We start from the raw sequence: 57,671 nt of genomic DNA on the forward strand, positions 1-57,671 counted from the left end.
CTACAACCTGCTGATTACAAGTCAGCTGCTCTACCGTTGAGCCATGCCAGCATATTATTCATTTTTCATTAAAAAGTTAAATGGTGGAAACAACAGGGATCGAACCTGTGACCCTCTGCTTGTAAGGCAGATGCTCTCCCAGCTGAGCTATGCTTCCATTTTAATGGTGGAGGAGGACGGATTCGAACCATCGAAGCGAAACGCAACAGATTTACAGTCTGCCCCCTTTGGCCACTCGGGAACTCCTCCACATTATGGAGCTGGCAATAGGAATCGAACCTACAACCTGCTGATTACAAGTCAGCTGCTCTACCGTTGAGCCATGCCAGCATATTTAACTTTTGTTCAGTCATTTGTTCAGTCACTTGATTAAGCATCAACTGACAAGGATTAGTATATATGCATTCCAATATTATTTCAACCGTCTCTTGCAGCTTTTATAGCCTATTATAAGAGATTGTATTTAAAATTCTACATTTTTCTAGCTTTAACTATCTAATTCACCTAAGTGTTATATTGATTTATTATATTTCCTTCTCAATTGAATCTACATCTATATACGGTCTTAATATCTCCCTTACTTCCTTATAATCATCAATAGATAATCTACTTTTTAGTATTCTAAATATGTTCCTGGCAGAATTATATTCATCGCTACCTTCTAAATATTTCTTTATATTTCCGTAGTCAATCATAGATAATTTCTTAGTTATATTAAGCATTTTCATTTTTTCTTGGAATGATAGTTTATCCATTATAGTATTTTTATCAACTTTAAATACTGTTTTACTTTTCTCATTACCTACACTATCTGATTTTATATTATTTTCTTCCTTAATACTAGTACTATCTGCCTGTTGTGTAGATTTATTTTTATTTTCCTCATAATTACTTTCAATTTTGTTCTTTTCACTCTTTTCCTCTACATCATTCTTTTTGTTCAGCTTCTCTGTATTTTCTTCTGCTATTTTTTTATTTGCAGACTTAATCTTTTCTTGTTCTACTCTAACTTTTTCCTTTTTAATTTTATCTTGTTTTTGTTTTTCAGTTTCAATAACTTGTTTTATCTCATTTTCTTTATTTTGCTCTATATTTTTAGCTACTTTAATCATACAAAAAACTGTAATACCTGTACATAGAATTACTATTATGCTCATTAATTTTTTATTCACGTTCATCACCTCTATATAAAAACTATTGCCATATATTGTACCTTTTATACTTTTATTTAATATTTTTATAAGTCTATTCATATAAATTATTAAGGGGGGTGAATTTTTGAATAAAATTAAAGTACATTATAAAACTTCACTTGCGTATTATGAAATATCCTATTTTCTCAAAAACCATATAACCGAAAATACTATTATAATTTGTATTGGTACAGATAAGTGTATTGGAGATTGTTTGGGGCCATTAGTTGGAAGTATGTTAAAAGATAAGTTTTTCCCTCTTCCAGTCTTTGGAACTATAACAGAACCTATTCACGCCCTAAATTTAGATGAAAAACTTGCAGAAATAACGTCTAGATATCCTAATTCTTATGTTATAGGTATAGACGCCTGTCTTGGAGACCCAAAATCTATAGGTGAAATTCATACTAGGGATTATCCTATACATCCAGGTAAAGGAGTTGGAAAGACTCTACCCGATGTAGGTGATGTATCTATAATAGGTGTTGTTGATTCTTCTGATAATTCTGAGCTTTTCTCTAACAGAGCTATTAGACTTAATTTAATCATGGAGATGTCTAAGGTTATAGTAGATGGTATAATTCATTCTTATTATTTAAACAAAACATATGAACGGAAATAGTGACTTAAATATATTTATTCATTATTTTAAAATATGTATAAAGCAAAAACTAAAAGGATAGATTTCTCTACCCTTTTAGTTTTTATTTCTCAATTAATTGAACTTCCATATCTAGCATGCTCATATCTAGTTTTTCAAAGGCATTCAAAACCTTTCCAGTACCATTAGCTACACAAGAAACTGAATCCTCAGCTATATGTACAGCTATTCCAGTTTCAGATTCTATATACTTATCTAATCCATGAAGCAATGCTCCTCCACCAGTCATTAATATACCATTTTCTATAATGTCTGCTGCAAGTTCTGGAGGAGTTCTTTCAAGAACTGAGTGTACTGAATCAGCAATAATTCTTATTGGCTCTTGAAGCGCCATCCTTATCTCCTCTGTTGTTACATCAACTAAATCCGGTAATCCAGTGATTAGATTTCTCCCCTTTACAGGCATACTTAAATCTCTTAGCCCTTTAAAGGCAGACCCTATGGCTATCTTTAATTCTTCAGCGGTTCTATCACCTATCATTAATTTATACTTTGATCTAATATATCTAATTATAGCCTCATCAAATCTATCTCCTGCAACTTTTATCGATGATCTTACAACTACTCCTCCTAATGATATAACAGCAATATCAGCAGTTCCTCCACCAATATCAACTACCATAGATCCATTAGGTTGTGATATATCTAGTCCAGCGCCAATAGCTGCTGCCAATGGCTCCTCTATTAAATATACGGTTTTTGCTCCTGAATTTCTAGCCGCATCCATAACTGCTCTCTTTTCTACCTCAGTAGCTTGAGATGGAACACATACAAGGACCTTTGGTGCTGATATTCTCCTCTTGCCTACACCTTTTCTTATTAAATATTTAAGCATCTTCTCAGTAATATCGTAGTCTGAAATAACCCCATCTCTTAATGGACGCACAGCAACAATATTCCCTGGAGTTCTACCAATCATCTGTCTCGCTTCCTCACCAACAGCTAAAACTTTATTAGTATTTTTATCTATGGCAACAACAGACGGTTCCTTTAAAACCACACCCTTATCTTTTATATAAACTAACACAGTAGCAGTCCCTAAATCTATGCCCATGTCTGTTCCCATTCTCCAAAACCACATTCCAATCACTCCTATTTTTATAAAAATACACTTAAAACGATTATTTTTTACAAATTGCTCATTTTAATTATATATGGAATGCGCTTAACCTTCAATAACTTTATATTTTAATTTTGTAGCTTTTCCACCTCTTATATGTCTTTCTGCTTTATTTAAATCTAGTATATTCTTGGCTTCTTGTGCAATGGATGGATTTATCTTAGGTAATCTTTCTGTCATATCCTTATGGATTGTACTTTTACTAACACCAAAAACTTTGGCAGTCTTTCTTATTGTAGCCTTTGAATCTATGATATACTGTGCTACATCTAATACTCTTTCCTCAATGTAGTCCTTCAAAACGCTACCTCCTTAACTAGCTATATTTATTAATATGCTTTTATTATTCTTTAAATTACTGATTTATTTCTCCTCGGTGATTTTACTTTTTTTAAAATCACCGAGATTATTCACTTTTGTTTGTTTTATTTTTTTATCATTAATGATTGTATATAATTTTTAGGATTTTGTTCTTCATCCTTTGAGTTATAAATTTGGAACAATAAAAATTCTCCAAATAGTTCCTTGTCATAAATCTTTGCAGTATCTCCAACTTTACCAATTGGTTGCTTTTGTTTAACAGTATCTCCTACTTTCACCTTTAATTCAGGTGCTAAATTTCCATATACTGTTGATGATTGATCAGCATGTTTTATTTTTACATAATATCCTAAATCAAGATCATTCGAATCTCCAGCTTCTACAACTTTACCATCTGCAGCAGCATTAACATTTGTTCCAACCTTAGCTTCCAAGTTAACTCCATGAAGATTTCTCTTAGTTGTGCTATCTTTTTGTGTTATTACTGGAACAGTACTGTAAGCCTTTGAAATGGCTGCATTGTCTATTGGAGCTACAAATGTAACCTTAGCTATGTTTGATACTGACTTTGCCTTATCTGTAGTTTTAGCAGCATTGTCCTTAGTTTGATCCTTCTTAACAAGTGATGCATCTGGCACTTGTGTTTTTGGCATTTTATCAACTTCATTGATTTCTACAGACGCATCTGCAACTGGCGCCTTAGGTATAGGTTTGGTTATTTTCTTTGCAGTAAAAGCTGCTACTGTAGCAACAATACATAAGCAGATAAATAAAACTACATAAAAGCCATCTTTCTTAATAAACTTTTTAAACTTATTGTTCTTTTCCATATGAACACCTCCATTCAGTAGTCTGTCCTTAAATGGATAAATAATACATATAGATTTGAAATTTTTTTATCTTTTTTCTATTAATATTCGACATTTTACGCAAAAAGAAAGACACCAGTAAATCTATTCTCAGATAAACTGCTGTCTTTCTTAATTTAATCATTTTTCTAAATCCATAATAACTTACACAAACCTTAATAACCTAAACTTTACCTACTAAGTAAAAAAACTTTACAAGTTAACTTATCTATTGTCTTCCATTAAAGTTAACTTTATTTACATTCTGAATTTTACAACCACTAAAATAGTGTTCTAGTATTCCTTCATACTTCTCTCCATTTTTGGCTCTAACATTAGCCCCCCACTGACTCATACCAACATCATGTCCATATCCTAAAGCTGTCACTATTATATTCTTACCATTATAAGATATAGTAAAATTTGCTGAGTTTAAATCTAATAATTTTCTTACCTCTGTTCCCTTTAATATTTCTCCCCCTAATTTTATCTCCTTTACAGTTCCCCCTAAATTTCTACTTAATATATTTATCTGATTTTTATAATTTCCACTATTTAAATTCGCATTTTTATAATTCGAATTTATTATATTTAAAAATTCTTTTACCGAAAATGTTTTATCTATTTTATATTTTGGGGCTATTTCTTCTCCCTCGCTTTCTACTGATTTTAAATAAGGTATATCTTCTGAAAAAACAGCTATAGAATCCTCTGTTCGTCCTGAACTTACCGCAAAATACTGTGGATGCATTGCTAAATTTCCATCGTAACTAAGAACCATCCCCTCCGTTGCTTTTACAGCCTTACTTATTTTTTCATAATATTCATTCGCCTTTAATCCCCATGAGCTCATTCTTTCATTCTTAGGAGTAAAAACCTGACAGTGAGTTGTACTACATATTTCAGCACCATTTGCATTTTGACAATTATAAATTTTCCTAGTGAGAACAAAACTTCTAACTAAAATGCTTTGAGCCTTCAGTGCTTCTTCATCAAAATTTGCTGGCATTTCTGATGCCACACCAAGAGTCACATATTCTTCCAAACCCAAATTCATAATTTGACCTTTATAATTTACCTTTACATTATTTAAATTTAATTTAGATTTATCTATATATCCTTTTTCATTAGACGTCTTTATTTCATTACCATTCTCCAATTTTTTATCAGAAAGCTTCATTATCCCCACTGGTATTAAAAATATTAAGCATACGCCTAAAATATAAATAACTATATTTATAATGCCTTTATTAATTTTAAAATTCATAGTTTCCCCCTTTTAATTCTATACAGTTTATTTATATGGTTAATTTGACAACTATATTCTAAAAATTATGTAATGCATATAAAAGGCATTGAATTAAAATAAATTAATTCAATGCCTTTTTTAGAAGTCATTATACCCTCTCTATATCTGCACCTAATGCTCTCAATTTTTCTTCAATACACACATAACCTCTATCTATATGATAAATATCCCTTATCTCTGTATATTTATCTGCTACAAGCCCAGCAAGTATTAATGTTGCTCCTGCTCTTAGATCAGTAGCTTTAACATCACAACCTGTAAGCTTATTAACGCCTTCTATAAAAGCGGTTCTACCATCTACTTTTATCTTTGCTCCCATTCTGCAAAGCTCAGAAACATGCATGAATCTATTCTCAAATACTGTTTCTGTAATCATACTGTTACCAGTAGCTAAAGTTAAAAGAGCCATCATTTGTGATTGCATGTCTGTTGGAAAGCCTGGATAAGGTAAAGTCTTTATATCCACAGCTTTAACATTACATCTTCCATCTACTATTATACTATTTTCATCCTCTAAGTATTCAACTATAATTCCACATTCTTTTAGTTTCTCAATTATTGGTCTTAAATGTTCTTCATTAGCTCCTCTAATTTTTATTTTAGATCTTGATATAGCTGCAGCTATCATAAATGTTCCTGCTTCTATTCTATCATATATAGGTGTGTAGTTTGTTCCTTTTAATTCATCTACTCCATCTACTGTAATTTTTCCTGAACCAGCGCCATCAATTTTAGCCCCCATTGAATTTAGAAAATTCGCTAAGTCTGCTATCTCTGGTTCTTCTGCTGCATTTTCTATGATAGTTGTACCCTTAGCAAGTACTGAAGCCATTAAGATATTTTCAGTAGCTCCAACTGATGGAAAATCCAAATAAATTCTATCTCCTATAAGCCTTTTTGCTTTTGCTTCTACATACCCATGACCTATTTCAATATCTGCTCCTAATGCTTTAAAGCCTTTAAGATGAAGGTCTATAGGTCTGCTTCCAATGTTACATCCTCCTGGAAGGGAAAGCTTGAAACAGCCATGTCTTGATAACATAGGTCCCATAATTAAAAATGATGCTCTCATTTTTCTAATTAACTCGTCATTTGCATCCACAGGTTTAACTTCTTTGCTGTCTATGGTGATACTTAAGTCATTTTTATTTATTGATACATTAGACCCTAATTCATTTAAAACATCACAAATAACAGATACATCCTCTAATAGAGGTGCATTATTTATTGTTATTAATTCATTCCCTAAAATACTTGCCGCAATTATTGGTAGCACTGCATTTTTTGCAGAACTTATTTTAACATCACCTTTTAGTTCATTCCCACCTTTAACTATGATTTTCTCCATATTACCCTCCATAATATAATGTTAATATGTTGTAAAAATTATAGGCGTTCCTAATATTAGGTATTTACCACCACTATATTCGCTAATGGAATAATTCAACTTCAAGTTTTTATTATTTGAGGCAACTCCAGTTATTCCTGAATTTATGGGAATGCTGTTAAATTTTATAGCACCATTTTCAATTAGTTTTTCTTTTAGCATAGTATTAACATCACTTATTTGTTTTTCCGTCTTTAGTTTTCCCTTAACATAACTAAAATATTGTGGTTTTAAAGAAGTATCATCTACTAATTTGCCCAATTCTTTCTTCATATTGTAAATATTAATGTGTTTTGTGTTTTGAATCATTTCAATTTCTATATTAGTACCTTGTCCTTCATCAGAAGCTAATATTTTTATCCTCTTATCGTCTTTTTCTATATTGTCATTATAATAAACTACATCATTTTCTTTTTTAAGTTTAGCTTCTAAAAAATTTTCATTATAATTTTTTAATATTTTTTTTAACTCTTCATTTATTGGTTTATTGCTTGTATACTTAATTTTGACTCCATTTTCTTGAACTTCAGACAAATTAGTAAATACTTTTTTATAAAGATCTGTTTCTTCTTCCCCTTCTCTAGTACATATACCTGAAGAAAAGAGAATTAGAATCAATGAAATAAAAATCATACTTTTATTCATATTATCCCCTCCCTCTTTTCTTCATTATTGTCCAAAAAAATTTTTTTATTCAGGAGGAATTTTATAGTTTTTATTTAATATACTATTAATATATCCATTTTTAGTAAAAATGTGATTAAAACAAAAAAGTAGAAGGTCCAACTGTATTGGACCTCCTACTTTTATTTTTGAACATATTTAAGTCTTGTCATAGCTCTCGCTAAGGCTAGTTCTGCTCTTTTAACATCCGTATCCTTATTATGAGACAATCTTTCCTTAGATCTCTCCATGGCCTTTTGTGCTCTTTCAACATCAATTTCTTCAGAATGTTCTGCTGAATCTACACAGAAAGTTAACTGTTGATCTTTAAAATTCAAAACACCTTGTGAAGTGAAAAGAGTTAATATATCCCCCTTTTCATCTTCAAGAGTTGTTATAGCTGGTACTGTGCTTGTAATAAAATCTGCGTGATTTGAAAGTATTTCAAATTCTCCATAAGAGTTAACAGTTTTTAATTTTTTTGCATTACCAGAATATACTTCCTTTTCAGGTGTAATTATGGTTAGCTTGAATATACTCATTTCAAATCTCCCCTTTTAATTACTGCTCCATTTTTTTAGCTTTTTCAATTGCTTCTTCAATACTACCTACAAATATGAATGCTGATTCTGGAAGGCTATCATGTTTTCCTTCTAGAATTTCTTTGAAGCCTCTTATTGTTTCTTTTACTGGTACATATTTACCTTGCATACCTGTAAATTGTTCAGCAACTGTAAATGGTTGAGAAAGGAATCTTTGAACTCTTCTAGCTCTTCCAACTATAAGTTTATCTTCTTCAGAAAGCTCATCAACACCTAGAATTGCGATTATATCTTGTAATTCTTTGTATCTTTCAAGTATGTGCTTAACTTTTGAAGCAACTTCATAATGCTCTTCACCAACTATTCTTGGATCTAATATTCTTGAAGTAGAATCTAGTGGATCTACCGCTGGATATATACCAAGTTCAGCTATACCTCTTGATAAAACTGTTGTTGCATCAAGATGAGAGAATGTTGTAGCTGGAGCTGGGTCAGTTAAGTCATCCGCAGGAACATAAACTGCTTGAACTGATGTTATAGAACCATTAGTAGTAGAAGTAATTCTTTCTTGTAATGCTCCCATTTCAGTTGCAAGTGTTGGTTGGTAACCAACTGCTGAAGGTATTCTACCTAATAGGGCCGAAACCTCTGAACCTGCTTGTGTAAATCTGAATATATTATCTATAAATAATAAAACGTCTTGACCTTTGTCTCTGAAGTATTCTGCCATTGTAAGACCAGTTAATGCAACTCTCATTCTAGCACCAGGTGGTTCGTTCATTTGTCCGAAAACTAATGCAGTTTTGTTTATAACCCCTGAATCCTTCATTTCATGGTAAAGATCATTACCTTCTCTTGATCTTTCTCCAACACCTGTAAATACTGATAATCCACCGTGTTGTTTTGCTATATTGTTTATAAGCTCTTGGATAAGAACTGTTTTACCAACACCAGCTCCTCCAAATAGACCTATTTTTCCTCCTCTTTGATAAGGAGCTATAAGGTCTATAACTTTAATTCCTGTTTCAAACATTTCAGGTTCGACTGATTGTTCTTCGAATGTTGGTGCTGGTCTGTGAATTGGATAAGTTTCTTCACTATTTGCATCACCTTCATTATCTATAGTCTTACCTAAAACATTGAATAATCTTCCTAAAACTGCTTCTCCTACTGGAACTGATATAGGCAATCCTGTATCTACTGCATCAAGACCTCTTCTTAGTCCTTCTGTTGCTTCCATAGCTATAGTTCTAACTATATCATCCCCTACATGTTGCTCAACTTCACATACAAGAGTACGATCGCCCATATTTATGTGAATAGCGTTATATATATTAGGAAGTTCGTCTGTATTAAATTTTATGTCAACTACTGGTCCAATTACTTGAACAACTTTACCTATAGTACCTGGCATCAAAATACCTCCTTACTATTTTTGCGCTTCTGCTCCACCTACAATTTCTGATATTTCTTGGGTAATAGCGCTTTGTCTTATTCTATTATACTTAGTTGTTAATCTATCTAAGATGTCATCTGCATTCTTTGTCGCACCGTCCATGGCTTGCATCCTAGCACTTTGCTCACTTGATTTAGAATTAATCATAGCATTTAGAACCTTACCTTTTAGGTATACTTCCATACCTTGGTCAAATACAGTTTCTATATCTGGTTCTATAGTATAATTTAAATTTTGTTTTCCCTCTTTAATTTCAAAAGGAAGTAGTTTATCTACTCTTACTTCTTGTTTTACAGTGGTTATGAATTCAGTGTAAACTACATTTACTTCTGAAACTTCACCAGCTTTAAACTTTCTTATAGCATGCTCTGTAATAGTTCTAGCATCTCTTATAGTTGGCACATCAGCTATATCTACATATTCAGCAACAGTATCAAAACCACGCTTTTTAACATAAGGTATACCTTTTTGTCCTACTACCATAACTAGATTATTTAATTTATCATCAGAAAAATTATTATTTAAGTAAGCAACAACGTTACTATTAAAGCCTCCACATAGACCTGAATCTGACGTTAAGACTATGAATAGCTTTTGTTCACTATTGTTTCCCTTTATATAAACACTTTCCTTAAAATCACCTAAAGCAGTCATAAGTTCATCTGTAACATATGATAAACTATTATAATACCTGTTATTAACATCAAGTTCTCTTCTTACTTTTCTCAGTTTAGAAGTGGCAACAAGCCCCATGGCTTTTGTTATTTTCTTAGTATTTTGTATACTTTTCATTCTTCTTTTAATTTCAATAAGTCCAGATCCCATATACTCCACCTCCTAATCCTAAAGGATTGCATAGCTTGTAAAAGCTATGCTTAAATTAAGAAAATTTTCTTAAATTCTACTAGGGCCTCTTCAAGAGATGCTTTAATTTCATCAGTTAAAGTTTTACCTTCTTGAAGATTCTTTCTTAGGTCTCTATGGTGAGTATCTACGTATTCTAAGAACTCAACTTGGAATTTCTTAAGATCATTTACCTTTACATCTGATAAGAAATCATTTACTGCTGCATAAAGAATGATTACTTGACTTTCAACATTCATAGGTGAATATTGATCTTGCTTTAATATTTCAATTAGTCTCTTACCTTTTTCAAGTCTTCTTTGAGTATCTTTATCAAGGTCAGAACCAAATTGAGCAAAAGCTGCAAGTTCTCTGTATTGAGCAAGTTCTAGTCTTAATGTACCAGATACTTGTTTCATTGCTTTAATTTGAGCATTACCACCAACTCTTGATACAGATATACCAGCATTAACAGCAGGTCTTTGACCAGCGTTAAATAATTCTGATTCTAGGAATATCTGACCATCTGTTATAGATATAACATTTGTTGGTATATAAGCTGTAACGTCTCCTGCTAGAGTTTCTACTATTGGAAGTGCAGTTAATGAACCTCCGCCATTCTCAGCTGAAAGCTTTGCAGCTCTTTCAAGAAGTCTTGAATGGATGTAGAATACATCTCCAGGATAAGCTTCTCTGCCTGGTGGTCTCCTAAGTAATAGTGACATTGTTCTATAAGCAACCGCATGCTTCGATAAATCATCATATATGATAAGAACATCTTTACCTTTGTGCATGAAGTATTCACCCATTGAACAACCAGCATATGGTGCCATGTATTGAAGTGGTGCTGTGTCTGCAGCTGTTGCTGCTACAATTGTTGTATAATCCATAGCTCCCATTTCAGTTAATGTATTATATATATGTGCAACTGTAGATTGTTTTTGTCCTATAGCTACATAGATGCAAATAACATCTTTACCTTTTTGATTAATAATTGTATCTATACCTATAGCAGTTTTACCTGTTTGTCTGTCTCCAATTATTAATTCTCTTTGTCCCCTACCAATAGGAATCATTGAGTCAATTGCTTTTATACCTGTTTGTAAAGGTTGATTAACTGAACTTCTGTCTATTATGCTAGGTGCTGGGACTTCTATTGGTCTATATCCATCATTGTTTATAGGACCCTTTCCGTCTATTGGCATACCTAATGCATTTACAACTCTACCTATAACAGCATCTCCTACTGGAACTTCAACAATCTTGCCTGTTCTTTTTACTACGTCTCCTTCTTTTATACCTTTTTCAGAGCCTAGTAAAACACAACCAACATTGTCTTGTTCAAGGTTTAGAGCCATGCCATATATATTGTTAGGGAATTCTAAAAGTTCCCCTCCCATACATTCATCTAAGCCATAAACTCTAGCAACACCATCACCCACTTGGATAATAGTACCAGAATCTACAGTTTTTATTTGTTTTTCGTATTTTTCTATTTCACTTTTGATTATAGAAGTAATTTCTTCTGGTTTTATATTCATGGTCTCACCTCTATTCTTTTCTAAGCATTAAGGCTTTCATTTCATCAAGTTTAGATATGATAGTTCCATCTATAACATCATTTCCAACCCTAACGTATAGTCCACCAATGATACTCTTGTCAATTTCATAGTTTAAAATGACCTTTTTATTATACTTCTTTTCTAACTTTGAAGTTAATCTTTGTGACTCATCTTCCGTTAATGGAATAACACTTTTAATATGAGCTAATAAAGTATTGTTCTTTTCTAAATGGATTTTCTCCATTTGAACTAAAATTTCTCTCAAATTAAGAATTCTATCTTTTTCAACTAATATTAGTAAGAAGGATAGTAATCCTGCATCTATCTTTCCTTCAAATATAGTTTTTAAAGTATCCTTCTTTTTACCTGTACTTATTTGAGGGTGCTTTATAACTTCATAAAAATCTTCATTTCCAGAAATTAAATCACATATAGTTTTAAGATCTTGGATATACTCATCTACTTTATTTTTACTTTCTGCTACTTCATAAAGTGCAAGAGCATATCTTTTGTCTAAATATTCATACATACTTAGACACCTACCTTATCAATGAAGTCATTTATTAGTCTCCTATGATTTTCTTCATCAATAGATTGTTCAAGAGCTTTACCTGAAAGTAACACGGCTAAATCAACAGCTTGAGTCTTTAATTCATACTCTGCTTTTTGCTTTTCCCTAGCAATTTCAAGTTTTGCTCTTTCCATAATAGTTTCTGCTTCTTTGTGAGCATCATCTACTATTTCATTATATACAGCATCAGCTTTTTTCTTCTTAGCTTCGGTAATTTTTTTACCTTCTTCTTTAGCTGATTTTAGAATTGTTTCATTTTCTATTCTAAGTCTTCTTGCTTTTTCAGCGTCTTCATCAGCCTTTGCAATAGTACCTTCTATTAAGTCTTCTCTTTCTTGTAAAACATTTTGTATTTTATCCCAAAAAAAGTGCTTCAATACAAGTATTATTATTGCAAAGTTAATAAGAGTAGCAATTAATGTACTTAACTGAAATTCCATATACTATTCATAGCCTCCCTTCGGAGTCAATTAACTCAACTCGTAGTTAGTATTTAACAATTAGAACTATTTAACAAATAAAATTATTATTGCTACTATTAAACCATAAATAGCTGTTGCTTCTGAAAGACCAGCACCTATGATTAACGCAGATTGAATCTTACCTGCTGCTTCCGGTTGTCTAGCAATAGCTTCTGTTGCTTTTCCTGTTGCTATACCTATTCCTACTCCTGCTCCAATACCTGCTAATACAGCTATACCAGCTGCTAAAACTCCTAAATCCATAATAAAATTCCTCCTATTTCTTTTAATGTTCTGATATTAATTTAATATTTATAATAGTAAGCATAGTAAATACAATCATCTGGATTCCTCCATCAAACATATCAAAATAACCATGTACTATTATTGGCGCACCAACCTTGAATATAACTCCAAAATGTCCTAAAGCTTCATAAACTAATTCTACAAGAATGGTTGCTGCTAACATGTTACCAAAAAGTCTCAGTGCAAGTGATACTGGAAGAACAACTCTTTCCATTATATTAAGTGGTAACATAGGTATGAATGGTTCAGCATAACCTTTTAGGTAATGTCCAAAGCCATTTCTTTTAATTGCAGTTCCATTAACAACCAAAAATGATGATATTGCTAATGCTACTGTAACACTTAAATTTTTTGTTGGTGGCGCAACACCAACAAGCCCAGTAAAGTTCATAGTTAAAAGGAAAATCATTAAAGAACCAACATAAGGAATAAAATTCCTAAAGGATTCTCCCATATTACCTTCAACTAAATCTGCAACTGTAGTATAAAAAAGTTCTAATGCAGATTGCTTTTTGTCTGGAATCTTCTTCAAGTTTCTAGTTAATAAATAGGATATTATTCCTAAAATCAAAATTATAACCCATTGAACTATGATATCTCTACCAATGTCTATAGGTATACTTCCAATCTTAAAAGAAAATATAGGCTCAAATTTTTCCACCTAATCACTTCCTTTCTCTTTGCTAAACCAATAAATCACGAGTGATATGTAATGAAAAACTAAAGCTGTTATAAATAACATAAGATTTAATGGTTCTTTAGCATAATAAATAGCTATTATACTTACAAGCGCTAGTCTTGCTATATAGCCTATGAACACTACAATACTTGATTTATTTTGTGAAAACATCCTACTAGTAATAAATCCACTAGTAGTAAAATTTATTGAGGAAATCAACACTCCAACTAAAAATGCTAAACCTGCACTAAAATTCAGCAAAATCATAATTAGTAATGCTAATAAACTACCTACAATCAAATTCACTTTAAAAACTCCATAGACTAACCTCGAAACACATTTCTCCACTTTTTCACCTACTTACTACAGCTATGTTGTTATTATATCCTCATATATTTTTTTTATAAAATTCCATATTTCTGAAAATACTATATAAAACATTGAAAATTTTCATTTATCTTGAATATTATGCTAAATGCTTCCGTTATCTACGCTTCTTATTGCTTTTCTTTCAAAATAATTCTTGAGAACATAAAACTTTCATTTTTCTGAATATTACATTTTATAAGAAAATTCATTAAAATTCATTGATATCATTTACATTAACCTTTTTTTTACATTAAATTACTTATATATATTAATTCTATATAATATTTCGTATGAAAATTAATTTTATAATAATCACCCCTTAACTACTGTATTTATCTATATCTACTTAATTGAATTAAGTAGATTTTAAATATTCAAAAAAATTTTCAGATATTTAATTATATTTCACTTTGCTTTTTAGACAATAGTATTTTTCTCTTATAAATTTATAAATATTCTATAATATTTTAATTTTTTTCATAAAAATATGACATATAAATTATTTATAAGCCATCAAATAATAAACGTTATTATTTGATTTCGATTTTTACTTTTTTTTACTCTATATATAAAAAAGAGGCTTAGAGCCTCTTTTTTCCATTATCTTTCTACTATTAAAGCAGTTCCCATGCCTCCACCTATACATAAAGTTGCTAATCCTTTTTTAGCATCTCTCTTTTCCATTTCATGAAGTAATGAAACTAATATTCTTGCACCTGAAGCTCCAACTGGGTGTCCTAATGCTATAGCTCCACCATTTACATTTACTTTTTCCATATCAAATTCTAAATCTTTAGCAACAGCTAAACTTTGAGAAGCAAAAGCTTCATTTGCTTCTATTAAATCTAAATCTTTAATAGTTAAGCCAGTTCCTTCTAAAGCTTTTTTAGTTGCATGGAATGGTCCATATCCCATTATTGTTGGATCTAAACCTTTTGAACCATAAGAAACTATTTTAGCAAGTGGTGTAATACCTAGTTCTTTAGCTTTTTCAGCACTCATAATAACTAAAGCTGCTGCTCCATCATTTATTCCTGAAGCATTACCAGCTGTAACTGTTCCATCTTTCTTAAATGCTGGTCTTAATTTAGCAAGACTCTCAGTTGTTGTTCCGAATCTTGGGAATTCATCAGTATCAAATACTTTTGGTTCTCCCTTTCTTTGAGGTATAACTACTGGAACTATTTCATCTTTAAATTTACCTTCTTTTATTGCTCTTTCTGCTTTTTGTTGAGATGCAGCTGAGAAAGCATCTTGAGCCTCTCTAGTAATACCCCATTGTTCTGCTATATTTTCAGCTGTTATTCCCATATGAATGTTATTAAATGCATCCCATAAAGCATCATTAATCATTGAATCAACCATTTTTCCATCGCCCATTCTTTGACCAAATCTTGCAGTCTTTAATAAATATGGACCTTGTGACATATTTTCCATACCACCAGCTACTATAACATCAGCATCTCCAGCTTTTATTATAGATGCAGCCAAAGATACTGCTCTTAAACCTGAACCACAAACTTTGTTTAGAGTCATAGCTGATACTTCTAATGGTAATCCAGCTTTTACAGCCGCTTGTCTTGCAACATTTTGTCCAAGCCCTGCTTGAATAACATTACCCATTAAAACTTCATCAACTAATTCTGGTTTTACTCCTGCTTTATTAACAGCTTCTTTAATAACTAAAGCTCCTAAATCTGTTGCTGCAACATCCTTTAATGCTCCACCAAATGTACCAATAGCAGTTCTAACTGCACTTGCAATAACTACTTCTCTCATCTTGTAGCCCTCCTCAATATATATAATTAATTTTAAAAATTAATAATCTTTAGACATTTTTATTATACCCAACATTTACTTATTAATCAAGAATTTTTGTTAAAAAAACTACAAAGTTAATAATTTATTTTTTTCTATTTTTCGATATTAAATTTCTTTTTTCTTTTATATGTAAATTTAAATGTTACCAATGGTTAATAGAGGTAATTCTTATGTTAAATTATGTACAAACATTTTCTTCAAAAAATGACTATACTTTAAAGTATTGATAGGGATTTATTTTCAATGCTAAATAAATTTATTTTTCTTATATAAAAAAAGAGTAACTTTCAATATATTAAAAGCTACTCTTTATATTTATTTTATTTTAAACTCTTCAAATTCTTTGTCTGAAATCCCAAAATATTTTTCTATAGCATCAACTATTCTTATAGATGCCTTTCCATCTCCATATGGATTTATAGATTTGCTCATCTTTATATATTCCTCATTATTCTTTATTAACTTATTAGCTTCAGTCACTATCTTATTAACATCTGTTCCAACAAGTTTAACAGTTCCAGCAGCAACAGCTTCTGGCCTTTCTGTAACATCCCTAAGTACAAGTACAGGCTTTCCTAAATGAGGTGCTTCTTCCTGTAATCCACCTGAATCAGTCATAACCATAAAGCATTTATTCATTAAGTTATGTGTTTCTTTTGTATCTTGTGGTGGAAGTAAATGAATCCTAGATCTATTTCCTAATTTCTTATCCACAACATCTTTAACCACTGGGTTTAAATGAACTAAATAAACTAATTCTACATCATCGTTTTCTTCTACTATTTTATTTAAAGCATCGCAAATATTATCTATTCCTTCGCCCCAATTTTCCCTTCTATGAGCAGTTATCATGATAACCTTTTTATGTTCAAAATCTATCTCATTTAATTCAGTTGTTTCAAATATATAATTAGATTTCACGGTATGTTCCATGGCATCAATTACTGTATTACCAGTAACTTTTATATCATTTTCATTTACACCTTCTCTTAAAAGATTATTCTTTGAACCTATTGTAGGCGCAAAATGTAAATCAGCTAAAGCTCCTGTAAGCTTTCTATTCATTTCCTCTGGAAAAGGGAAATATTTATCAAAAGTTCTAAGCCCAGCTTCCACATGACCAACTCTTATTTGTTGATAAAAAGCAGCAAGTCCTCCTGCAAATGTAGTTGTAGTATCTCCATGTACAAGTATCATATCTGGTTTTTCAGTTGTAAATACCTCTTCAAGACCTTCAAGAACCTTATTAGTTATTCCAGTTAAAGTTTGTCTTGTCTTCATTATATTTAAATCAAAATCAGGCTTTATTTCAAATAAATCTAAAACTTGGTCTAACATTTCCCTATGTTGAGCAGTTACACAAACCTTTGATTCAATACCTTCTCTTTTTTCTAACTCTTTTACTAACGGTGCCATCTTTATAGCTTCTGGCCTTGTTCCAAATATGGTTAATACCTTTATCTTTTCCACTATTTTTCCCTCCAAAGTCAATATTATTTAATTTATCTTTACAATGAACTTTATACTCCGTAAGTTCTAGTGCAAACCTATTTAAAATTACATATTTTTTAAAACACTACTTTTTATTATATCTATTTAAATTATCTTTTGCAAAGTTTTCTTCTTTTAGTCCCCAAAATTCCACAATAAAGGTATGTTTATATAAAAATTCAACATTAACATAATATTCATTTCAAGTATTCGTTAAAATTTTAACCTTATCCCACTTATTTTTTTATACCTTTATTGTTATTAATTGCACACTATATTTATATTGCAATTTTAAATCTACATTTATATTAGTACATTACTAAACATAAAATAAAGATATCGTGAATTTAACTTGTAAAGAACATATTAAAACATATATCCAAACAAAGCCCATTTAAATTTTCAACCTTTGTGTATTTTATACAAATTTCAATACTGAACTAAAATTTTTTCTACTCAAAAGCAAGAAAGATGCTAAAATTAGCATCTTTCAAATACAATATGTTAATCTTAAAAACTTAGTTAAAACTGCTTCCTATTTTGTTCCAAACAGTCTGTCACCAGCATCACCAAGTCCTGGTACAATGTAGCCTTTTTCATTTAGTTTTTCGTCTATTGATGCAACATATATATCAACATCAGGATGAGCATCACTTACCATTTTAATTCCTTCTGGAGAAGATATTAAGCAAACAAGTCTTAAATTCTTAGCTCCTCTTTTCTTTAATATAGTAAGTGCATCAGCAGCAGAACCTCCAGTAGCTAACATTGGATCTACAACTATTACATCTCTCTCAGCTATATCTTGAGGCATTTTACAAAAATATTCTACTGGTTGTAGAGTTTCTTCATCTCTATATAATCCAACATGACCAACCTTAGCAGCTGGTATAAGTTTAAGCATACCATCAACCATTCCAAGTCCTGCTCTTAATATAGGTACTATTGCCATTTTCTTTCCTGATAACATTTTACATGTAGTTTTGCATATAGGAGTTTCTATCTCTACATCCTCCATTTGAAGATCTCTAGTCACTTCATAAGCCATAAGCATTGAAACTTCTTCTACAAGTTCTCTAAAATCCTTTGAACCCGTATTCTTATCTCTTATAAAAGCTAGTTTGTGTAATATAAGTGGATGTCCTATTTGTGTTACTTTACTCATTATAAAATCCTCCTAGAATTAAATTAATTTATATAATATTTTTTACTTGCTATATTTTTTTTCTATCTCAGAAATTTTGTTTATTCTTTGAATGTGTCTTCCACCTTCAAACTCTGTATTAAGGAAAGTATCAACTATATCCAAAGCAAGACCAATTCCTACAGTTCTTTCTCCCATAGTAAGTATATTAGCATCATTATGTTCTCTTGTAGCATGAGCACTAAAAGTATCTGAGCATAATGCCGCTCTTACTCCAGGCACTTTATTTGCAGCTATAGATATTCCTATTCCTGTACCACAAATAAGTATTCCTTTTTCTTGTTCTTTACTTGCTACTGCTTCTGCAACCTTAATAGCTATATCAGGATAATCACAAGATTCTTCTGAATACGTTCCGTAGTCTACATATTCTATCCCTTTTTCCTGTAAATACTTAATAACTTCATTCTTAAGTCTTAAACCGCCATGATCACATCCAATTGCAATTTTCATGTTGCACCTACCTCCTATTGTTTAAAAATTTATAAAAAAAAGAAGACACTAATAGCATTTAAAAATGCTAATATCTTCTTTTAATTCTAATAGATTATTTAATAATAATGATAAATATGTCTTTGAATCTATAAAAGACACAAACACATTAGAAATATATGAATAAACTAAAGTATTTATAAAGCTAAATGAAGAGTTTATAACTAAATCTCTTTTATTATTTCTTACACAAATAAATAATCTATCCATACTATTCCCTCCCAAAAAAATTACTATACATATATTATATCATAAGCCGCAGCTTTTTTTAACCTATTCATAATAGCGATACCTAAGCCCACTTCTTCAAAGCCCTCACTTATTATTATATCAACTCCTAAATCATCTAAAGCTCTTAAACTTTCAAAAAGATTAGGTGTTATAGTATTTAAAGCTTCTCTTTTACCTAGCACTATCACTTCACCTTTATTATAGCACTCTCTTGTTTCATAACTTGCCATAATACCTACTTTAAGTCCTGCGTCTATGTAATTATGCACTATTTCATTTATTTTTTCAACCATTTTTTTTGTTTCACCTGAAACTATTCTAACTTTTGCCTTCGGAGCATAGTGTCTATACTTCATTCCAGGGGCCTTTGGCTTGAAATCTCCCTCTACTTTATTCATAACGGCTTTATCTATATATATATCATTATTATACTTTTTTAACATTTCTAATGTTATTCCACCTGGTCTTAATATACATGGTGGATTGCAAGTAACATCTAAAATAGTTGACTCCACACCTACATTACTTTTTTCTCCTCCAATTATACAATCAACTCTACCAGTTAAATCCTGTACACATCTAAATACATCTGTTGGACTAGGCCTTCCTGATATATTGGCTGATGGAGCTGCTATTGGTGTTTTAGCTTCTTCTATAAGTTTTAGCGCTATAGGATCATTAGGCATTCTTATGCCTATTGTATCTAAATTAGCTAAAGTAACATTTGGAACTAAATCTTTTTTATTTAATATTAAGGTTAAAGGCCCTGGCCAAAGGTCTCTTATTAAATCTTTTGCAATCTGAGGTATATCTTTTGCCAAATAATCTATTTCCTTATTTGCTACATGTACAATCAATGGATTATCTTGAGGCCTTCCCTTTGCTATAAATATTTTTTTTACAGCTTCTTCATTTAATGCATCTGCTCCTAATCCATATACAGTTTCAGTCGGAAAAGCTACAGTTCCACCATTTTTTATAACATTTGCCCCTTCTTTGATGTAATCTAAGTTTTTTTCTATATCTTCTACTATAAAAACTTTAGTTTCCACACTATCCCTTCTTTCAAAGCTAGATTTCTTTTTGACATCTAGCTATTTTTATATTCTCTATTGCTTTACTTGTATAAGTAGCCTTTACACAATTTCTATATATATCATTCAAAAGATTGTATTTATTTAAAGCACCTTTTTTTATAATCATATATGTATATTTTGAATCTGGATATCTTATTTTTATTTTTTTATATTCTTCTGCTGCTAATGGATGTTTTTTAAAAAAGCTTTTTGTTATAGGCCTTAACTTATCACCCCTTAATTTTAAAGAAGTAACTATAACTATTTCCATATCCTCTAACTTTTTTTCTGTATGCACTAAAACAACCTTATCACATAAAAGCAAAATCTCTTCTCCAAACCATCCAAGTTTCATTTTTAATTTATTATTGCTACAACTATATTTAAGTTTAACATTGTTAGATATCAAAAATAAACTTACTACAATAAGAACTTCTACAAATACTAAATATATAATAATAAACATAGATGTATTGCCAGTTAACAAAGCTGCTACAGGTAAAATAAAAAACAAGGCCCACATTATTGTGTAAAACATTTTATAATTTTTATTTTGCTTAACTATAGCTTTTTTTATATTCATTCTTTTCCCACTTTCTATAAGAGCTCTTGTATAAAATTCTAGTTATAAAGCCCTACATTTTCATGTAAGGCTTTATAGTTATTATTAAAATTCTGTGTTTCCCATAGCTTTCATTTTTTCAGCTTGGTCTTCTGTAATTAAAGCATTAATCATTTCTGTAATATCACCATTCATAAATGTTTCAAGCTTATATAAAGTAAGACCTATTCTATGATCTGTAACTCTTCCTTGTGGATAATTGTAAGTTCTTATTCTTTCACTTCTATCACCACTACCAACTTGGCTTTTTCTATCTTCAGCAATTCCAGCTGCTCTTTCTGCTTCTGCTTGCTCATATAATCTTGATCTTAATATTTTCATAGCTTTTTCTTTGTTTTTAAGCTGTGATTTTTCATCTTGACATGAAACTACAAGCCCTGAAGGAATATGAGTTATTCTTACAGCTGAATCGGTAGTATTAACACATTGACCACCATTACCTGACGCTCTAAATACATCTATTCTTATATCTTTATCATTTATTTCTATTTCAACATCATCAACTTCCGGTAATACTGCAACTGTAGCTGTTGAGGTATGAATTCTACCTGAACTTTCTGTATCTGGAACTCTTTGAACTCTGTGAACTCCACTTTCATACTTAAGCTTTGAATAAGCTCCATCACCCTTAATCATAAATACAACTTCTTTGAAGCCTCCGATATCAGTTTCATTTAAGCTCATAAGCTCAACTTTCCATCTTTGAGTTTCAGCATATCTTGTGTACATTCTAAATAAGTTATAAGCAAATAGAGCTGCTTCATCTCCACCTGCTCCTCCTCTTATTTCTACAAATACGTTTTTATCATCGTTAGGATCTTTAGGTAATAATAATATTTGAAGTTCCTTTTCAAGCTCTATTTCTCTTGCAGATAAATCCTTAAGATCTTCTTGAATCATATCCTTCATATCCCTATCAGTTTCAACCTGAAGCATTTCCTTATTAGCTTCTATTTCATCTCTTACTCCGGTATATTCTCTATATTTATTTACCATAATTTCAAGATCAGCATGCTCTTTACATAACTTTCTCCATTCATTTTGGTTTGCCATAATTGATGGATCACTTATTTTTACAGAAATCTCATCATATTTGTTTTCAATGAATTGTAATCTATCTAATATCATCTTATCACTCCGTACTATTAAATTTCATATTTTAGTATTATATCATAATCTTTAATCAAATTACAACTTAGTGTTTAAGCTACAAACCATCATTAGGCAAATTACCAATTACAACTCTATCTAAGCCTGCAAGGTCTTTAACTATTCTTAGGTTTTGATATCCCCTATCCTCCATAAGTCTTTTGACATCCTCTCCTTGATCATGGCCTATTTCAAAAGCCAACATTCCACCTGGTTTTAAAACTTCAACTGATTCATCTACTATTCTTCTATAAAAAACAAGACCATCCTCCCCACCACTTAGCGCAACATAAGGTTCATAATCTTTAACATCATCCATAAGAGTAGGTATAACTTCATCTCTTATATAAGGTGGATTAGATACTATAATATCGTATTTTTTATTTTCTTCTATAGCTTCTTTAAGTAAATCACTAAATATAAATTCCACTCTATCAGAAAGTTTTAATTTTGTAATATTTATATTAGAAACTTCTTCTGGTATTTTTTCAATATCTAAAAGATTAACTTTAATTTTTTTTCTAAAACTAGCTAAGGCTATTCCTATAGCTCCACTACCCGAACACAAATCACATATCTCCATCTCTTTATCTTCAGGTATTTTAGATAATACTTCCTCAACTAGAACTTCAGTATCTGGTCTAGGTATCAGAACCCCATTTTTAATAGTTAGATTAATCCCCATAAATTCAGTTTCTTCTAATATATACTTCATAGGCATTTTACTTTTTCTTAATTTAATAAGTTCTTTGAACTTATTTTCTTCTTCTTTATCTACTTCAAAATCCCTATTAGTTATTATCCACAATTTTTCCTTTTTTAAAACATTTCCTAATAATAATTGGGTATCTAAATTAAAACTTTCTATTAAAGCTTTTTTCAATTCATCATTTCCATACTTTAAAAGCTCATCTACAGTCTTCTTCGGCATTTCCAACCCCTCCGCTTTAAGAAGTGCTACTATAGCAACCTCTATTTGTGAGTCATCAGGCTCCCTTGTTGTTAATTCTTGTAATTTAAGCCCTGGTTTTGCTATTAATTCTGCAAGCTTTCCTTCTGATGCTCCAACCCATTTTATTATCTCATAAGTTATTCCTGCGACTACTGGAAGTAAAATAATTCTAAGTCCTATTCTTTGAACTACAGAATCCCACTTGGTAAAAGAAAACACAAGTATACTAACCATAGCTACTAAAAACAAAAAATTAGTTCCACATCTAGGATGAAATCTTTTATACTTTTTAACATTATCAACCTTTAACTTCTCACCATGCTCATAGCAAAAAATAGTTTTATGCTCTGCTCCATGATATTGAAATACTCTATTTATATCTTCAAGTTTTCCTATAGCATACATATATCCCAAAAGCATAATAACACTTAAAGCACCTTCTACTATATTTAGTATAATATGAGATATTCCTTTACCTTTTAATAATGAAGTGACTGCTGTTGGAATAGCTACAAAAATACCAATTGCAAAAATTAGCGATATAACAAAGGTAATGCCCATTATAATATCATTACTTTTATCTCCAAATTTTCCCCTAAGCCAATCCTCAAATTTTGATGGTTCTGTATCCTCAAATATTGAGGCCGAATAATTTAAAGATTCCACACCTACTATTAAAGACTCAATTAATGTTACAAAACCCCTTATTATTGGTAGAGATAATATTTTATGCTTTTTTGTATATGGTACTGTATTTTTAAAATCTACTTCTATTTCACCATCTTCATTTCTAACTGCTGTGGCTATTCCCATTGAACCACGCATCATAACCCCTTCTAAAACTGCCTGACCACCAACTTGGCATTTTTTCATTCTTCTATCCCCTTTATTTATTTCTTATCACCATATTTATATTCATAATAACATTTTCCACATAAAGATTCATATTCAACATTATCTATATGGTCAATAGCTATTTGTTCACCTTCAAAAACATATTTACCATTTATTTTTCTTCCATTCAATATACCTTTTCTTCCACAAGTACATATTGTTTTCATCTCTTCAATGCTATGTGCTATTAAAAGAAGTCTTGAACTGCCCTCAAAACCATTCATTTGAAAATCTGTCCTTAACCCATAGCATATAACAGGAATATCCTTAACTATTGCTACTTTAAACAATTGGTCTATATGTTCCGATTTTAGAAACTGTACCTCATCTACTAATATACAGCTAACATCTTTTAACCCATCAACTATATCAAATATGTTGTCCTCTTTTTTTATAAGAAAATCTACTTTTCTTTCAACTCCAAGTCTTGAAACTAACTTATCTCCACCTTTTTTATCGGTAGCAGGCTTTATAACAACAACATTCATGCCTCTTTCTTCATAATTATATGCAACTTGCATTAAATGTGTTGACTTTCCAGAATTCATAGCTCCATATCTAAAATATAATTTACTCATGTTAGTTTCTCCTTTAATTAAAATCGCAATATTAATTATAACATTAAAGCTTATGTCTAAAAAGGCTTTTTAAAAATTTCCAGAGCTTCCTCATAAATTAAAATCTATTGACGATTTATAGCTATCATGTTATACTTTTAAAGTCTGTTAGACACTTTTAAAAACTGAAAGAGGTGAAATAAATGAGAGAAGGCATACATCCAGAATATAACCATGAAGCGTTAGTTAAGTGTGCATGTGGAAATACTTTTACAACAGGTTCTGTTAAAAACGAACTTAAAGTAGAAATATGCTCTAAATGCCACCCATTCTTCACTGGAAAACAAAAAATCGTTGACGTTGGCGGTAGAGTTGACAAATTCAACAAGAGATTTAACCTTAATAAGTAATCAATTATGGGAAAGACATTGTCTTTCCCATTTTTGTTCCTTAAGCTCGTATTTTGAAAAAACTAATATTTAACAAATATAAACTTATTTTTATGCATCTAATTAATTGAGATTTTGTCGTGTATCATATTCAAAACCATATTATTCCATAATTATATGCATATTAATATAAAACTCTTTACATAAATGTAAAAGATGATAAACTAAGTATGTATAATTAAAAAAGTAAAGTGAGTGAAATACATGAAAAAGGTATTGATATTAACTACATCAACAGGACAAGGACATAATCAAGCTGCTAATTCTTTATGTTACACTTTTTCACAAAATGGATATGAAGTTGAAAAATTAGACTTTTTATATAATAATAGTAAGTTTTTAAATAATACTATAGTAGGTGGATACGAGGTTGCTGCAACTAAATTACCCCATATTTATGGTTTATTTTACGCACTTACAAATGTAAAATATATGAATGCACTTTTATCAGTCCCATTTTATATAACTGATAAAAAAATGTTAGCTTTCATTAATAATATTAAGCCAGATATAATAGTTGGAACTCATCCTCTAACAGTAAATATTATATCAAATTTAAAGAAAAAAGGTCTTATAAAAATACCTTTTGTATCAATAGTAACAGATTTTAAAGCCCACTACACATACATTTCAAAACAAGTTGATTCATATGTAACTGCAAGTAGTTTTACAAAAAATCATCTTATTTCTAGAGGTATTGACGCAAATAAAATCTTTGATTTTGGTATACCTATAAAACAAGATTTCTTTATTAAAGATGAAGAAATCAGTGCAACAAAAGATAATGATTATTTTAATATACTTCTTATGAGTGGTAGTATGGGACTTGATAATATCTCCTTAGTTTTAAAAGAACTTATCAAAAATCCTAACAAACTTAGAATAACAGTTGTATGCGGTAACAATAACCATTTAAAACAAAACTTACTTAATAAATATGGACATCCAATCAAGGATAAAAAAATCCACATTTTAGGTTTTACTAATGATGTCTCTGCTTTAATGGATTATTCTGATGTTATAATTTCTAAGCCAGGTGGACTTACTTCAACAGAAGCAATAGTAAAAAATTTACCACTTATAATTCCATTTGCTATCCCCGGCCAAGAAACTGAAAATACAGAGTTTCTTACTGAAAAAGGCTGTGCAATTTATGTAAAACACATAAGAAATATAAATCTTGAACTTAACGAATTAATATATAACCCTCATTTATTAATTAAAATGAGAAACAATCTGAAAAATATAGCTAAAAACTATTCAATTAATGGCATAGTAAATATATCTAACGAACTTTTGAATAAGAAATAAAAAATACAGAGGAATTAGCTTTATCCTCTGTATTTTTATTATTTATTCTTATTTTTTTGTTCATAAAAAGGTTGTCTTATACTATTTAAACTACTTATAATTTATAAAATTATACTTATCTTAATAATTATCTTTGTTTATTTTCAGTATCTGCTTTTGAAAAAACATCTATAAACTCTCTATTACTCTTTGTTTTCGATAAAAGATTTATTAAATTTTCTGTTATACTTTCAATATTACCTTCTTTATACATAGTTTTTCTAAGAGCATATGAAACATCTTTTTCATCTGAATTTAGTAATAAATCTTCTTTTCTTGTTCCTGATTTATAAATGTCTATAGCTGGGAATATTCTTCTTTCTTGAAGCTTTCTATCTAAGTGAACTTCCATATTTCCTGTTCCTTTGAACTCTTCAAATATCATATCATCCATTCTGCTCCCAGTCTCAACTAATGCTGTAGCAAGTATTGTTAAGCTTCCACCTTCTTCAATATTTCTAGCAGCTCCAAAGAACTTTTTAGGCATAAGTAATGCCCCAGGATCCAAACCACCTGATAGTGTTCTACCAGTTGGTGTTATTATAAGATTATATGCTCTTGATAATCTTGTTAAAGAATCTAATAATATAACAACATCCTTCCCATGTTCAACCATCCTTTTAGCTCTTTCTAAAACCATCTGAGCAACCTTAGCATGATTCATTGGCTCTTCATCAAATGTTGAATATATAACTTCCCCATTTATACTTCTTTTCATGTCAGTAACTTCTTCTGGTCTTTCATCTATTAAAAGTACTATGAGTTTAACATCTGGATAATTTTTAGATATATTTTGGGCTATCTTTTTAAGTAGTGTTGTTTTACCTGCTTTAGGAGGTGCTACTATAATCCCTCTTTGACCTTTTCCTATAGGACAGATAATATCCATAAGCCTTGAACTTAAATCTCTTTCATTATTTGTTTCTAGTCTAAGTCTTTCATTTGGATATATAGGCACTAAACTTTCAAAGTTTTTTCTACCTATGGCAGCATTAGGATGCTCTCCATTTACACTTTCTACATATAATAAAGCCTTAAACTTTTCTCCTTCTTTAGGAGTTCTAACTTTACCAGTAACTTCATCACCAGTCTTGAGATTAAATCTTCTTATTTGTGATGGAGATACATAAATATCATCGGGACTAGTTAAATAATTATTACATCTTAAAAAGCCAAAATTATTTGTATCTAATATTTCAAGTACGCCTACCGCACTCTCTGAAGTATTTACAAGTTCTCTAAATCTTTCTTTCTTTTCCCCATTTTGCTCATCATCTCTATTTTCTAAATTACTATTTCTATCATTACTAGTTTTAAAGTCATAGGTTGAATTGCTTGTTTTGAAATCATAAGTGGAATTATTAGATTTAAAATTATAATTTGAATTATTAGTTTTAAAATCATAACCTGAACCATTACTTTTTTCTTCTTCTACAACTTCTTCAGATTTTTCTATTTCTTTATTCAAACTCTTTGTTTTTGAATTGTCTATATTTGAAACTTCTTCATCTTGCATTTTAGGAGAAATTTTTTCCCTTAAAACTACACCATCTTTTTCTACAGTATTTGGTGAATAACGAATTATTTCATCAATAAGCTCACTTTTCTTAAATTTTGTAATATTTTTAACACCTAGTTCCTTAGCTATTTCTTTTAGCTGAACTAGTGTCATATTTTCGTATATTAAAACTGCCAAAACAGCACCTCCAAATTGATAATATAATAAATAGGGATTTAAAACATGGTGAGATATAAAGAATTTTTATTAGAATTTAAAGATATATTTATATTATTAACATAACTTTTCTTAAATAAACAATCGCTTTACATAAAAATAATTTTTTATATTGCATCATACTTTTTCCACTTTGTATTATGCTTCATAAACAAGAATTTTTCAACTATTTTCTATGTATATATATTCTAATTAATATTCTACATAAAAACAATTTTAATTTTTTGAATAATCTTTATTTGAACTTATATATTTATTCTATATAAATGTAAAAAATCCTTTATTTTCAGAAAAGAAAAATAAGAGTGAAGAATTAAACTTTAAAAGTTACATCATATAAAACTCTTAAAGTTATATTCTCCACCCCCAATTATTTGTAAAGAAATTGTTATAAAGTCTTCTTTAATTTAAATAATTATTTTAAAGTTGCTTTTATAAAATCTACAAATAATTTATGTGGTCTACTTGGTCTTGATTTTAATTCTGGATGAAATTGAACTGCTACAAACCAAGGATGATCCTTAACTTCAACGCATTCAACTAATCTTCCGTCTGGTGAAGTTCCTGAAAGAACCATTCCAGCATCAATTATTTCCTTTCTGAATTCATTTGAAAATTCATATCTATGTCTATGTCTTTCATATATTAATTCATCTCCATAAGCTGTATGACAGAAAGTATCCTTTTCCAATTTACATGGATATAATCCAAGTCTCATAGTTCCACCTAAATCCTCAACATCTTTTTGTTCAGGCATTAAATCTATAACTGGATATTTTGTTTCAGGATCTATTTCTGATGAATTTGCTCCTTCATAACCTAATACATTTCTAGCAAATTCTATAACTGCACATTGCATTCCTAAACAGATTCCAAGGAAAGGAACTTTATTTTCTCTAGCCCATCTAATAGCTTCTATCTTTCCTTCAACTCCTCTATCTCCAAAACCACCTGGAACTAAAACTCCATCTACATCACCTAATAATTCATCTGCATTTGCTGCATCTAATTCTGCTGCATTTACCCATTTTATTTCAACATCTGAATCATTAGCTAATCCACCATGGCTCAATGCTTCAACTACTGATATATATGCATCATGTAATTCTACATACTTCCCTACTAAAGCAATTCTAGTTTTCTTTGAAAGATTTTTAAGTCTGTTAACCATATCTATCCATTCAGTATTATCAATATCTCTACAACCTAAGTTTAACTTTTCACAAACTAAGTTATCTAAGCCTTCTTCATGTAATAATAATGGAACTTCATATAAATGCTCTGCATCAAGATTTTGTATTACTGAATCTCCTTCTAAATTACAGAACAATCCTATTTTATTTCTTAAATCTTTTGAAATTTCTTTTTCTGATCTACATACTATAATGTCTGGCTGAATACCTATACTTCTTAATTCCTTAACTGAATGTTGTGTTGGTTTTGTCTTAAGCTCTCCAGCCTTTCCTAAGAAAGGAACTAAAGTTACATGTATAAAACATACATTTTCTCTTCCAGCATCATATTTTATTTGTCTTATAGCTTCTAAGAATGGTAATGATTCTATATCTCCAACTGTTCCACCTATTTCAGTAATTACAACATCTACATCACTTTCTTTAGCTACTCTAAATACTCTATCTTTTATAGCATTTGTTATATGAGGAATAACTTGAACAGTGCCACCTAAATATTCACCTTTTCTTTCCTTAGATATTACCGACCAATATATCTTACCTGTAGTTACGTTAGAGTTTTTAGTTAAATTTTCATCTATAAATCTTTCATAATGACCTAAATCTAAATCTGTTTCTGCACCATCATCTGTTACAAAAACTTCTCCATGTTGATACGGACTCATAGTACCTGGATCTACATTTAGATATGGATCAAATTTTTGTATTCTAACCTTTAATCCTCTATTCTTTAAAAGTCTTCCTAATGATGCTGCTGTTATTCCTTTTCCTAACGATGAAACAACTCCACCAGTTACAAATATATATTTGGTATTCTTCATGTATTTATTCCTCCTAAAGTTTTTATTTAAAAAATGTTGACATTTTCATTTTTAATTATTATAATAGTAATTACCCCTCTTAAAATGGGATTTTTGTTGTCTAAACAACATAGATAGTATTCTATCATATCTTTTTATATTAATCTAGTCTTTTTTTTTGTATTTTTTTATTTTTATTTATTGTATCCATTTTCATAATTTCATAACCTTAATATTATTGAAAAATTCTCTTATTTTTTTAAAATCTCTAAAATAATTCACAATTACATTCTATATAATTATTTAAGTTTCGATTCTATAAATACTCATTTTATATTTAATAATGCATAGTTAAAAGTTAAGGAAAGTTTTCCCCATACATAAAAAAAAGCTTTACTTAATCAAAAATTAAGTAAAACTTTTTCTATTAAGCCTGTATTTTTATTTTTAAATCTGTATCCATTTGATTTTGATCTCCAACTATAAGATCATAATTTATGGAAATTTCTCCACCATTCTCATTTATATCTATATTTAATTCTTTAGTTATTATTTGAAGTTCAAGCATACCATAAGGTGTATTATACAACGCTACACTACTATTATCTTTTTTGAATTCCATTTTAGTGGATGTAGTACCTTCTCTTTCAAGAATCACAACATCTTCTTTTATAAAAAGCTTAGTGTTGGTTCCATCCATACCTGAAACCTCAGTTTCTTCATAAAAAGCCTCAAAGTTATTATCACCTACAAGAAAAACACCCGGAGTAATTACTTCTATAATATTGTCTTTACTTTTCATTTGACAACTTGATATTGATATTATAGCCTTTTTTTCCATACTATTCTCCTTAACAAACTACTATTTTAAATTAATCATTATTTTCTCTAACTCTTTATCCTTTGCTGGGACCACTATTAATTTTTTAGTAAAAGCAGTATTATTTTTTCCATATTTAACTTCTACTTCATCCATCTCACGGCCTTTACTATATCTAGCAGCTATTCTTGCAGCTAAAATAAGATCATCCTCTTCATAATCTCCCCTAACAATTACAAGAGCCCCTGTATAATTAGTTGGTATAAATAAGATATCCTCTTCATTTAAATATTTCTTCATAAGCTCTGATTCTTCACCAGTTCTTGCAACTATTATTTTACATTTTTCAGAGTTTCTAAAATGTCTTCCAAGTTTAAGCATATCAAGTTCTGATGCATCTATAATTTCCTGATGATCCACTAAATCTCTAAGTCTTAATGAGTAGTTAGGCTCAGTTAATTTACATCCTCCTGCTGGTGATGGATAGTCTTTGATCCCCCACTCATCTGCAAGTTTCATTTGAACTTGTCTTCCTCTTCCAGTTATATTTAGAAGTTTTTCACGATCTATCAATCCACTAATTTCCATATCTGTAGGTTTAAGATTTTTAGCACACAATGGTCTTAAAATCTTATCACTAAATCCAGATTCCTTTTTTACTATGTCTAATGCACTTCTATTTTGAGACATAGGTCTTTGATTTAAAACCTCACCTGTTATAATAAAATCTGCATTGAATTTTTTTAAAAGTTCACCTGAATATTTCATCATCATAGCATGACAGTCTATACATGGATTCATATTTTTACCATGTCCATGCTTAGGTTTCTTTACCATTTCAAAATGTTCTTTTGAAAAGTCTACTACCTCTAAAGGTATATCTATTTGCGCACACATTCTCTTAGCATTTTCTGGGCCAAAAAAATACGATTTAAAACATATTCCTATTACTTCCACACCTTGATTTTTTACAAGTTTAGCAGCTAATATACTATCTAAACCTCCTGATATCATAGCTAATGCTCTAGTCATATATCATCACTCCTTCTCAAGTTACATTTATTAGTTTAATTTTTTTATGTAAAATAGTCAATGTTTATTAATAAATAGTTAAAATCAAAAATGTAAAATTTGAAATGCTAGTAATTTAAATTAAAGTATAACAATATACTTTAAATGTAATTATTAAATATGGAGGACTTATTTTGGATAATAATTTAGGACTAAAAGCTTTCTTATGTTACTTTTTTAGTTTAATAGGTGGGGCAGTTATATTTTTTATTGAAAAAGAAAATCTCACTTTAAAATTTCATGGTGCACAAGCTATGGCCTTTGGTATACTCTACGCTATATGCTCTACCATTTTAGGTTTTATCGATTTTCCACTTATATCAATTTTTAGGTTAGCTTTATTCATACTATATATATTAGTTGTTATTAAAGGTGTTTCTACTGCGTGTAAAAATGAGATGTATAGAATGCCTGTTTTAGCAGAAATAGCAGATAAAATAATGGAAACTTTAAAATAATTAAAGATAAAAGAGTTCTTACAAAGAGTAATAAACTCTTTGTACAGCACTCCTTTTTATTTTTTATCAATTAATTCCTTTATTTTATCAACTATTTTAAATCTAAAATTAATTTTTTTATCTTTCTTCGTTTTTTCTTTTGTGTTATCTATCTTTTCATATTCAGCATTATTTAAAACCTTCTTCATCTGATTTTCAGTTTCTTTATAAGCTACTTGTCCCTTTGTTATATCCACAAAACATAGTGGTGGAAACATCACACACCACCAATTTTTCCCAGAAGCACTACCAATTAAAACTCTATATGCCTCATATTCTCCTTGAGGCAGTGTTATATTACCATAAGTTTTTTCCGGAAAATTCTCTCTATCTAATGTAGATTTAACTTTATAATTATAACCATTACTTTTTATAATACTACTTGCAATTGCTAAAATTTCATCATTATTTTTTTTCAATATTTTTCTTGATTCTTCTATACTTTTAGAATCTTTTAATTTTGGTTCAATATATTTTAATATTCCATCTCTGACCTTTAACTTAAGATTTTGATCTTCATCCTTATCACTATTTGCTATGACATGAAATCTTATAAGCTTATTACTTATATCCTCTTCAGTATTTTCTTTATAGGTTTGTCCATCATTACTATCCACAGGTAACGATAAAACAATCATTGTAGATGTTACTAATATTATTATACTTAATGCACAAATTATTATTTTTTTCATTCAAAACACCCCCTGATAACTTAATTATTGACAAGAGGTGTATTATTTATTCATATAATTTTATTTAAGTAAAATTATATTTCAATAATCAATTAGATTTATATAGTTCTAGTTATAAATACATCTTTATATTTTTTTTTCATAACATCATAACATCTTTGAGCTTTAGGCATATCTTCAAAGAATGCAAATACAGTAGGACCACTCCCACTCATCATTGACCCCATTGCACCACATTCTATCATTTCATCTTTTATATTCCTTAACACATTATGTTTCCTAAGCGTAACATTTTCTAATATATTTTTCATATTTTCTGCTACAAAAACTAAATCCTCTCTCTCCATAGCCGAAATAAGATCATCTACCCTTACATGTTTAAAAATCTTATTTATATCCAAAGTTCCATAAACTTCTTTAGTAGATACTCCAAAAGGTGGTTTTACTATTACCAAAATTTTATCCTTAAATGGTTTTAAGTTTGTTATAACTTCTCCAATTCCTTCACAAAGCGCAGTACCACCTTCTATGCAATATGGTACATCTGCACCTATTTTAACTCCCAGTTCTCTCAACTCTTCTATACTTGCATTTACATTAAACTCTTTATTCATTAAATATAAAACAGCTGCTGCATTAGTACTGCCCCCTGCCATCCCAGCAGACACGGGAATATTTTTTTTAATATATATGTCTACACCTTCCTGTATATTAAAGTGTTCTTTAAAAAGCTTAGCTGCTTTAAATGCTAAATTTCGATCATCTGTTGGTATGTACTTTCTGTTACAATTAAGCTTAATAGTCTTTAAATGATTTTTCTTCACTTCAATTTCATCATATAAGTCAATTGTCTGCATTACCATCTTTAATAAATGATATCCATCTTCTCTCTTGCCTATAACATCTAATGCAATATTTATTTTAGCATATGCCTTTTTTCTCACTAGCTTAATCTCCCTTATATAAAATTCTTTATTTCTTATAATTATATTATCATATTGTGATTTAAAAAAAAGACTTTCCTTATTAAAAAGGATTACCTTATGTATATGACATAAAATAATCCCTACTTTTAACTTTCTATTGCTTTTTTCATAGACTCAATATAACTTTTCTTTTTCTTTATATAAGTTATTATACGATTATAATCTTCAAAAAATATTATAATTAAATCACCTTTATTAGCATTTTTCAAAGCAAAATCCAAAGCTTCAACTTCATCTAAAACTACATTTATATGTTTTGAATTTGCTTTTTTTAATACACCTTTTCTTAATAATTCTGCAACTTCATTATCTTTTCTGCCTCTTTTATCCATGTCTTCCTTTATTACTATACTGTTAAATCTATCACCACAAAACTCACCAATTTTTATAATAGAAGAGTCTGTTCTATCACCAGGAACACCTATAACTCCAATCAATTTGTTAAATCCCATGTCTTTAACAGATTCTATTACAGCCCTATATCCATTTATATTATGGCCATAATCAAGAACAACATTTACACCATCTAAATCATATTGATTGAATCTTCCTGGGTTAAATTCTTCATTCAAAGAAAATTCCTTTAATGCTTTTACTATTATGCAATAATCAACCTTTACTCCAACCAAAGCAGCTATAGCTGCTAAAGCATTTTCTATATTATATTTAAGCTTTCCTTCAAGCCCTATAGCAACATCTTTTTCATCACACAAAATATACTTTTTAAAATTATTATAAACTATTATTTTGCCTTCCTCTAAATACACCACTGGATTTCCATCTTCTACATTAGACCTTAGAAGTTCGCTAAAGCCCTTCATGGAAAATAATATCTTACGAGCTTTTATCCTATCTAATATATGCACACTCCACTTATCATCAGCATTTATAACAGCATAACCATCCTTCTTAACAGCCTCTACAACTAAAGCTTTCACTTTACTCAGTTCTTCTAGGTCATTTATGCCATCAATACCCAAATGATCTTCTGTTATATTAGTTATAACGCCTATATCAGCCTCATCATAAGCTAAACCTCTTTTTATCATTCCACCTCTTGCAGTTTCTAACACGGCTATATCTACATCTGGGTTTAGCAAAATAGCTCTTGCACTTTCTGCACCAGTATCATCTCCTAAATCTATACACTTGCCATCAACATAAATTCCTCCAGTACTGGTCATTCCAACCTTATATCCTATAAGTTTCATAACATAAGCTATAAACCTTGTAGTTGTAGTTTTTCCATTTGTACCTGTAACAGATATTAACGGTATATTTTTAGGCTTACCATTATACATAGCTTTAACTATTTCATCTGCAACATCGTGAGCTTCACCTTTACAAGGATAATGATGCATTCTTATACCAGGTGCCGCATTAACTTCCATAACAACTCCATTACCATATAGTGGTTTTCTTATATCATCTATGCATATATCTACGCCACAAATATCTAATCCTATAGCTTTAGCGGCTCTTATACATATATCTTTATTCTCCTCACAAATCTCAGATGTATAATCTTCTGAACACCCTCCAGTTGAAAGATTAGCGTTCTCTCTTAATTTAACTACCTGCCCATTTACCGGTATAGAATCTATTGAAAAACCTTGAAGTTTTAAGCAATTTAGCAAAACCTCATCTATCTTTATTTTTGTTAATATATTTTCATGATCCTCACCCCTTCTAGGATCAGAATTAAGTTCTCTTATAAGTTCTTTAATACTTTTAGTTCCATCTCCAATCACATTAGGTGGAATTCTAAGAGATACAGCTACTACCTTATAGTCAACTATACAAATCCTATAATCATCACCTTTTATATATTTTTCTAAAATTATATCTTTATATTGCTCCGATAAAGTTCTATATGAACTTAAAAGTTCTTCTTTATTTTTTATATTTAAAATTACACCCTCACCTTTACTTCCATACTGAGGTTTTAAAACTACAGGATAACCTATTAAGTCAGCCTCTTTTAAAAGGTTTATTGTATTATATATCTTTCTACCTTCTGCAACGGGTATAAAATGAGCTTCTAAAATATTCTTTGTTAACTCTTTATCACATGCAATATCAGTAGCTATACATCTTGTATTATGTCCTACGGTAGCTCCAAAAATCCTACCACACTTTCCATAACCCATTTGGTAAACATTACTATTTCCTAATCTCAAAATAGGTAACCCATATTTTTTAGCAGCTTCACAAATGGCCTTTGTAGATGCTCCAAGTGTTTCTTGTTTCATTAACTTTTTTATATATTCAAGCCTTACTTTAAAATCTATTGGATTTCTATTTATAAGAGAATTTATTATCTGTTCTGCCAATTTACTTATGGCTACCGCAGTTTTTTCATATTCATATTGAAAAATAATATAATATCTATCACCTGCTATTTCTCTAGCTTTACCATATGCTAGATCAATCCCTAACATATTTTGAATAGCTATTATTGTATGCTCAAAAACATGGGCTAAATACGTCCCTTCATTAAGCCTTTTAACAAAGCCATGTTCTTCATCGATTCCACAACGATGCTTATATAATTCAGGTATCATCTTAGTTAAATTGTAATTAAAATCTGGTATATCTTTAGTGGGTATTTCTGCGTATCCTTCTAAATCAACATCAATTCTTATAGATTTTTTGTGAGAATAAATATTTTTCCCCTTAAAAATACGCTCGTTAATGATTTTCATTTTTTGCTCTTTCCTCCTCAAAAGGTACCTTAGTTTTTATATTGAATTTTTTTCCAAAAGTTAATACATGCATTTTTACATTAAACATACTTAAAAGTTCATCTTGGTATTGTTCCGAAACATTGCTATATGATATTTGACTTCCATCTACTATATATACAGCACCACTACCTATAACTTCTAATATATCATTATTAACTACTATAGCAGTATCTTCGTCTATCCCAATACCTAAAATTTCTGGGTTTTGAGCTACTCCTACAAGCAACCTCCCTATTCTGCCTCTTTGTGCAAAATGTTGATCTATTATTATATTTTCTAAAAAACCTAAACCTGGAGCCATTTTTAATGTACATTTTTTAGGTGATTCCTCATCATCCCCTCCAACTATCATAGTATCGCTCATAACAGATGCTCCTGCTGAAGTCCCTACAAAATAACAACCATTTTTAATCATTTTACCCATTTCACTATATATAGGTGTTCCCCCTATAATACTAGTAATTCTAACTTGATCTCCTCCAGTAAAAAATATTACTTTAGCTTCATTAATAAGTTTTATATTTTCTTCTTTATTACAGTCACTTCTTTCACTTACATCCAATGTCTTTATACTATTAACTCCTAGATTTTTAAAGACATTAGTATATTTTCTAGCAGCCTCCTCAGGATACTCAGTAGCTATTGTAACTATAAGTAATAGCTCATTTTGATTTCTAATTTTACTTGCTACAAATTTTAATATATTCTTTTCTCCTTCTTTGTCCTCTGCTCCTCCTATTATGATTAAATTTCCTTTAGCGTTTGTAAACATTAAAATCACCCCTAATCACGCATTTTTTATTTTAACCATAATAGTTTTAATTATTCACTAAAACAAACCAAATCAAGCGTAAAAAAGTGATTTTATGTATTTTTTTACTTTGATAAATAAAATTTAATTTATCAAAAATCACATAAAATCACTTAATCTTTAAAAAAATGCATTCATTTAAAAATGGATGTACCAAATCTCTGATACATCCACTTTTTTATTATATTTACATCATAGCTCTTCCAGGTATTATTATTTTTTCTCCTGGTTTTAGTTCTTCTTCACTTTCCATACTGTTTAAACTCATAATGTCTTCTACTGTTGTATTATATTTTTTAGCTAAATCCCATAATTTATCCCCTTCTTGAATAACATAAATGATAATTGAAGCTTTCTTTTCTGGCTTTTCACCTTCCTTTTCTTCAATTTCTTTGATGTATTCTTTTTCAACATTATCAGTAACCTTTGCCTGTGTAAATACAATAGCCTTTATAGCTATTGTATGAGCTTCTATATTAGCTTGTAAGCCTTCTATAAAAGCTTTTACCATACTTTCCATACCTTCTAAAGCATCAGGTATATCTATAGATGTATTAAATGGTATTTCACCAGTTATCTTTGCTAAATGCTTTTCTTCATCACTACATTTATAGATAACTTCAACCTTAACTACACCCTCAACATTTACCTTATTATCAGATACCTTATTTTCAAGTGCAGCTATATTAGCATTAGTACTAACTATTTGAACTGGATCAGGGTCTGATTCATCTAAATAAATATTATCCTTAACTATAGTTTCATTTGAATTTTGACCTACAGTTTTAATCATCTTATGAGTTTCTTTTTTTACTTCTAAATTTTTAGTTGGTGAGTATGCATCTTCTAAAACTTCTATATTTTCTGTTTTAGAAACTTTAGCTGTAGCCTTAACTTCAGCATTTACATCTATTATTCTAGACTCACCTAGATCATCTTGTAATATCTTATATTCACAATTCATAATCTCAAAATTCGCATTTGCCATCATATCTGATGATAAACCAATTACAGGTTCTTCTGTACTTAAAAAAACATCATCATCTACATTTACAAGATCTTTACTATCAGCAGCTCTATATACAAAATCTACCTTACAAAAACAAGAAAAATTCAATTTATCTTCACTAGCTTTAATATCCTTTTTATGAAGCATTAGATTCATCTTTATTATTTTTCCTATTTGTGGTTTATCTGTAGCTACTTTTATTTGTGTTTTAAGTGGCATTACTACTTGATTTGTAGACATGGTTTTTTCTAAAGTATCAGGTTTTTTCTTACTTTGTAAATCTCCAGTACCTTCTATATCTTTTACAAACTCAATATTCTCATTCTTAGATATATAACATTTAGTACGGAAATAGCTTTCTATGCTGATTTTCCTTTCATTAATAATATTTACATTAATATGTTCTAATTCGCAGTTAGCATCGCATAGCATTTTATGTTCGGCACCAACTATATCTACAAAATTTGAAAACTTATCTTCATATGAAACATAGTCTGTTCCTAAACCATCCTCCTCTTTAGCTAAATAAATTACATTATAATTTACTTGTACCTCTATTAAGCCTCTGTCTTGTTGCACTTCCTTGTTTGTAATAATAGGTTTTGCCTCAACTGATAAAACCTTATGAACATCAGGATGTGTATCTGGTATTAAATATTCTCCCTTTAAGACTTTATCTGCTGTGCTTTCTAAAACAGGTTTTTCTACTTCAATATTTTCTTTTATAACATCTAAATCAGCCATAATATACCTCCTATAATTTACCTACTATAATGTATATATATGACCACTTAAGTTTATGACTATTTTTTCTCTTTATTATAAATAAATATTGACTTGTTTTGAATGATGCCTTAAAATTAAAAAATATTATTTAATTTACTAAATTTGATTATGATTTAATTGAACTAACATTGGAAACTAGTTATAAAAATAATTATATATTTTCATATATTTGTTAATAATATATATTAATATTTTTATTATTTACACAATAATAAATTATTTTCAAAAAACTTTGTCGAAATTCTTAAAAACAGTTGACAAACATAAAAATATGTCGTATTATAAAGATGGTTATTGACCATATAACCTCTCATAAATTCTCAATACCCTTTTATACCATAGTTGAAAGATGGAAACCCACCATCTTTCTTTTTTTATATCTTTTTATTTCATAATTAACAATTTTATTTTATATAAAATAAAAAGAGCTTCCAAACAAAATGGAAACTCCTTTTATTATCCTACAAATACAAGTTGAACTGTCTTAGTAAGTACATCTGAATAACTATAAGTCACTGTCCTTTGGGTGTCGGCTTCTAATCTAACCACGAATATACTTGGATAAACACTTTCTAGTACACCTTTATTAACAAGAATTCTTCGTCTTCCTCCGTTAGCTTTCAAGGTTACTTTTTCTCCAACATGGTTTTCAATATCTCTTTTGATAGAAGCTAGTGTTCTAATTCTTTCCATTTTTAACACCCTCTTTCATATTATATTATAATACCAATAGATGTTTTTGTCAAATAAAACAATTATTTTATCACTATTTGTTTTAGTTTGTCAATGTAAATTTTCTGTTAATTTATGTATTCCCTTTAAACATCCTTTACTATTCTTTGTAATATGCTATTATTTATTCATATTCTATAAAATAATTAACATTATCTTATAAAAACAATATTTATTTAACTGTTATTTTCAAATATGATAATTTTTCGTAATAATTATGTAAAATGCTGTATTAAAGTTATTTAAATATTTAATGATATTTAAATAACTTTTGTGGTTATAATAATTAATATTTAAAATAAAGAATTTAAGTTATAACTTTATAGGAGATTGTTGAATGTATTACATAATTATTGATTTAGAATTTAATCAAAGCACGATTTTATCTAATCCAAAATGTCCCTTCGAAATAATACAAATTGGTGCATTAAAACTTGATACTGACTTAAACGTCTTATCAACATTTAATGAATTAATTAGACCTGTTGTATATACTACATTTCACCCATTTGTAAAAAATTTAACTAATATAAAGGAAGAAGATTTAAGTAATGCATCTTCTTTCAAAGATATTTATAATACCTTTGTTAAGTTTATAGACTCTAATAATAATAATATCTTATGCACTTGGGGAATGACAGATATAAAAGAATTAATTAGAAACATAGAATATCATAAGTTAAAAACTTCCTTAATTCCAAAAAGTTATATAGATATTCAAAGTCATGCTTCCAAGTATCTCAAATGCCCTACTGGAACTAATATTGGCCTTCGTAATACTGTAGAGATTTTAAAAATACCTACTGAGGTTTCATTTCATAATGCTTTAAATGACGCGTTTTACACTGCAGAAATTTTCAAAAAAATTTACAACCAAAATATTACCCCTAAACTTTATTTGCCTCATAAGTCAGCTAGAACTAGTAAAACAAAATTAACTTTGGATGTAGATTCACTTTTAAATCAATTTGAAAAAATGTTTAATAGAACCATGACTATAGAAGAAAAAAATATAATTAAGTTATCTTATATGATGGGAAAAACAAATCAATTTCAAATAGAAGTTAAGAATAACAAAAGCTAAAGGTTTATCTGTAATCTAGATAAACCTTCATAAATCTTATTAAATATATTTATTCTAATTCATGAATCTTTGGTTCACTAAATACTGCTCTTGAACTTTCTGCCTGAGGATCATGCTTTATATTTTTGGACTTAAATTTACCATCTTCTTTTTTATTATTTCTAGTCTTTCTATTTTTTGACACTTCATCTTCACTCCTTTATCTTAACCATACACAACTTTATTTTTTAATAGTTGATGTCCCTTGGTTATCATTTTCTGACTTATTTTGTTTTTGAGTTCTTGGATTAAATCCAAAGTTATTTGATTGTGATGCCCATTGGTTACTTCCAGTATTTTTTCCTTGTTTAGCCATCTAAAATCCCTCCCTTAAGATAACAATTCTAAAATTTCATATACATTACACATTTATTATTTACTTCTTAGATTATTTAATTCTATGAAAGGATTTTATGTTTTTGAATTATTATCCTCAAATTACAATATAATTAATTTTAAAAATAATTTATCTTTATATTTCTTTATTTATATCTTTTATTTCATAATAAATCCTATAAGGTATAGTAAAAATAAGAAAATTATAAAATAAAGATATAGAAATTTTTCCCTTTCTATATCTTAAAAAATCTACTAATCTATTTAATTTTTATCTTTCAAAGTTTATCAATCTATTTAACTTTGATATTGTGATTTTGGATACCCTTCTCTATATTTCCCTCTTGTTTGTAAACCACCAATTCCCTTTATTCCTGTTATAGTATTTTCTATAACCTCATTTATTGAAACCACTTCACTTATTGTAGCATACGCTACTTTTTCACAAACAAACACAGGATCTAAACAATGAATAAGAACTCTATTTGGACTAGAAGCGAAATTAGCACCTGCATCTAATATATTTTCGTAACAGGATTGACAAGCACCAGCAAATATTATAAGCTCATCATAACTTGAATTATAATCCCTAAGATTACTAACAGCTTCTATAAAATATTTTGAATTTCTATAATTATTTAAATCTAAATAATTATTAGATCTTTTAAGCACACCATCATGTCCTGTCAAGACAACAATATCTGGTTTATGCTCTTTTACTAAATCCACAATCTCTGATGGCTGCTCCCTTTCTGGTATGGATTTTCCTACAGCATTTAAATTCAATTGCTTGTACACTTTAAGACACACCTCTAAATAATTAGGATCTCCATCTACATGTAATATTTTTCCCGGTCTTCCAAATGTCATTTCATTTTCTGTTACTATTTTTTGAGACTTATTACCTCTATTTGTATCAACGCCCCTCGCTACCATAACTCTTTTTATAGCAGCATTTACTCTTGAGTTAAAAATTTTATCTTTTTCCCCAGAAAACTTTTCATCAACCTCTTCTAAATCTTCTTTTTTAGCATCAGCTATTATTCTAATATTTATACCTTTCAAAATATATACCTTTTCATTATTGACATTTTTTATATCTATTATTTTAAAGGTTATATCCCTTCCATAAGATTTTCTAACTACATAATCCCCAACGTTCATACACTACCTTTTCTCCTAAAATTACTTCTTCTCTTCATAATATGGATAAATATCGTAATAGGTGCTTATTATTAAAATAAGTTTATATATTTATACCCTTAGCTAATCTTTAATTAACTAAGGGTATCATTTCATTTTATTCATAACCACCTTGAATTTAAATTACTATTCGCATTGATTATATAAAACCTTGAAGTCCTCTATAAATTTAGTATAATTCTGATTTTCTTCTATTATTGAATTTATTTTCTTATTAAAAGTATTTTGTCCCCAGGTAACCTCATTATAATAAAATCTATTAGCTAATCTCCAGTATCTTTGTGGAAATACGAGAAATGCAAATATCAACCTATATTCACTTTCTTTAAGCTCACTTACTGAATTATAAGCAGATATTATTCTCTCTGCATAACTTATATTCCATTCATTTCTCTTCAAGACTTTAGTTATGAAGTTTGCAATATCATAACTCCTAACTTCTCTTTTACAATAATCAAAATCTATAATATTAACTTCATTAGTATTATCTAGAATTATGTTATGATAAGTATAATCATGATGACAAAAACTCTTCTCCTCTTCTGTTAAAGCACATATAGTTTCATACTCTGATGACTTTAATATGTTATTAGCTCTTATTGCCAATGCCTTATAATTTTCCATACTCTTTATATACGTCATATCAAACTCTGTTTTATTATTTCTTTTTCTTGCCATATCACGCATTTTATCTAAAGATTTAATTCTTTTTTCCATTAAATGTGGCCATCTACCTAAATCACTTTTAAGTTTTGAGTTTTCTGGAGGATCATATCCCTTACTCGCCTCATGTAATTTTGCAAGCCCTTTAGCTGCAATTTCCACATCATTTATATTATGAAAATCACACTCCCTTCCTTGTATCCACTCTGTTAATGTATATAAATCTTCATTAACTATAGCATAGGGTTCTCCTTCATTATTTAAATAGTACCTGTCCACTTTGGTAAAACCATTATTAATAAGATGCTCCTTAGCTCCGCAAACAAACAATAACTTTTGAGCACCAAAATTTATTCTTTTTAAGCAGCGTTCTCCAGCGTTTGTTTTTAAATAATAGATGCCTTTATTAGGTCTTATCACTTCAATTTTTATATTGAATTGTCTTTCGATTTCAAATTCCCTCATCATAGCACTCACCTCCTATATATTTATATGTTTAAGCATTTCTTTTTATTAACATTTTTTCACAGGATTTAATATAATAAATTATAAGCATTTTGAAAGGACACTAATATGAAAATAAGTATTGATGGTCGTGCAGCTAAATGGTATAGAGGTACTGGTATAGGAACCTATACTTATCAGTTAATAAATAATCTTAATCAAATAGATTTTTTAAATGATTATCTAGTGTTTCTTCCCGAAAATTCAAATATCGAAAATAATCTTCATAAAAATTTTGATATAAGTCTAGTTAAAGACGGCATATCAGAAAATTTTTGGGAACAAGTAAGAGTTCCAAATATTTTAAAAGATGAATCTGCTGATATTTATCATGTACCTCAAAATGGTGTTGGTCTATCTAATAAAGTTAGCTGTAAAAAGGTTATAACATTACATGATATAATTCCTTTAAGGATGCCTGAAACAGTAAGTCATAGATACCTAAAAATCTTTAATGAAGAAATGCCTAATATCCTTGACTCTACTAGCGGAATAATTACAGTATCTGAATTTTCAAAGCAGGATATTGCAAAACAATTTAATTATCCACTAGAAAATATCTTTGTAACCCATTTAGCAGCGGAGGAAGTCTATACCCCTCTAAATAAAATCCATTCTAAAGAATATCTGAAAAAAAAATATGGAATATCAGATGACTTTATACTTTATGTTGGGGGCTTTAGCCCTAGAAAAAACATCTTAGGTTTAATTGAAGCCTTTAGTATATTAGTTAAAAGCCATAAATCTCCAATTAATTTAGTTATTTTAGGTAAGCAAGGTCCTTCTTATGACAAGTATAAAACACGAACCTTAGAACTTAATATATCTGATAAAGTAATTTTTCCAGGCTTTATAGAACTTAATGATATGCCTATTTTTTATAATGCTTCTAGACTTTTTGTATATCCATCATTTTATGAAGGTTTTGGACTTCCTCCTGTTGAAGCTATGGCATCTGGCACTCCTGTTATAGCTTCTAATCTGACATCAGTTCCTGAAATTTTAGGTGATTCAGCACTTTTAATAAATCCATCCTCTGTTGATGAAATAAAAAATTCAATGCTTAATATACTAGAAGATAAAGTCCTAACTCTAAACCTTATCAATAAAGGTTTCATACATTCTTCAAAATACAGTTGGAAAAAAACTGCTTATGATACACTAGATGCATACAAATCTATTTGTAATCTCACTTAATATATATTGTGATTATATAGCATTAATTCCTCTATTTTTATCTATGTTGTAAAAAAGCCCCATTTCTAAACAGAAATGGGACTCTTTTTATTTATCTAAATATTCATTTTTAAAACATTTTAAGAAGTTTTCCCTCTCTTCTTTATATCCTATTTTAGTTGTAAATCTATTAATAAAAACATCCTCTTCCCAATCCTTAAGCTTAAAGTAATAATCCCTTGAAGCTATATAAAAATCATGTGGAAATTTTAAAAAGATATAAAGATTCTCTAGCTCCTCTTTGGATATAGGATTTTCTAAGTTGTAATTCTGAATTATACTTTTACACATATCTATATCAAATCCAAATCTCTTTACTGTTTTATTTATAAAATTTGCTAAATCCCAAACTTTAAGGTCTATGGACAAATAATCAAAATCAATAAAATAGGCCTCATTGTTACTTATAATTATATTATGATATGCTAAATCATTGTGACAAACAGATACAGCTTCTTCTTTTAAACAAAGTTCAGAATACTTACTATTTTCTATAAGTCTCATACATTCTAAAATTTCTTTCTTATAATAATCTATATCGCGTAAAAATAATTTATCAAATTCATTTTTATAAACACAAGACTCTACCTGTGCTTTCATCTTAATTAAATCTTTTTTTGCATTATTAAAATAAAATGGCTTTTTAAATAAATTACTATATTCTATTTCTTCATTTTTAGTAATTTCATTTGAACAAAAGTCACGAGAACTAACATGTAATTTTGCTAATGCTTTACTTGTTATTTCTAAATCTATTGGATTTGCTAAGTTGCATTCTATTCCTTCTATTAAATCTAGTAATATATATCTTTCGTTTTGAAATCTTAAAACTAGTTCACCATCTTTAAGCTCATTTATATTAAGAACATTATTAAACTTTTTTCGTATAGAATTTAATACTTTATTTATAAATAGAACTTTCTCTTCTTCATAATCTATAAGTTTTAATATCTTCTTTCCTGTTTTAGTAGTTAATACATAAACGCTTCTAGTTGGATAAAGGTCTATTATATCTACCCCAAGTTTCTCAAATAGCTCTATGTGAAGATCATATTTACACAAATACTTTTTATCTCCATATTTTATCCTAATCACACTCATCACCCTTTACTTTAACATTAAGTCTTCCCCATCCCTTTTTATTGCTAACCTAAGTTTATCTATAATCTCATCTTTTTTAAAATTTGATTCCTTCATGAATAGAAACTTTTCAAATGTCTTTATATAATCTACCGGATAGGATATTAAAGCTTCTATAAAAGCATAGCTATCATTATTTAAGCCTTCTAAGGTCAAATAATAATTTATTAAATTTTTAAAGTCAAAATTATACCCCATTCTTTTTACTTTACCTAAATAATAAACACAATCCATTTCCAAAAGATTGAAACAAAACTTTGATATATCCTTTATCTTATAACCTTCATCAATCCATATATTATTGTCATAACATTTTCCTATACAAATTTCATTTGAAGCCATACTTCTTTTTATTAAGTCTATATAATTGCTCTCATAAACCTTATCTATAGATTTTTTAGCTCTGTTAATCACCTCCACTCCTGTTTTTTCTATAAATTCCTCTAGTTCATCTTTAGTTTCCTTTTTATTAATCTCTCTTAAATATCTTTCTAATCTTTTGTTACTTACTTTATGTTCTTCTATTTCTTTTCCTATCTCACTATGAAGTCTAAGTGAATATATATCCTCTCTCTTCTTAAGCTTTTTATGAACTCCTACTATTAATTTTAATTGTTCATAAGGATATATGTTTATTTTTGCATCCCTCTTTTTATCTACAACCTCAATCCCCTCTGATAACAAAAATTGGTCCAACTTCCAAAATTCACTCATATAGACCCTCCAAAATCATTTATTTTTAAGTATTTTAAAAACTCTTCTCTAGGTGCTATATCTGTTTTATACTTTAAAAGCTTCTTTATAAAAAATTCTTCCCCATAGTTTTGCTGCTCCCAATAATATTGTATTCCTAGTTGCCAATAAGCCTGTGGAAACTTCATAAATCCAATCATTATATCAATATCCTCATCAGTTATATGTGAATTAATTGAATATGCTTCGATTATCATTTTAAATTTTTCTACATCCCATTTATCATCCTTCATAGATCTTATAACAAGACTTGCTAAATCATGAAGTCTAGTATCTAATATACAATAATCAAAATCTATTAAACTTATATTGTTAGATTGATCTATTAAAACATTATGATGAGCATAATCATGATGGCAAAAGCCACGCTTAAAAACTTCCTTCTCCATAACTTTTATATAATTTGCTTCTTTAAGCATCTCAATGCTCTCATTAACCCTAAAAATCTCTTTATCCATAAGGCTTAAATATAACTTATCAAAATCAGATTTATTAGCTTTTTGTGATATTCTTTTTTTAAAGTCTAGTATTTCATAACCTCTCGTCTCAAATGTCTTTAGCCAAGTAAACCAGTAAATTCTAGGTTTCATATCATATCTTAAATTAAAACCTTCACTACATTTATGAAGTTCAGAAAGTTTTATTGCTACATTTGTAAGTTCTACTATATTATCATAATTACTTTCTCTACTTATAATCCATGGTGTTAAGTAAGCATATTTATAATCGAAACTTATATAATTCCTATTATTTTTGGTTTTAATTATCTCTGGTGTAGTTTTAAATTCATTTTTCTGTAAATGCAATATTGCAGATAAGATAAAGTTAAAATGCTTATAATCATATTTTATTACCTTTAAACAGTAATCCTTCTCTAAAGTACCTATTTTATAAACATTTTTTATTTTTTTTAAATCTAAAATTTCTAAACCATAATTCTCTTCTATAAATTTTCTTAAAGCATCTATGTCCACACAGCTTCCTCCAAAACATAGTTCTATTTATTATATGTTTTAGTTTTCTTGTGTGTTACATTCACCAATTATTAGTAAAATTAATATTAATATACTATAGTAAATTTTGGAGTGAAGTATATGAAAATAGCTCTTGATGCTAGAGGTATTAATTGGTATAAAGGGACTGGTATAGGAACCTATACCTATAATTTATTAAAAAATTTATTTATTATAGATGAAATAAATAATTATGATCTTTTTTGGTCCGGTGATTTTTTTATGGAATTTAAAACTAATAAGTCAAATATAGTTATGGCTTCAAAAAGACATCAACGTTTTTTTGAAAATCACTATTTTCCTAATTATATTAATTCTAACAAAATAAATCTTTATCACATTCCTCAAAATGGTATGGGACTTTGCGAAGATATTAATGCCTTAAAAGTAGTTACAATCCATGACTTAATTCCATATGTACTTCCTGAAACCGTAGGTTCTGGTTATCTTAGGAGCTTTTTAGAAAATATGCCTAGAATAATTGATAGTTGTGATGGTATACTTACTGTTTCTGAGTTTTCAAAAAATGATATATTGAGATTCTTTCCAAATTTCCCTAAAGAAAGAATTTTTGTAACTCCACTCGCAGCTAACTCTAATTTCAAACCTTTAGATAAAGAACTCTGCTTATCATCAGTTCAAAGTAGATTTAATTTCTCAAAGCCATATATTTTATATATTGGCGGTTTTAGCTCTAGAAAAAATGTAGCTGGTCTTATAAACGCCTTTGCTAAAATACAAAAAAATATCCCTAAAGAATATATACTCCTAATAGTTGGAGCTTTAAAAGATGAAGGATTACGAATGAAATCTTTAGTAAGTGACTTAAAACTAAATGAAAATGTTATATTTACTGATTTTATTGAAGATGAATATCTACCTGTACTCTATAATGCCGCTGATGTTTTCGTATATCCATCTATATATGAGGGTTTTGGTTTACCACCACTTGAAGCTATGAATTGTAATACACCAGTTATTAGTTCAAATATAAGTTCAATACCAGAGGTTATCGGTGATTCAGGCATTTTGATTAATCCTTTCGATATACAAGAACTTTCAAATGCCCTAGAAAAAATTCTAGCTGATTCTAAATATAGAGAAAGCATAACAGCCTTAGGCCATAATAGAAGTAAATTATTTGATTGGAAAAAAACCGCACAAAATACCCTTGTAGCTTATGACACCATTTTAAATTTAAAATCTAAAGATCTGCTTAGAACTTCAACTCTCTAAAATATTGATATAATTAATTTAATAGACTCCCCATACATTAAAACAGGCTATTGGTAACTTTAAGTTTACCAATAGCCATATGTTTTTTCGTTAACTTTATAATAAATTCATAATTTAAAATTAAATTTATTGATTAATTTATGGGTAAAATTATTTTGATGAAGAACATTTTATTTATACATATTCCTTATTATCTCATCTACTAATTCAATATTCTTTTTATTTGGTTCGTTAATTTGAATATTATTTAAAATACTCAAATACTTTCCTCCCCCTAATTCCTTTTGTTTATAATCAAACACTTCATCTTCATAACAACTTTTAAAAACAGGGAATACATTTTTTTCAAGCATTAAATTATTTAAATTGCTTGCACTAGTCATGGCAAATACCATAAATTCTAATGCCGTCTTCTCATTTTTTCTATTAGCTAAAACTAAATTTTCCCCATCCAATGATACAAATTTATTTCCACCAATATCTAAACTAGGTATATAACTAACCTGAAAAGTTGATTTACCTATAGATTTTATAAGTTCAAACCTATCCATAGAACCAAAAATCATTGTAGATTGCATAACTTTATCAGCATCCTCTACTTCTTCTATTACATTTTCCTTTTTTAAACTTTCTATAAAGGTAATTACAAACTTCTTTTTATCCTCATATTTACTGTCCTTTTTTATATCTATTTGATATAATAACATCTTTGTAAAATTTATCATATCCTGTCTAGTTAAATAACATAACTTTTTATTCCCTAATGATTTAACATAAAAAGCGGTACCCGCATCTTTGAAATCTTTCCATGTTTTTATATCTTCTATTTTTATTGAAGCATCTAATAAAGCCTTATTATCATAATACATAACCATAGGTTTACCATCAAATGGCATAGCATAATAGCTTTTATCTTTTTCTATTTCATCTAACCTACCGTTATCATAGGAATTAATAAAGCTATTTATTGTACCATCTATGCTATTTTTAACCATACTATTTTGTCTTATATATTTTTGAACTTCTAAACTATTCATAAGTATTAAATCTGCTTCCTTATTTAATTTTGCAGCATTTTGAATTTCACTATCTAAATTTTCTTTTTTTATATTCTTAATCTTTATATTTGTATTTGGATATTTTTCTTTGAACTTAATTGCCATTAAATTTAAGTAATCATAATATGGACCATAAGCAAGTACCTCAACTTCTCCTTCTATTGCCTTTATGCTATATTTATTAATTGTTAAATAAGTAGTAGTTAAAACCACTGCTATTATAGCCACTATTATATAAGTAAACTTTCTTTTCAAGTTCTCACATTCCTTCTATCAAAAATTATAAGTTATTATTATTCTATCATAACTTATAACTTTTGAAATAACAAACATAAATAAATTCAGCTCCCCTCTCTTATTTAAATTTAAAATTATATTATATTCTAAAAGTTATACCATATAGTTATCTTCCTATGTGGCATAACCTTTTTATCTATTTATTCATAAACAGCTCTGTTAGTATTATTATAATTACAATTGCAAGTACATCCTTCACAAGTATCTTCTTCATATCTTAGGCAATATTCATCCTCACACTCTGGACATATTACTAAAGGTTTTACATCCACATCATTATACCAAACTTTTACCATATATCTTTTATTTGCACATAGTGGTCCAAATATAAATTGACCATTTTCATCAGTAAAAGTATGTGTTATTGGATAAACTGTTTTTGACTCTTTATGCTCCACTACTTCTAAAAGTTTAACTACAGCATCTTTTACTGCCTCTCCACAACTATTTACAACCGTACCATGTATAACACTTCTTTTTTCCTCTGGCACCTTTATAACTGCCTCTATTTGTTGATTTTCCTTTGGACAAAATGTGAATTTTACAACTCTTGCGCCCATAAAATTTCCTCCATAATAATATACTTCCTTATTAATTTATGCTCTACATTTGATTTAGTTACTTTTTATTCCCATACTTGTTAAGTTCCTCAAATTAGTCGCATATAATATTTTAAGAAAACTAAAATAAGGTGGTATATATGAATAAAAATGGTGTTGAAATAAAAGGACTATTAGAACCATCCATTGCCAAAAAGTTAAATTCTGCTGGTACTATAATTTACTCTGAAATAGACTATATCTTTATAAGCAAACGAAATTATCCAATTATAGATTTAAAATCTATCCTCATTGATCTTGAAATTTTAAATGAAAGAAAAATAGAATTAAATGATTCTTCAATAGTATCTTTAGATGGAGTGAAAAAATTTGCAATTGAATATATGGATAATCAAAATAAAAAAATAATGCTAAATAAAAGCGTTCCATTCAATTCATTTTTTGAAATTCCTAAAAACCTTATAAATTATACTGGCTTTAAAATAAATATCCTTGATGCTTTTTTTCACAATATAGACGACTTTACTATATACTCATACCTTAACTACCTTATAACAATAGACGGACTCCCTGTAGATACTAGTTATAACCCTTCCGAATTTAAAAATTTAGATACAGAAGATGAACTAAATACCAATTTACAATTTTCTACTGAAAAAGAAAAAGAACTTAAAGTTAATACTAATCTAGATTTAGATATAGTAAATTACTATTATGATATGGCTCCAATAAGCAATTCTAAAAAAGATCTAATCATTAATGATCTGTCTATTGGTGATGCCACTTGTTCTGATGAAACAATTTCTAAAACTTCATCTAATCATTCTATTGACAATAAAAATATTTCGTCTAAAACCTCAGAGTTTGTAGCTATTAATAAAAATACTTTAAATCAAAACAATCTTATAAAAAATGTTGACCTTGATGAAGAATTTATGTAAGGAGGGTATTATATGAATATTTGTATTGATGGATTAGCTGCTTCTACTCTTATTGGAACAGATATATATTCTTATACAAAAGAAAATATACTAGCACTTTCTGAAAGCGGAGAATTTGATAATATTTACTCTATATGGGATAACTATCCTCCAACTAGTTATTGGCGCAAAATTAAAAATATTAATTATGTTGATTTAGCATTAGACAGACTAAATAATGATTATTCTTTACTCGAAGATTTCCTATATGATAAACAAATTTCTATTTATCATTCTCCAAATAATGGTTTCTCTTTACCTAAAAATAAAATATGTAAATTTATATCTTCAATTAATTCTCTTTATGCACTATCTTTTAAAGATGATGTAGATGAGAAATATTATAATAAGTTAACTTCTACATTACCTTTAACACTAGAAAAATCAGATAAAATAATAGTAAATTCTACCTTCACCAAAAATGAACTTTTAAGTAACTACTATAACTTTCAAAATAAAATAGAAGTTGTTTATCCTAAATGTAGTAGAATATTTTTTAATTATGACAAAGACTTTTGTATTGAATTTTTGAAAAAACATTATAATATAGAAGGTTCATTTATTTTGTCAGTAGGAAGTGTCTCTAATAGAAAAAATATATCTACATTTATAAATATACTTAATGAATTAGTAAAAAAACATATAGATTTAAAGTTAGTAATAGTCGGCAACATTTCAGGCAAAAGAGAATCTTATTACAATTCTCTTAAAGATTTGATAAACAAATATAATCTAGATAACAATGTTATATTTACAGGTGTAGTTAAACCTACTCACCTTCCGATTTTTTATTCTAGTGCACTAACTGTTTTAGATTATTCAACTTATAATAGTTATCCATTAAGCTGCGTTGAAGCAATCTCATGTGGCGCTATAGTAATTTGTAATAAAACAGCTGCAAATATAGAAGTTCTTTCTAATTGCTGTGTTTTTTCAGATTTTTTGTCACTTAATCCAATTTATGAATTATTAGAGATATTATATAAAAATGAAGCATATAAGAATAACGTTTTATCACTATTAAAATCCCCTATATCTTCAACAAGTGAAGATTTATTAAAAATTTATACTTAACTAAAAATCCAACTCTTAAATTTAGTTGTTTTAAGCTAAATCTACATCAAAATTTTAATTTTGCTTATGTAAATTTACTTTATAAAATTACTCCTATGAACATCAATTAGTAGAAGTTTCTTTTAATAATTGACTATGAATTAAGTGAGGCGATAATATGAAAAATAATGGAGTCAAAATTTATGGTGTAATTCCTAATAATAAAATACCAGATATACAAACGAACTCTAAATATATAGAGCTATCAGAAAATCTCCATATCAAACTTCCAATTAATTTTCCTGAAATTCATAAAATTTCTGAACTTTATATAAAACCTATTTTAATTTCAAATAAAATTTTTCAAAGCATTTCTACCAATAAACTAATAATTCATGGTTATTATAAAATTGATTTATTCTACCATGATTCTAATACATCAAAAATAGGTCTAAAAAGTTATAACACAAAACTACCACTTTTCACTACACTAAATCTTCCAACCTCTGATTACGAGATAAATAATATATACTCTGCATTAGAATTTGTGGATGTTCTTTTACTTGATAAAACTTCTCTATCGGTAACTACAATAACCTTAATACTTTTAAATGCTAATAAACCTTATAAAAATAATTCTAATTTTGATTATACTCCTAGTAACTCATTAAATAATAATATGAAAAATCATAAACTAAAGCCTAACTTATCTAATGATGAAAACTTAAATGAAAGTATCAGCTTAGCTGGTAATATTTCATATGCTCCTTCATCAAATTGTAAGAAAAATATTGATATAATAAATTCTAATTATTACTTCTATTAAAAAATTATAAATCTGTAAATAACTCTCTAATTTCTTAAACATCTAAAAAAATCTCACTTAACAAAGTGAGATTTTTTTATTATTAATTATTGAAAAAATATAAACACTAATATACTTTTCCTTTTCATTATCAAACCAGTAATCTTTCTTAATTCCCTCTTCTAAAAAACCAAGCTTTTTACATAACTTTATAGATGCTTCATTTTGTGTATTTACAATGGCTTCTATTTTGTGTATTTTAACCTGGTCAAATAAATAATCTATTATGAATTCTACAATTTTACTCATTATCCCTCTATTAGTATACTCCTGATTTAATATATACCCTATCTCACATCTAGAATCTAATACACTTATACTGTGAATTGCTATAAGACCTATAGCCTTACCCCCAACTTCAATAACCCAATCTACTCGTTCTTTATTTTCATTCTTTTCTTTAAGTATTTTAATAAATTGATCTACTTGATCAATATTATCTAATAAAGGAAACCTATCGTATATTTCAATTCTTCTATTTATATATATATCTAAAATATCAAATCTATCGTTACCCTCAACAGTCCTTAATTTATACTCTTGTACTTGTAATATAGGTTGATTTAAAAAAAGTTCATATATATTATTTCCTTTTTCAGAATTCAAATCTTTACTCCCCCTATAAACTTACTCTAGAATTTCTCATAAATAATTCTTCATGTTAAATTCTCTACTATCTTACAATCCTTATTAAAATATATTAAAAAACCTCTACAAGTATTATACCTGTAGAGATTTTTTTATTTTATTTTGCCATCTAATATATCTCTAAAATTTATAGAATCTAATTCATTAGTGAGAGTTCTTTGTACTTTGTTCAAAGCTACATGCATTTCACATCTTGGACTTCTATTTGCATTACAGTTATTGTTATTACTTAAACACTTAGCCACATAAATAGGTCCATCAATTATTTCCATAATCATTCTTAGCGTTATTTTCTCTGGTTTTAAAGCTAGTGTATAACCACCTTTGACTCCCCTAAAAGAATTTATAATGCCACCATGAGTTAACTTTCTTAAAATCTTAAGTAGAAATCTTATAGGTACCATTTCTTTTTCTGCTAGGGTCTTGGCATCTAACTTGGTTCCTTCATTCAATTTACATAAATATAGAATTATTCTTAAAGCATAATCTGTTTCCTGCGTTATTTTCATATTAATTCCTCATCATAGCTTAACATAATCAAGAATAAAATTTAATGCTTCTTCATTTTTACATCTTAATTATCTTCTAACTCTCCCTTTTAAATTATATTAATTTTTTCAGCCTAATTATATATCTAAAATATATCAAACGCGTTCTATGTTGTCAATCTACTTATTATTTATATTTTTATAAAAGTTGCTACTTATCCATAGTTATTTACTTACTTTTTTGATATAATTGTATTATATAATTACATTATGTGAGGTAATAGTTATGGGTAAAAATATTTCTAAAGTAGAAAAATCAAAAAATGCTTCTAAAATATCAAACTCAAAAGATAAATCCGAAACTAAAAAAATTAAATCTGTTATTTATACTCCACTTCCAAAAGACAGACCTCCAACAGAAGAAGAGTTGAAACAAAGAAAAGCAAATGCTCTAAGCAATATGATTTGTATAATATCATTGTTATTAATATACTTTATGATAAAAATGTCAGGTAAATAAGAAGGTAGATACCTTCTTATTTTTTTATTTACAAATACCTTAATATTATTTTAATTTCATAAAAAACTATATAAAATCATTTAATATTTTGAACTGTAACAAAAAAAGATGGATTCTTAAAGAATCCATCTTTCTTTATATTACATATTTACAGAAGAACCGCTTTCTGCTTGTTTTTCTAATTGTAATTCTCTTCTATCAGCGAACATTACAAATGGGAAGTAGATTAACATACCTACTATTATACAAATTGCAGCTGTCGCAGCACCTTGCCATTGTCCTGTTGCTAAAAATGCATTTATTATTGGAGGTGTTGTCCAAGCTGTGATTACATAAGTTTTTCCAACAAATCCAATTGAAGTTAATACATAAGCTATTATACAAGCTGACATAGGAGCTAATATAAATGGTATTATATATATTGGGTTTAATACTATTGGTAAACCAAATATTACTGGTTCATTAATATTAAAGAATCCTGGTCCAACTGAAACCTTACCTACTGCCTTATTTAATTGACTCTTTGATACGATTAAAATTACAAGTAATAATGCTACTGATAAACCTGAACCACCTTGATTTACATATGAATCTAAGAATAAGCTACTTACTATATGCTCTGGTTGTTGTCCAGCTGCCACAGCTGCAGCATTTGCTGTTGCTAATGGTAATAATATAGCATTTGTTACTGGAAGTACTATATTTGAACCGTGTAATCCGAAGAACCATAAAACTTGAGATACAAATATCAATAATAATGCGAATGGTAGCGAACCTGCTAACCCCATTAATGGTTTACAAACTGTTAGGTATATTCCCCAGTAGATATCTTTAACTCCTGCAGCATCACAAATAGCTACTATAGCAGAAGTTATTATTAATATAACTGCTGATGGTAATAATGCAGAGAATGATCTTGCAACTGCTGGTGGAACACCTTCTGGTAAAGAAATATTTAATTTTCCACTTCTTTCAAGTTTACAGAAAAGTGTAGTTGAGATTAATGCAACGGCAACACCCATTAATAAACCGTCACCGCCAAGCCATTTACTAGCTATACCTGGTTCCCATGCGAACCAGCCATAATAATTTTCTCCCCATGTTGTTGGGCCTTTAAATTGGAACATACACATTAATACAAACATATTAGCTAACGAAAGTATTCCTGCTGCTAATCCGTCTGATTCATAAGACTTAGCTAATGCATAAGATATTGCCACAGTAGCAAGTATCGCCATTATATACAGTGTACCTCCATATATATTCAAGCCCATAATATCTAAGAAATGTAATGGCTTGCCTTCAACTAATAAAGCGTCCTTCATACCCTTAAATGGCCAGCTGTGGATTAATGATCCAAAACCTCCGACAACCATAAGTGGCATAATTGATGCAAAACCATCACGCATAGCTACCATGTGTCTTTGAGCACCAATCTTTGCTGCTATAGGAACAATATTACGTTCCATCCAGTCCATAAATTTTTGCATTTTTGTTTTCCTCCCTTTTTTTGTGAATTTATATTCGCTGATTATCC

59 protein-coding genes and 3 tRNA genes are annotated in these 57,671 nt (G+C 28.8%); 11 read left to right on the forward strand and 51 right to left on the reverse strand.

Annotation, left to right across the window (positions count from 1 at the left end; genetic code table 11):
* Window positions 1-81 precede the first annotated feature (81 nt).
* The 4 genes from BUB01_RS20380 to BUB01_RS20395 all read right to left on the reverse strand — a co-directional run bounded on the left by BUB01_RS20380 (window position 82) and on the right by BUB01_RS20395 (window position 1,172).
* A tRNA-Val gene (locus BUB01_RS20380) sits at window positions 82-157 on the reverse strand.
* Between the two features lie 7 nt (window positions 158-164).
* A tRNA-Tyr gene (locus BUB01_RS20385) sits at window positions 165-249 on the reverse strand.
* A gap of 6 nt (window positions 250-255) precedes the next feature.
* Window positions 256-330, reverse strand: a tRNA-Thr gene (locus BUB01_RS20390).
* 194 nt (window positions 331-524) lie between these two features.
* Window positions 525-1,172 carry a hypothetical protein gene (locus BUB01_RS20395; RefSeq protein ID WP_072992853.1) on the reverse strand — a complete coding sequence of 216 codons (648 nt, stop codon included), beginning with the start codon at window positions 1,170-1,172 and terminating at the stop codon, window positions 525-527.
* A gap of 106 nt (window positions 1,173-1,278) precedes the next feature.
* Between BUB01_RS20395 and yyaC the strand changes: the two genes are divergently transcribed.
* Entirely contained in the window at window positions 1,279-1,815 is a 537-nt protein-coding gene (gene yyaC / locus BUB01_RS20400) for a spore protease YyaC (RefSeq protein WP_072992856.1), read from the forward strand.
* An 82-nt stretch (window positions 1,816-1,897) separates the two neighbouring features.
* Here yyaC and mreB read toward each other — a convergent pair whose 3' ends face one another.
* The 25 genes from mreB to BUB01_RS20525 all read right to left on the reverse strand — a co-directional run bounded on the left by mreB (window position 1,898) and on the right by BUB01_RS20525 (window position 24,801).
* On the reverse strand, window positions 1,898-2,935 hold the full coding sequence (gene mreB, locus BUB01_RS20405) for a rod shape-determining protein (RefSeq protein ID WP_072992859.1): 1,038 nt from the start codon (window positions 2,933-2,935) through the stop codon (window positions 1,898-1,900).
* An 84-nt stretch (window positions 2,936-3,019) separates the two neighbouring features.
* On the reverse strand, window positions 3,020-3,274 hold the full coding sequence (gene spoIIID / locus BUB01_RS20410; protein ID WP_072992862.1) for a sporulation transcriptional regulator SpoIIID: 255 nt from the start codon (window positions 3,272-3,274) through the stop codon (window positions 3,020-3,022).
* Window positions 3,275-3,399: 125 nt separating this feature from the next.
* Window positions 3,400-4,125 (reverse strand): M23 family metallopeptidase, encoded by a 726-nt coding sequence (locus BUB01_RS20415; RefSeq protein WP_072992864.1) that lies wholly within the window; start codon window positions 4,123-4,125, stop codon window positions 3,400-3,402.
* A gap of 247 nt (window positions 4,126-4,372) precedes the next feature.
* The gene (gene spoIID, locus BUB01_RS20420; protein ID WP_072992868.1) at window positions 4,373-5,410 is read right to left on the reverse strand and encodes a stage II sporulation protein D; all 1,038 of its coding nucleotides are present in this window, start codon (window positions 5,408-5,410) and stop codon (window positions 4,373-4,375) included.
* A gap of 130 nt (window positions 5,411-5,540) precedes the next feature.
* A complete protein-coding gene (murA, locus tag BUB01_RS20425; protein ID WP_072992871.1) occupies window positions 5,541-6,800 on the reverse strand; it encodes a UDP-N-acetylglucosamine 1-carboxyvinyltransferase in 1,260 nt (419 codons plus the stop codon).
* Between the two features lie 21 nt (window positions 6,801-6,821).
* Entirely contained in the window at window positions 6,822-7,484 is a 663-nt protein-coding gene (locus tag BUB01_RS20430; protein ID WP_072992874.1) for a YwmB family TATA-box binding protein, read from the reverse strand.
* 161 nt (window positions 7,485-7,645) lie between these two features.
* The gene (atpC, locus tag BUB01_RS20435; protein WP_072992877.1) at window positions 7,646-8,044 is read right to left on the reverse strand and encodes an ATP synthase F1 subunit epsilon; all 399 of its coding nucleotides are present in this window, start codon (window positions 8,042-8,044) and stop codon (window positions 7,646-7,648) included.
* Between the two features lie 19 nt (window positions 8,045-8,063).
* Window positions 8,064-9,458 (reverse strand): F0F1 ATP synthase subunit beta, encoded by a 1,395-nt coding sequence (gene atpD, locus BUB01_RS20440; protein ID WP_072992879.1) that lies wholly within the window; start codon window positions 9,456-9,458, stop codon window positions 8,064-8,066.
* A gap of 15 nt (window positions 9,459-9,473) precedes the next feature.
* Window positions 9,474-10,325, reverse strand: a complete 852-nt coding sequence (gene atpG / locus BUB01_RS20445) for an ATP synthase F1 subunit gamma (RefSeq protein ID WP_072992881.1) — start codon at window positions 10,323-10,325, stop codon at window positions 9,474-9,476.
* A 50-nt stretch (window positions 10,326-10,375) separates the two neighbouring features.
* A complete protein-coding gene (gene atpA / locus BUB01_RS20450; protein ID WP_072992884.1) occupies window positions 10,376-11,884 on the reverse strand; it encodes a F0F1 ATP synthase subunit alpha in 1,509 nt (502 codons plus the stop codon).
* Between the two features lie 10 nt (window positions 11,885-11,894).
* The gene (locus tag BUB01_RS20455) at window positions 11,895-12,434 is read right to left on the reverse strand and encodes a F0F1 ATP synthase subunit delta (RefSeq protein WP_072992886.1); all 540 of its coding nucleotides are present in this window, start codon (window positions 12,432-12,434) and stop codon (window positions 11,895-11,897) included.
* Window positions 12,435-12,436: 2 nt separating this feature from the next.
* Window positions 12,437-12,916 carry a F0F1 ATP synthase subunit B gene (locus BUB01_RS20460; RefSeq protein WP_072992888.1) on the reverse strand — a complete coding sequence of 160 codons (480 nt, stop codon included), beginning with the start codon at window positions 12,914-12,916 and terminating at the stop codon, window positions 12,437-12,439.
* Window positions 12,917-12,982: 66 nt separating this feature from the next.
* The gene (gene atpE, locus BUB01_RS20465; RefSeq protein ID WP_072992890.1) at window positions 12,983-13,201 is read right to left on the reverse strand and encodes an ATP synthase F0 subunit C; all 219 of its coding nucleotides are present in this window, start codon (window positions 13,199-13,201) and stop codon (window positions 12,983-12,985) included.
* Window positions 13,202-13,223: 22 nt separating this feature from the next.
* Window positions 13,224-13,904: a F0F1 ATP synthase subunit A gene (locus BUB01_RS20470; RefSeq protein ID WP_072992893.1), complete on the reverse strand. Its 681-nt coding sequence runs from the start codon at window positions 13,902-13,904 to the stop codon at window positions 13,224-13,226.
* Window positions 13,905-14,228, reverse strand: a complete 324-nt coding sequence (locus tag BUB01_RS20475) for a hypothetical protein (RefSeq protein WP_072992897.1) — start codon at window positions 14,226-14,228, stop codon at window positions 13,905-13,907.
* 663 nt (window positions 14,229-14,891) lie between these two features.
* Window positions 14,892-16,070, reverse strand: coding sequence for an acetyl-CoA C-acetyltransferase (locus BUB01_RS20480; RefSeq protein WP_072992900.1), 1,179 nt, complete (start codon window positions 16,068-16,070; stop codon window positions 14,892-14,894).
* Window positions 16,071-16,427: 357 nt separating this feature from the next.
* Window positions 16,428-17,582, reverse strand: a complete 1,155-nt coding sequence (gene wecB / locus BUB01_RS20485; RefSeq protein ID WP_072992903.1) for a non-hydrolyzing UDP-N-acetylglucosamine 2-epimerase — start codon at window positions 17,580-17,582, stop codon at window positions 16,428-16,430.
* A gap of 556 nt (window positions 17,583-18,138) precedes the next feature.
* Complete coding sequence (upp, locus tag BUB01_RS20490; RefSeq protein WP_072992906.1) at window positions 18,139-18,768, reverse strand: uracil phosphoribosyltransferase; 630 nt, start codon at window positions 18,766-18,768, stop codon at window positions 18,139-18,141.
* A gap of 42 nt (window positions 18,769-18,810) precedes the next feature.
* The gene (gene rpiB, locus BUB01_RS20495; protein WP_072992909.1) at window positions 18,811-19,260 is read right to left on the reverse strand and encodes a ribose 5-phosphate isomerase B; all 450 of its coding nucleotides are present in this window, start codon (window positions 19,258-19,260) and stop codon (window positions 18,811-18,813) included.
* Between the two features lie 48 nt (window positions 19,261-19,308).
* Window positions 19,309-19,509 carry a hypothetical protein gene (locus BUB01_RS20500; RefSeq protein WP_072992912.1) on the reverse strand — a complete coding sequence of 67 codons (201 nt, stop codon included), beginning with the start codon at window positions 19,507-19,509 and terminating at the stop codon, window positions 19,309-19,311.
* Window positions 19,510-19,532: 23 nt separating this feature from the next.
* A complete protein-coding gene (locus BUB01_RS20505) occupies window positions 19,533-20,582 on the reverse strand; it encodes an L-threonylcarbamoyladenylate synthase (RefSeq protein ID WP_072992915.1) in 1,050 nt (349 codons plus the stop codon).
* Window positions 20,583-20,601: 19 nt separating this feature from the next.
* The gene (locus BUB01_RS20510; protein ID WP_072992918.1) at window positions 20,602-21,189 is read right to left on the reverse strand and encodes a hypothetical protein; all 588 of its coding nucleotides are present in this window, start codon (window positions 21,187-21,189) and stop codon (window positions 20,602-20,604) included.
* An 84-nt stretch (window positions 21,190-21,273) separates the two neighbouring features.
* Window positions 21,274-22,356 (reverse strand): peptide chain release factor 1, encoded by a 1,083-nt coding sequence (prfA, locus tag BUB01_RS20515; RefSeq protein WP_072992921.1) that lies wholly within the window; start codon window positions 22,354-22,356, stop codon window positions 21,274-21,276.
* 79 nt (window positions 22,357-22,435) lie between these two features.
* The gene (prmC, locus tag BUB01_RS20520) at window positions 22,436-24,202 is read right to left on the reverse strand and encodes a peptide chain release factor N(5)-glutamine methyltransferase (protein ID WP_072992923.1); all 1,767 of its coding nucleotides are present in this window, start codon (window positions 24,200-24,202) and stop codon (window positions 22,436-22,438) included.
* A 17-nt stretch (window positions 24,203-24,219) separates the two neighbouring features.
* Window positions 24,220-24,801 (reverse strand): thymidine kinase, encoded by a 582-nt coding sequence (locus BUB01_RS20525; RefSeq protein ID WP_072992926.1) that lies wholly within the window; start codon window positions 24,799-24,801, stop codon window positions 24,220-24,222.
* A gap of 182 nt (window positions 24,802-24,983) precedes the next feature.
* Between BUB01_RS20525 and rpmE the strand changes: the two genes are divergently transcribed.
* Both rpmE and BUB01_RS20535 read left to right on the forward strand, forming a co-directional pair.
* Window positions 24,984-25,190, forward strand: coding sequence for a 50S ribosomal protein L31 (rpmE, locus tag BUB01_RS20530; protein WP_072992929.1), 207 nt, complete (start codon window positions 24,984-24,986; stop codon window positions 25,188-25,190).
* A gap of 243 nt (window positions 25,191-25,433) precedes the next feature.
* Window positions 25,434-26,540, forward strand: coding sequence for an MGDG synthase family glycosyltransferase (locus tag BUB01_RS20535; RefSeq protein WP_072992932.1), 1,107 nt, complete (start codon window positions 25,434-25,436; stop codon window positions 26,538-26,540).
* A 127-nt stretch (window positions 26,541-26,667) separates the two neighbouring features.
* Here the strand turns inward: BUB01_RS20535 and rho are convergent, their stop codons facing one another.
* The 4 genes from rho to BUB01_RS20555 all read right to left on the reverse strand — a co-directional run bounded on the left by rho (window position 26,668) and on the right by BUB01_RS20555 (window position 32,159).
* Entirely contained in the window at window positions 26,668-28,251 is a 1,584-nt protein-coding gene (gene rho, locus BUB01_RS20540; RefSeq protein WP_072993055.1) for a transcription termination factor Rho, read from the reverse strand.
* A gap of 478 nt (window positions 28,252-28,729) precedes the next feature.
* The gene (locus BUB01_RS20545) at window positions 28,730-30,328 is read right to left on the reverse strand and encodes a CTP synthase (protein WP_072992935.1); all 1,599 of its coding nucleotides are present in this window, start codon (window positions 30,326-30,328) and stop codon (window positions 28,730-28,732) included.
* 406 nt (window positions 30,329-30,734) lie between these two features.
* On the reverse strand, window positions 30,735-31,148 hold the full coding sequence (locus BUB01_RS20550; protein WP_072992938.1) for a YwiB family protein: 414 nt from the start codon (window positions 31,146-31,148) through the stop codon (window positions 30,735-30,737).
* Window positions 31,149-31,169: 21 nt separating this feature from the next.
* On the reverse strand, window positions 31,170-32,159 hold the full coding sequence (locus BUB01_RS20555) for a DUF814 domain-containing protein (protein ID WP_072992941.1): 990 nt from the start codon (window positions 32,157-32,159) through the stop codon (window positions 31,170-31,172).
* A gap of 173 nt (window positions 32,160-32,332) precedes the next feature.
* On the opposite strand from BUB01_RS20555, the gene BUB01_RS20560 reads away from it, so the two are divergent.
* Complete coding sequence (locus BUB01_RS20560) at window positions 32,333-32,656, forward strand: magnetosome magnetite crystal formation protein family (RefSeq protein WP_072992944.1); 324 nt, start codon at window positions 32,333-32,335, stop codon at window positions 32,654-32,656.
* 56 nt (window positions 32,657-32,712) lie between these two features.
* On the opposite strand, the gene spoIIR is transcribed toward BUB01_RS20560, so the two are convergent.
* From spoIIR to BUB01_RS20590, 6 genes are all read right to left on the reverse strand, one after another.
* The gene (gene spoIIR, locus BUB01_RS20565) at window positions 32,713-33,387 is read right to left on the reverse strand and encodes a stage II sporulation protein R (RefSeq protein ID WP_072992947.1); all 675 of its coding nucleotides are present in this window, start codon (window positions 33,385-33,387) and stop codon (window positions 32,713-32,715) included.
* Between the two features lie 98 nt (window positions 33,388-33,485).
* Window positions 33,486-34,331, reverse strand: coding sequence for a 4-(cytidine 5'-diphospho)-2-C-methyl-D-erythritol kinase (gene ispE, locus BUB01_RS20570; protein ID WP_072992950.1), 846 nt, complete (start codon window positions 34,329-34,331; stop codon window positions 33,486-33,488).
* Window positions 34,332-34,459: 128 nt separating this feature from the next.
* A complete protein-coding gene (gene cphA / locus BUB01_RS20575; protein WP_072992954.1) occupies window positions 34,460-37,078 on the reverse strand; it encodes a cyanophycin synthetase in 2,619 nt (872 codons plus the stop codon).
* The gene (locus BUB01_RS20580; RefSeq protein ID WP_072992957.1) at window positions 37,065-37,892 is read right to left on the reverse strand and encodes a cyanophycinase; all 828 of its coding nucleotides are present in this window, start codon (window positions 37,890-37,892) and stop codon (window positions 37,065-37,067) included. Before BUB01_RS20580 ends, cphA begins: the two co-directional genes overlap by 14 nt.
* Window positions 37,893-38,118: 226 nt before the next feature.
* Window positions 38,119-39,684 (reverse strand): DUF3794 and LysM peptidoglycan-binding domain-containing protein, encoded by a 1,566-nt coding sequence (locus tag BUB01_RS20585; RefSeq protein ID WP_072992960.1) that lies wholly within the window; start codon window positions 39,682-39,684, stop codon window positions 38,119-38,121.
* A gap of 498 nt (window positions 39,685-40,182) precedes the next feature.
* The gene (locus BUB01_RS20590) at window positions 40,183-40,419 is read right to left on the reverse strand and encodes a Veg family protein (protein ID WP_072992963.1); all 237 of its coding nucleotides are present in this window, start codon (window positions 40,417-40,419) and stop codon (window positions 40,183-40,185) included.
* Between the two features lie 376 nt (window positions 40,420-40,795).
* On the opposite strand from BUB01_RS20590, the gene BUB01_RS20595 reads away from it, so the two are divergent.
* The gene (locus tag BUB01_RS20595) at window positions 40,796-41,542 is read left to right on the forward strand and encodes a 3'-5' exonuclease (RefSeq protein ID WP_072992966.1); all 747 of its coding nucleotides are present in this window, start codon (window positions 40,796-40,798) and stop codon (window positions 41,540-41,542) included.
* 49 nt (window positions 41,543-41,591) lie between these two features.
* On the opposite strand, the gene BUB01_RS23880 is transcribed toward BUB01_RS20595, so the two are convergent.
* The 4 genes from BUB01_RS23880 to BUB01_RS20605 all read right to left on the reverse strand — a co-directional run bounded on the left by BUB01_RS23880 (window position 41,592) and on the right by BUB01_RS20605 (window position 44,251).
* Complete coding sequence (locus BUB01_RS23880) at window positions 41,592-41,726, reverse strand: CPC_1213 family protein (RefSeq protein WP_278337162.1); 135 nt, start codon at window positions 41,724-41,726, stop codon at window positions 41,592-41,594.
* Window positions 41,727-41,762: 36 nt separating this feature from the next.
* Window positions 41,763-41,897, reverse strand: a complete 135-nt coding sequence (locus BUB01_RS23885; RefSeq protein ID WP_278337163.1) for a hypothetical protein — start codon at window positions 41,895-41,897, stop codon at window positions 41,763-41,765.
* Between the two features lie 317 nt (window positions 41,898-42,214).
* The gene (gene yabG / locus BUB01_RS20600) at window positions 42,215-43,081 is read right to left on the reverse strand and encodes a sporulation peptidase YabG (RefSeq protein ID WP_072992969.1); all 867 of its coding nucleotides are present in this window, start codon (window positions 43,079-43,081) and stop codon (window positions 42,215-42,217) included.
* Window positions 43,082-43,246: 165 nt separating this feature from the next.
* Entirely contained in the window at window positions 43,247-44,251 is a 1,005-nt protein-coding gene (locus tag BUB01_RS20605; RefSeq protein WP_072992972.1) for a CotS family spore coat protein, read from the reverse strand.
* Window positions 44,252-44,356: 105 nt separating this feature from the next.
* Between BUB01_RS20605 and BUB01_RS20610 the strand changes: the two genes are divergently transcribed.
* Window positions 44,357-45,484, forward strand: coding sequence for a glycosyltransferase family 4 protein (locus BUB01_RS20610; RefSeq protein WP_072992975.1), 1,128 nt, complete (start codon window positions 44,357-44,359; stop codon window positions 45,482-45,484).
* Between the two features lie 87 nt (window positions 45,485-45,571).
* Here BUB01_RS20610 and BUB01_RS20615 read toward each other — a convergent pair whose 3' ends face one another.
* The 3 genes from BUB01_RS20615 to BUB01_RS20625 are packed head-to-tail and all read right to left on the reverse strand — an operon-like array spanning window position 45,572 to window position 48,390.
* Window positions 45,572-46,618, reverse strand: coding sequence for a CotS family spore coat protein (locus BUB01_RS20615; protein WP_084109084.1), 1,047 nt, complete (start codon window positions 46,616-46,618; stop codon window positions 45,572-45,574).
* A gap of 12 nt (window positions 46,619-46,630) precedes the next feature.
* Window positions 46,631-47,377, reverse strand: a complete 747-nt coding sequence (locus BUB01_RS20620) for a hypothetical protein (protein WP_072992981.1) — start codon at window positions 47,375-47,377, stop codon at window positions 46,631-46,633.
* Window positions 47,374-48,390, reverse strand: coding sequence for a CotS family spore coat protein (locus BUB01_RS20625; protein ID WP_072992984.1), 1,017 nt, complete (start codon window positions 48,388-48,390; stop codon window positions 47,374-47,376). Before BUB01_RS20625 ends, BUB01_RS20620 begins: the two co-directional genes overlap by 4 nt.
* 120 nt (window positions 48,391-48,510) lie before the next feature.
* Here BUB01_RS20625 and BUB01_RS20630 point away from each other — a divergent pair, with 120 nt between their 5' ends.
* Window positions 48,511-49,665 (forward strand): glycosyltransferase family 4 protein, encoded by a 1,155-nt coding sequence (locus BUB01_RS20630; protein WP_072992987.1) that lies wholly within the window; start codon window positions 48,511-48,513, stop codon window positions 49,663-49,665.
* A gap of 170 nt (window positions 49,666-49,835) precedes the next feature.
* On the opposite strand, the gene BUB01_RS20635 is transcribed toward BUB01_RS20630, so the two are convergent.
* Both BUB01_RS20635 and BUB01_RS20640 read right to left on the reverse strand, forming a co-directional pair.
* The gene (locus BUB01_RS20635) at window positions 49,836-50,978 is read right to left on the reverse strand and encodes an ABC transporter substrate-binding protein (RefSeq protein ID WP_072992990.1); all 1,143 of its coding nucleotides are present in this window, start codon (window positions 50,976-50,978) and stop codon (window positions 49,836-49,838) included.
* A 182-nt stretch (window positions 50,979-51,160) separates the two neighbouring features.
* Window positions 51,161-51,580: a carboxypeptidase-like regulatory domain-containing protein gene (locus BUB01_RS20640; RefSeq protein WP_072992994.1), complete on the reverse strand. Its 420-nt coding sequence runs from the start codon at window positions 51,578-51,580 to the stop codon at window positions 51,161-51,163.
* Between the two features lie 140 nt (window positions 51,581-51,720).
* Here BUB01_RS20640 and BUB01_RS20645 point away from each other — a divergent pair, with 140 nt between their 5' ends.
* From BUB01_RS20645 to BUB01_RS20655, 3 genes are all read left to right on the forward strand, one after another.
* Complete coding sequence (locus tag BUB01_RS20645) at window positions 51,721-52,521, forward strand: hypothetical protein (RefSeq protein ID WP_072992997.1); 801 nt, start codon at window positions 51,721-51,723, stop codon at window positions 52,519-52,521.
* Window positions 52,522-52,533: 12 nt separating this feature from the next.
* Window positions 52,534-53,634 carry a glycosyltransferase gene (locus tag BUB01_RS20650; RefSeq protein WP_072993000.1) on the forward strand — a complete coding sequence of 367 codons (1,101 nt, stop codon included), beginning with the start codon at window positions 52,534-52,536 and terminating at the stop codon, window positions 53,632-53,634.
* A 157-nt stretch (window positions 53,635-53,791) separates the two neighbouring features.
* Complete coding sequence (locus tag BUB01_RS20655) at window positions 53,792-54,439, forward strand: hypothetical protein (RefSeq protein WP_072993003.1); 648 nt, start codon at window positions 53,792-53,794, stop codon at window positions 54,437-54,439.
* 57 nt (window positions 54,440-54,496) lie between these two features.
* Here BUB01_RS20655 and BUB01_RS20660 read toward each other — a convergent pair whose 3' ends face one another.
* Entirely contained in the window at window positions 54,497-55,084 is a 588-nt protein-coding gene (locus tag BUB01_RS20660) for a GNAT family N-acetyltransferase (protein ID WP_072993005.1), read from the reverse strand.
* Between the two features lie 134 nt (window positions 55,085-55,218).
* Entirely contained in the window at window positions 55,219-55,635 is a 417-nt protein-coding gene (locus BUB01_RS20665) for an RrF2 family transcriptional regulator (protein WP_072993008.1), read from the reverse strand.
* A 265-nt stretch (window positions 55,636-55,900) separates the two neighbouring features.
* Here BUB01_RS20665 and BUB01_RS20670 point away from each other — a divergent pair, with 265 nt between their 5' ends.
* Complete coding sequence (locus BUB01_RS20670) at window positions 55,901-56,134, forward strand: hypothetical protein (RefSeq protein ID WP_072993011.1); 234 nt, start codon at window positions 55,901-55,903, stop codon at window positions 56,132-56,134.
* 140 nt (window positions 56,135-56,274) lie between these two features.
* On the opposite strand, the gene BUB01_RS20675 is transcribed toward BUB01_RS20670, so the two are convergent.
* A complete protein-coding gene (locus BUB01_RS20675; RefSeq protein ID WP_072993015.1) occupies window positions 56,275-57,624 on the reverse strand; it encodes a PTS sugar transporter subunit IIC in 1,350 nt (449 codons plus the stop codon).
* Window positions 57,625-57,671 lie beyond the last annotated feature (47 nt).

It is taken from the genome of Clostridium cavendishii DSM 21758 (assembly GCF_900141845.1).
Classification (GTDB): domain Bacteria; phylum Bacillota; class Clostridia; order Clostridiales; family Clostridiaceae; genus Clostridium_AG; species Clostridium_AG cavendishii.

Bases quoted from the DNA above. Each gene is read 5' to 3' on its own strand.
- BUB01_RS20550 (WP_072992938.1), bottom strand. From the start codon at position 31,148: ATGGAAAAAAAGGCTATAATATCAATATCAAGTTGTCAAATGAAAAGT.
- BUB01_RS20645 (WP_072992997.1), top strand. From the start codon at position 51,721: ATGAATAAAAATGGTGTTGAAATAAAAGGACTATTAGAACCATCCATT.
- BUB01_RS20595 (WP_072992966.1), top strand. From the start codon at position 40,796: ATGTATTACATAATTATTGATTTAGAATTTAATCAAAGCACGATTTTA.
- yabG (WP_072992969.1), bottom strand. From the start codon at position 43,081: ATGAACGTTGGGGATTATGTAGTTAGAAAATCTTATGGAAGGGATATA.
- mreB (WP_072992859.1), bottom strand. From the start codon at position 2,935: ATGTGGTTTTGGAGAATGGGAACAGACATGGGCATAGATTTAGGGACT.
- spoIID (WP_072992868.1), bottom strand. From the start codon at position 5,410: ATGAATTTTAAAATTAATAAAGGCATTATAAATATAGTTATTTATATT.
- atpE (WP_072992890.1), bottom strand. From the start codon at position 13,201: ATGGATTTAGGAGTTTTAGCAGCTGGTATAGCTGTATTAGCAGGTATT.
- BUB01_RS20605 (WP_072992972.1), bottom strand. From the start codon at position 44,251: ATGATGAGGGAATTTGAAATCGAAAGACAATTCAATATAAAAATTGAA.
- BUB01_RS20650 (WP_072993000.1), top strand. From the start codon at position 52,534: ATGAATATTTGTATTGATGGATTAGCTGCTTCTACTCTTATTGGAACA.
- atpD (WP_072992879.1), bottom strand. From the start codon at position 9,458: ATGCCAGGTACTATAGGTAAAGTTGTTCAAGTAATTGGACCAGTAGTT.
- BUB01_RS20655 (WP_072993003.1), top strand. From the start codon at position 53,792: ATGAAAAATAATGGAGTCAAAATTTATGGTGTAATTCCTAATAATAAA.
- atpC (WP_072992877.1), bottom strand. From the start codon at position 8,044: ATGAGTATATTCAAGCTAACCATAATTACACCTGAAAAGGAAGTATAT.
- BUB01_RS20460 (WP_072992888.1), bottom strand. From the start codon at position 12,916: ATGGAATTTCAGTTAAGTACATTAATTGCTACTCTTATTAACTTTGCA.
- spoIIR (WP_072992947.1), bottom strand. From the start codon at position 33,387: ATGAAAAAAATAATAATTTGTGCATTAAGTATAATAATATTAGTAACA.
- BUB01_RS20500 (WP_072992912.1), bottom strand. From the start codon at position 19,509: ATGGATAGATTATTTATTTGTGTAAGAAATAATAAAAGAGATTTAGTT.
- prmC (WP_072992923.1), bottom strand. From the start codon at position 24,202: ATGAAAAAATGCCAAGTTGGTGGTCAGGCAGTTTTAGAAGGGGTTATG.
- BUB01_RS20525 (WP_072992926.1), bottom strand. From the start codon at position 24,801: ATGAGTAAATTATATTTTAGATATGGAGCTATGAATTCTGGAAAGTCA.
- BUB01_RS20640 (WP_072992994.1), bottom strand. From the start codon at position 51,580: ATGGGCGCAAGAGTTGTAAAATTCACATTTTGTCCAAAGGAAAATCAA.
- BUB01_RS20580 (WP_072992957.1), bottom strand. From the start codon at position 37,892: ATGTTTACAAACGCTAAAGGAAATTTAATCATAATAGGAGGAGCAGAG.
- upp (WP_072992906.1), bottom strand. From the start codon at position 18,768: ATGAGTAAAGTAACACAAATAGGACATCCACTTATATTACACAAACTA.
- BUB01_RS20630 (WP_072992987.1), top strand. From the start codon at position 48,511: ATGAAAATAGCTCTTGATGCTAGAGGTATTAATTGGTATAAAGGGACT.
- BUB01_RS20480 (WP_072992900.1), bottom strand. From the start codon at position 16,070: ATGAGAGAAGTAGTTATTGCAAGTGCAGTTAGAACTGCTATTGGTACA.
- prfA (WP_072992921.1), bottom strand. From the start codon at position 22,356: ATGATATTAGATAGATTACAATTCATTGAAAACAAATATGATGAGATT.
- BUB01_RS20610 (WP_072992975.1), top strand. From the start codon at position 44,357: ATGAAAATAAGTATTGATGGTCGTGCAGCTAAATGGTATAGAGGTACT.
- atpA (WP_072992884.1), bottom strand. From the start codon at position 11,884: ATGAATATAAAACCAGAAGAAATTACTTCTATAATCAAAAGTGAAATA.
- BUB01_RS20510 (WP_072992918.1), bottom strand. From the start codon at position 21,189: ATGAATATAAAAAAAGCTATAGTTAAGCAAAATAAAAATTATAAAATG.
- BUB01_RS20670 (WP_072993011.1), top strand. From the start codon at position 55,901: ATGGGTAAAAATATTTCTAAAGTAGAAAAATCAAAAAATGCTTCTAAA.
- BUB01_RS20430 (WP_072992874.1), bottom strand. From the start codon at position 7,484: ATGAATAAAAGTATGATTTTTATTTCATTGATTCTAATTCTCTTTTCT.
- cphA (WP_072992954.1), bottom strand. From the start codon at position 37,078: ATGAAAATCATTAACGAGCGTATTTTTAAGGGGAAAAATATTTATTCT.
- BUB01_RS20585 (WP_072992960.1), bottom strand. From the start codon at position 39,684: ATGGCTGATTTAGATGTTATAAAAGAAAATATTGAAGTAGAAAAACCT.
- murA (WP_072992871.1), bottom strand. From the start codon at position 6,800: ATGGAGAAAATCATAGTTAAAGGTGGGAATGAACTAAAAGGTGATGTT.
- BUB01_RS20620 (WP_072992981.1), bottom strand. From the start codon at position 47,377: ATGAGTGAATTTTGGAAGTTGGACCAATTTTTGTTATCAGAGGGGATT.
- rpmE (WP_072992929.1), top strand. From the start codon at position 24,984: ATGAGAGAAGGCATACATCCAGAATATAACCATGAAGCGTTAGTTAAG.
- BUB01_RS20555 (WP_072992941.1), bottom strand. From the start codon at position 32,159: ATGACTAGAGCATTAGCTATGATATCAGGAGGTTTAGATAGTATATTA.
- rho (WP_072993055.1), bottom strand. From the start codon at position 28,251: ATGACACTAGTTCAGCTAAAAGAAATAGCTAAGGAACTAGGTGTTAAA.
- rpiB (WP_072992909.1), bottom strand. From the start codon at position 19,260: ATGAAAATTGCAATTGGATGTGATCATGGCGGTTTAAGACTTAAGAAT.
- BUB01_RS23885 (WP_278337163.1), bottom strand. From the start codon at position 41,897: ATGGCTAAACAAGGAAAAAATACTGGAAGTAACCAATGGGCATCACAA.
- BUB01_RS20545 (WP_072992935.1), bottom strand. From the start codon at position 30,328: ATGAAGAATACCAAATATATATTTGTAACTGGTGGAGTTGTTTCATCG.
- atpG (WP_072992881.1), bottom strand. From the start codon at position 10,325: ATGGGATCTGGACTTATTGAAATTAAAAGAAGAATGAAAAGTATACAA.
- BUB01_RS20675 (WP_072993015.1), bottom strand. From the start codon at position 57,624: ATGCAAAAATTTATGGACTGGATGGAACGTAATATTGTTCCTATAGCA.
- BUB01_RS20590 (WP_072992963.1), bottom strand. From the start codon at position 40,419: ATGGAAAGAATTAGAACACTAGCTTCTATCAAAAGAGATATTGAAAAC.
- BUB01_RS20665 (WP_072993008.1), bottom strand. From the start codon at position 55,635: ATGAAAATAACGCAGGAAACAGATTATGCTTTAAGAATAATTCTATAT.
- BUB01_RS20455 (WP_072992886.1), bottom strand. From the start codon at position 12,434: ATGTATGAATATTTAGACAAAAGATATGCTCTTGCACTTTATGAAGTA.
- BUB01_RS20535 (WP_072992932.1), top strand. From the start codon at position 25,434: ATGAAAAAGGTATTGATATTAACTACATCAACAGGACAAGGACATAAT.
- BUB01_RS20415 (WP_072992864.1), bottom strand. From the start codon at position 4,125: ATGGAAAAGAACAATAAGTTTAAAAAGTTTATTAAGAAAGATGGCTTT.